This window comes from Cellvibrio sp. PSBB006 (assembly GCF_002162135.1).
Classification (GTDB): Bacteria; Pseudomonadota; Gammaproteobacteria; order Pseudomonadales; family Cellvibrionaceae; genus Cellvibrio.
Genome location: NZ_CP021382.1, coordinates 3,786,435 through 3,842,870, shown reverse-complemented (window position 1 = coordinate 3,842,870; position 56,436 = coordinate 3,786,435). Strand labels below are relative to the sequence as shown.

Genomic DNA, 56,436 nt, shown 5'->3' with positions numbered 1-56,436 from the left:
CGCCAGAAAGAGTGGCTGGACGGCCGCGATCCCACAGGCCTGTTCAAGACGCCGCACAAAGACGAGGCGGTCAATCAAGTCTTCGAGATCAGCTCCAAGGACTACACCCAACGCATCAGGGTTGTGAGCTGCAAAGTCAATGAGAAAGGTTTGCCGGTGATTGAGCCCGAACTACTGCCGGATGCGCAACCAAAGTCTGCATCATTGTTCGCGGAGGAAGCTGTCACCGATGAGGCAACCGTCGATGTCGATGAGTTTGCAGCAGACGACGAAGACGCTGCCGATATCAAACTCGACGCCGAGTCTGATCAGGCAAATGAATCCGATGAAACAGAAACCGGGGACAATCAACAGCCGCTGCTCTAGGCGGCTGTCTCCAGGTAAAGGGTTTAGTGCCGACGACCGATTGTGGCGACCTGAACTCACCGCTTTTAAAATGCCTCGCTGTCGCCCGTGACAGCGATTTATGAGGACACCAGCTTGTCGCAACCATCCCCATCATCCACTACCCGGCAAGCGTCATCATTCCACCCATTATTGCAGGCATTTTCCCAACCCCTGCACAACGCCACCTTCGCCGGCATTCTGCGGGGTCTGGAAAAAGAAAGCCTGCGCGTGCTGCCGGATGGCACCCTGGCACAAACGGATCACCCCCTCGCCTTGGGCTCTGCGCTTAAACACCCGCATATCACCACGGATTACAGTGAAGCTCTTTTGGAATTTATCACCGAGCCCTTCCGTAGCATCGCTGATTTATTGCAACAACTGGAAGATGTGCACCGCTTTACCTACCAGCAACTGGACCAACAAGGCGAACGCCTTTGGCCCGCCAGTATGCCTTGCTCGCTGGGTACGGATGAACAGATTCCCGTTGCGCGTTACGGCAGTTCCAACAGCGGCACCATGAAGACGATTTATCGGATCGGTCTGGGGCATCGTTATGGTCGTTCCATGCAGACCATCGCCGGCATTCACTACAACTTTTCTTTACCCAATGAATTCTGGCTTGCACTGCAACAGGAAGAAGGCAACCAATTGTCGTTGCAGGATTATAAAACCCAGCGCTATTTCGCCTTGATCCGCAATTTCCGCCGCTATTTCTGGCTACTGATTTATTTATTTGGTGCGTCGCCGGCGGTGTGCAGTTCGTTCGTAAAAGGTCGCCCGCATCAGTTGCAAGCTTTCGATGCGCAGGCCAAATCACTATACATGCCTTACGCCACTTCGCTGCGTATGGGTGATCTCGGTTATCAAAGCGATGCGCAACAATCCTTGATTGTCTGTTACAACAATCTGCCCAGCTATCTCAAAACACTTTACGGTGCTATCTCCACCCGACATCCGGCTTATGAAGCGGTCGGTGTGAAAGATGCACTGGGCAATTATCAGCAGCTCAACACCAACCTGTTGCAAATCGAGAATGAGTTTTACAGCAGTATTCGTCCCAAGCATCCGGCGCAATCTGGCGAAACAGCGTTGCAGGCGCTGCGCTTGCGCGGTGTGGAATATGTGGAAGTGCGCTGTATCGATCTCAATCCTTATGAACCGCTCGGTATTACCGCTGAACAAATGCATGTGATGGACGCATTTTTATTATTTTGTCTGCTGCACGACAGCCCGCTCACGGGCGCAGAAGAATATCGTGAGGGTCAGGATAACCAGAAGCGTGTGGTCTATGACGGCCGCGATCCGGAGCTGATGTTGATACGCCATCGGGAATCCATCAGCATGCGCCGTTGGGCCGAAGAGATCCTCGCCGGTACAGCCGAATGTGCTGCCTTGTTGGATCAAGCCAATGGGGGAGATCAATATCGGCAGGCAGTCGCGGCACAATCCCTGAAGCTGGCTCACCCGGAGCTGACACCATCAGCACGCGTGCTGCAGGATATGCGCACCGAACAGAAAACTTTTTTTGGCCACACCATGGGGCTGGCGGAGCAACATCGACAGTATTTTGCAAGCCGACCACTGGAGGTCGAAAAGGAAATGTATTACCAGAATCTTGCGCGACGTTCACTGGCGGAACAGCGGGAGCTTGAAGCTACGCCGCAATTACCCTTTGAAGCCTATCTCGAAAATTATTATGCGCAATACCGCTGCTGCGTGAACGATTAAATGCGCACAAAAATGCCGGAAGATTGCAGGGAATTTTCCGGCATTTTTTATCGCCACTACCTCTGCATCACCAGATTATTGAACAGCACATCTTTGATGGCTGCCTGATGACCTGTTTCCTCTTCCAACAGGCGATTAATCTCCGTCAATGAATCCTGTCGCATGGCTTCTTTGCCTTCGACACTCGCCATGGCTTCGTCGGTCTGACGACTGAATAACAACACCAACGCGTTGCGGATAAGCGGCATATGGTGGTTGACCGCTTCAATCGCTTCAGGATCATCCACCCGCAATGAAATATCCGCTTTGAGATATTTGATCTTGCCCACGCCACCGTAATTCACCACGAAGGCCGGTTTGAGCTCAATGTAGGGGCCGCTGGCTCCCCCGCCACCGCCACTGGCAACAGAGATACATGGACTCAACAGGCAACCCATCAAAACCAACCATAAACTTTGTCTGCCCCAGTAACCCATAGCAATATTCATAACCACTCCCTAAACAGTGATGACCAGACTATCTGTATTGAACCCTTGGTTAAACGGCCGGTCAACCACTGGCTTTTTGGCGCCTCGCTACACACGGCAAATCGCATGTGTTGTGCGATTGATGCACGCCGGGCATTTGGCTGGCGTACCCGGAGACTTTTTGCGTACTATTGCTTCTATAACCTTAACGAAGGATTCACCATGTTGCCCAGTATTCGCCAGACAAATTTAATTATCTTCCTCGGTTGCGTTGGTTTGATGTTGATCGCTGCCTATATGGAGCATGTCATGGGGCTGGAACCCTGCCCCTTATGTATTACCCAGCGCGCCTTCGTGATTCTTGTGGGGCTCATCGCCCTTATCGCCTTCCTGCATAATCCCGATCGCGTCGGCCGACGGGTCTACAGTATTTTGGGTATCCTCGCGGCAATCACCGGCGGCGCGTTCTCCAGTCGTCAGCTGTGGCTGCAAAGCCTGCCGGAAGATCAGGTGCCGGCCTGTGGCCCCGGCTTATCCTATATGTTCGATGTGTATCCTTTTCTTCAGGCACTGGAAGTTTTACTGCAAGGCGACGGCAATTGCGCGAAGGTGGACTGGTCATTGTTTGGTATCAGCATCGCCGGCTGGACACTGGTAGCGTTCATCGGCCTGGTATTGATCAACCTGTTTCAGACCTGGCGGAAAGGCTGATTAGGCTTGCTGTCGACGGCGGGATAGCCTATCTTGACTCGCCTGATTTAAAAAATGGTTATTCAAGGAAATATCGCATGCTAGACAATTGTAAAAACGCCAAAGAGCTCTGGGGTGGCGTCAGCGTAATCATTGATCGCTGGCTGCAAGAGCGACAAGACATGCTCGTGCAATACTGTGCACTGAGCGGCCTTGAAGCCACCACTGAAAACGAAGCCCTGCGCGGAGCGAAGTTGCGTACCCTGTGCCAAATTCTGGTGGATTATGTCTCGGCAGGCCACTTTGAAATTTACGATCAACTCATGAAAGAAGGTCGGCAATTCGAGGATACCGAAGCATTAAAAGAAGCCGGCACTCTCTTCTCTGTAGTCGATAAAACCACTGAACAAATTCTCGATTTCAACGATAAATATCTGGAAACCGATGATCTCTCGTCACTCGATCCGGACCTCTCCGAATTGGGAGAAACCCTGGAGGTGCGCTTCAGCGCCGAAGACCGCATGATTGCGGTACTGCACACGTCTCACAAAGATCTGGTCAGCTAGCCAAGTATTTTTATACCAGAGGCCGATCGATAGAATCGGCGCCCATAAAAAAACCCGCCTTTCACAGCGGGTTTTTTTTATTAGCTGAGTAGCGCTCTTACTCCGCTTCAGCCGCTTTCACTTCCAGCAGCTCCACTTCAAACACCAGGACAGAGTTTGGCGGAATCGGACCGTTGGCACCTGGGCCGTATGCCAGGTCAGATGGGATAACCAATTCCCACTTGGAACCTTGTGGCATCAATTGCAGACCTTCAGTCCAACCTGGAATCACACTGTTCAGATCAAAAGTGGCGGGTTCGTTGCGTGAATAGGAACTGTCGAATTCAGTACCATCCAGCAATTTGCCACTGTAGTGCACAGTCACGGTATCGGTTGCTTTTGGTTTAACACCGGAACCTTCGGTGATCACGCGATATTGCAAACCGCTTTCAGTAGTGGTCACACCTTCTTTAGCTTTGTTTTCCTCAAGGAATGCCTTACCTTTCTCAGCATTCTCGTCGGCGAGTTTTTTCTGCTCTTCTTCACGCTTGGCCATGGCTTGTTCCTGGAAGGTCTGCATGACAGTCTGCATCTCTTCTTCGGTCAGACGGGAATCAACACCGTCACGCACATCGTTAAGCGCTAACATGAAACTGTCCGGATCAACCACCAGACCATTTTGCTTGAAGTTATTTGCCAGATTGCGGGCAATGGTGTAGTTCACTTTCTGTTCGAGCGTGGTCAACTCAACAGCTTTGGGTTCCTCAGCCTGTTTTTCACAACCCACCACAAGAACAACAGAAGACACCAAGCCCACAAGTAGTTTTTTGTTAATCATATGACACCTTAAATTTATTGATGTATTTGCTTCCTAATCCATCCAGCCAGGACATAAGGGCCGGTCGACCGATTAAATCCAACCCGGCAAATCCACTACTTCAGGGGCCAGAGAAGCCGCCAATGGTATACCAACTGGGAGAGATTGTGAGCCTTTTTTGCGGTTTTTTTGCTGAATTCTGCGGGTTTTGTGCGGAATCTGCGATGCAATCGGCGGGCAAGTTGCTGGTCCCTATGCTTGCCTTCAGGCGAACCGGCGTTCCCTCTGACTGTTATTTTTGCGCTTGGTTCGAATCGCCGATAAATCGACGTTGAGCAGAGATTCATATTTGGATTTGCTTTTATTTTCCCGAAGGATGAGCACCAAGCGGTTCGACTCTGCGCACACGTACAAAAAATCAGCACTTTTGTTCGTTAGCAGACATACACTTTTTTAAAAACCACGATTACAATGAGGCCGGTTCAGAAGCTTATCTTGATGTAAAAGATAGTTGCCGTTTCAGCCGTATATTCGTCATAAGTTTGCGTTTGGATTTGTACACGAGATTGCATCATTCACTGTTACCACCACTAAACCGATAGGACACCGTCATGGCCGCCAAAAAGACAACCTCAGTCTCGATCGCTGACATTGAAAAGCAGATTGCCAAAGTAAGTGCCGAGCTCGAAAAAGCGCGGGCACAAAAACTCAACGCAGCAGAAAAAGCACTTGCTGCCGCACAAAAATCCGCAGCAGCATCAGCCAAAAAGCTGGCCGACCTGCGCGGCAAAGCGGCAACGACCGCAGCGGCCAAAGCCCGTTTGCAAAAACTGAAAGCTGATGCAGCGGAGCAAAACAAAACATTGGTTGCTGCCCATGAGGTTGTCACAGCACTGCGCGCAGAGAAAAAAAATGCAGCCGAGATGAGCAAAGCCGTTGCCAAAGCGACCAAGCCGAGCAAAGCCAAGCCGGCCAAAGCCGCAAAGAAAACGACAAAGACCAGCGCGCCGAAACCCGCTAAAGCCGCCAAAAAGGCATCCACTCAAAAAACTGAATCACCAGCTGCAGTAAGCAGTCCATCATCGGCAGCCGCCCCGGCCAAAGCCAAGGCTAAGCCAAAAGCAAAACCCGCAAAGAAAACCGCCGCAAAACCGGCCGTAAAAAAAGCGGCACCGGCAGCCGCCGAGAAACCGGCCAGTGAAACCAAAGCAGCTACCCAGCCAGCTAACGAAAAGCCGGTAGAAAAGAAATCCCCTGAAAAGAAAGCAGCGGCAAAACCCGCTAAAAAAGCGGAGCCAAAAGCTGAGAAAAAGCCAGTACCACCAGCACCCAAAGCGGCAGAGCCGGCACCAGTGAATACTGTTGTGACCGACACCCATGAAAAGCCGATTCCCAGCCATACCACCATCGGCATGATTGAGCCACGCGATAACCCACTCCCGAAAGCGACTCAGGTACCGGATGCACCGACATCACCTACGCCGGCAACCGGTAGCTTGTTTGAAAGCGACGATAAGTTTTAATTGAAGCAACGCGAGTTTCGGTACCCGTTTTCTGGTGGCCAAGGCACTTCGTGATCCGTTTGTCATTAGGCTATTTGTTACGAAAACGCATGCATACTTCCCTGTAGCTCCCTCAATTCTTCCCTGAATTGAGGGTTTCGAAACAAATAGCCTAACGCCAAACTCGCATCGTGCGAGTACTAATATTCACTTCCGATTTCTCTTCCCACCAAATAAGCCAGCATCTCTTCGATCAAATTCTGTGGCACACACAGAGCGTTCAGATAACGCAATGAATTTTCCCCCAACGGCAGTGGCGTCGTATCCACGAGCCAATCGTCAGTCAGCGTTTCCAGCCAATCCAGTTCCACTTTTTCCGCTGCCAGTTCCGCCGATTTGATCGCTTGGCGGCAGGCTTCAACCTGCGGGTCATTCGCAAGGTAATGCTGTTTGATGTCTCGTCGCAGATGCCGCAAAGGCGCGACGACAGATTGATCCCATGAATCGATACGTTGGCAGGCCTGCTCCAGGCGCATAGGGGTCAGACGAATACTGCGCACTTCCAGCCAGCAACACCACAACAGGATATTGACGTTGACCTGAAAGTCATCCTGCAAACGCAAGCAGATGCTTTCTACATCTGGCGCGCTATAAAGCGCGAGGGAAAAGTCCCATAAAGATGGCGCTGGCGGTGTCATATCGGTTGCTCCGGGTTACGCAATAAATTGTCCTGATTTTCATTGACCGACCCACATCGGCTGCGAAGCAGTCTGCTAGAATGCGCGCCATGATTCAATTACAAAACATCTCACTACAACGCGGCAGTAAATTTTTACTGGAATCCGCCGACCTCACCATTTTTCCGGGCCAGAAGATCGGCCTGATCGGTGCCAATGGCAGCGGTAAATCCACTCTCTTCCAGATGTTGCTGGGCAAGATTGCCAGTGACACCGGCAGCTGCGAGGTACCCCGGCAATGGCGTATCGCGCATATGGCGCAAGAGGTGGGGCATACCCAACGGTCCGCACTGGATTATGTGCTCGATGGTGACACCGAGTTGCGCCGCCTTGAACGGGAGATTGCCGCTGCCGGCCAGGATGGCGACCGGCTCGCACATCTATATGGCGAGATGGAGCAGATTTTTGCGTACTCCGCGCCAGCACGCGCGCAACAATTATTGAGTGGTCTGGGCTTCGCGCCGGGTGATGACATTCGCCCGGTAAGCGATTTCTCCGGTGGCTGGCGCATCCGTCTCAATCTTGCCCAGGCATTGATGTGCCCTTCCGATCTGCTGTTGCTCGACGAGCCCACCAACCACCTGGATCTGGACGCGACGCTGTGGCTGGAGCAATGGTTGCAGCGTTATCCCGGTACGCTGATTATCATCTCCCACGACCGGGATTTTCTCGACAATATTATTGATCGCACGGTGTGCATCGAGCGCAACAAACTCGATAACTATGCCGGCAACTATTCCGCCTTTGAACGGCAGCGCGCTGAAAAGCTGGCGCAACAGCAAGTGAGTTTCGAGAAGCAGCAGGAACGCATTGCGCACATTGAAGATTTTATCCGCCGCTTCCGCGCCAAGGCCTCCAAGGCTCGCCAGGCCCAAAGCCGGATCAAAGAACTGGAACGCATGGAGAAGATTGCACCGGCGCACATCGACTCTCCATTTAGTTTTGAATTTACTTGCGCCGATAAGATGTCCACGCCGTTGGTACACATTGCGCGCGGTGAAATCGGTTATGGCGATAAAACCATCCTGCACAACGTTGAACTGAGTATTGTGCCGGAGACTCGCATCGGTTTACTGGGGCCTAACGGTGCAGGAAAATCCAGTTTGATCAAAACCCTCGCTGGCAGTCTGCCACTGCTGGCCGGCGAGCGAACCAACGGCGAACATTTCAAGCTGGGTTATTTTGCCCAACATCAGTTGGAAGCCTTGGATGTGAAGGCTTCGGCAGCGCTGCATATCCAACGGATGTCTCCCCAGGCACGCGAACAGGAAGTGCGCGACTTCCTCGGCAGTTTTGACTTTCATGGTGAGCGCGCCTTTGAGCCCATCACCCATTTTTCCGGCGGCGAAAAGGCGCGTCTCGCACTCGCGATCATTGCCTGGCAAAAACCGAACGTACTACTGCTCGATGAACCGACCAACCATCTCGATCTGGAGATGCGCCAGGCATTGACTATGGCCTTGCAGGAATTTGAAGGCGCCGTCATCGTTGTGTCACACGATCGTCACTTGTTGCGCAATACCGTGGATCAGTTTTTATTGGTGGCGGACGGGCGCGTGAGCGAATTTGATGGTGACCTGGAAGATTATTACCGCTGGCTTGCCCAACAAAAACAATCGGCGCCCAGCGAGGAGAAATCCACTGACAACTCGCCCAAGGTAGACAAAAAAAATCTCCGCCAGCAATCGGCGGCGCAACGACAGCAACTCAAGCCGTTGACCAATAAATTAAAAAACCTCGAAAGTCAGATGGAAAAATTGCAGCGCAGACTTAGCGAGATCGAAGCGCAGCTCAGTGATGTCAGTATCTATGAAGACGTCAACAAAGCGCATTTGCAAGCGTTGCTGGCAGAGCAAACCACGCTGCAGCCACAGCTAATGGAATGCGAAGAAAATTGGTTGTTGGTGAGCGAGGAGATTGAAGCGGCCAGTTAAACTAACCGAAAAGACCTTGCGAAAAAATCTTTGCTGTTAACAAAAATTGGTCAACAATTTCTCATTAATTAAAACGGCATTTGTGCCAGATTCTGTTCACGCATCTCGGTCCACTTATCCGGCGGTAAAGCCGGCGCCATCGCCGGTGCGGGTAGTGGTGAAACCTTCTGGACCAGTAGTTGTTGCATATCCCTTAAGACGGGATCATCCTCGGTTTCACTCGGGCATAAAAAGATATGCTTGCGCCGCATCAATTCACCCAGATACAAACTGCTTGAATAACGGACGATAGGTGCCGACAGCACCAGTCCGGTCAGGATCGGCATCAACCACCAGAAAAAAATCGGCGCGTAGATAAATGTCACTACGCCCCAGGCGATGGCCACCAATGTAGTACGTGACGTGCGCGCAATCGCTTCGCCCCACGGCAACAGCCGGCCTTCTCGCTCCTGCGCATCCCAGTTCACCTTAAAACCCAATATCACTGAAACAACAAAATACGCATGAAACGCCATCATGATCGGCGCAATCAGGATAGCGAATAAGGTTTCGATAAAAGCCCCTTTGATAATTGCCCAGGTGCCACCAAAAGCACGATTGCGATGTGTAATCGCCACTACAATGCCCATGATTTTAGGCAAGAGCAGCAAGGTAATGGTCAAGCTGATCAACGCAATGATCAGGCCAGTCTTGGCAATCGGCCAGTTGGGAAACAATTGATACGCTTCGGTGAAATACACATTGCTGTTGATCGCGCGAATAACCGCATCCGCCGTGCTCAGTGCGAGCATGGCAAGCCAGATTAGTGAGGAGATGTAAGCGACTGCACCCAATAAAAAATGCAAACGGCTGACGGGATGCAGACCGGCGATATCGAGCAAGCCAAGGTGCTGGATATTGCCTTGTACCCAGCGACGATCCCGCTTGGCATAGTCGATAATATTGCAGGGCACTTCTTCATAACTGCCCTCCAGATCCGCCAGCAAGAAGACATCCCAGCCAGCACGACGCAACATCGCCGCCTCCACAAAATCATGACTCAGGATATCGCCACCGAAGGGGGCTTTGCCGGGTAAGCTGGGAAGACCGCAATAATCGATAAACGGGCGTACGCGTATGATCGCGTTGTGTCCCCAGTAGTTCGCGGCGTTGGTTTGCCAAAATGCCAAACCCGTGGCTAGCATGGGACTGTAAAGTACCGCTGCAAATTGAACAAAGCGCCCAAAAAAAGTGGTTTGCCTTACCGGAATCGGCACTGTCTGAATTAAACCGGCGCGCGGATTAGCCTGCATGGCACGCGTCATTTGCAACAGACAATCACCAGTCATAATACTGTCGGCATCGAGCACAATCATGTGTTCATAACTGCTGCCCCACCGTTGACAAAAATCGGCGAGGTTACCGACTTTGCGCGCAATATTTTTTTCGCGGCGACGATAGAAAATCTGCGCCGATAAATCACCCAGCCGCTCATGCAGTTGTTGCCAGGCATCGAGCTCGGCCTGGGCCACCTGGGGATCGGTGGTATCGCTCAATAGATAAAAATCAAAATGGGCCATATCACCGGTTGCTGCAAGGGAGCGCAAGGTCGCTTCAAAACCGGCGATGACCCGTTGCGTGTCTTCGTTATATACCGGCATCACCACTGCCGTGTGCGTGGTAATCGGTTGGTGACGATAGCGATCGAGATCCATTTTTTTTAACGAGAGCGGATCGCGCTGCATCATCTGCAACACAAATCCGCAGAGGCCACTCCAGAAAGAAATGGTGATCCAGCCAAAGGTAATCGAAAACAAAAATAACAGCACCGCTTCCAGCGGCATCAGATTATTGGCGGCGAGGATGTTAAACATGATCGAGACACCGGCCACGGTGGTGCCTAACACCAGAATAAAAAACAGCGGCCGGCGAATCGACTCTCCCGGTAAACGAATACTGTTTTCCGGTTGCAGGCGCGCGTCAACGGGCAACGCGCGCGCGTGCAGTTTATTGAATTGCATCGGGATACCAGACATAACTCCATACCTCAGTCAGGCGTTGGTCACGCAGTTTGATGAACATGCGCATATCCACCAGGTTATTGCCTTCGGGTTCCAGCTTGAAAGATACACGCCAGGTTTTCTGGTCAGGTAAACGCGTCACCATCAAGTCTGTAATCGTGCCGGAATTTTTTTGCAGCTCCGCTTCCAACGGCACATCGGCAGATAGATTTTCCAATTCACCACCACGGAAATCGATCACAAACTGCCGCTTGCTGTGCGGCGGCGGGTTACTTTGACCGGGCACAGCACCCCAACCGATACGGGTGCGCAACACGCGCGCGCCGCCCTGTTCAGCCAGATGTTGATCGAAGGTGCGCAAGCGATAACTGAAGCGCCGAGTCTCGCCCGCTTTAAATGCTTGCTCAGGTACCCAATAAGCCACGATGTTGTCATTCACTTCACTGTCAGTGGGAATCTCCACCAACTCAACTCGGCCCTTACCCCAATCACCCTGCGGCATCACCCACAGGCTAGGGCGCAATTCATAATCGGCTTCCATATCGAGATAGTGATTAAAATCGCGATCCCGTTGCAGTAAACCAAAGCCGCGCGGATTTTCATCAGCAAGGGAGGACACCCGCAACGCCCGTTGATTACTCAGCGGACGCCAGATCCATTCGCCATTGGCCGCGGCAACCAGCAAGCCATCGGAGTCGTGAACTTCCGGACGGAAATCATCGACAAAACGTGTCGTGTTTTCACCGTGATGGAACATGCTGGTCAGCGGTGCTATGCCCAGTTTTTTAATATCACGCCGCGCAAACAAACGTGCTTCCACCCCCATTTCGGTAGGTGCGCCCGGTGTTATTTCAAACCGATAAGCACCGGTCACTGACGGGCTGTCGAGCAAGGCATACAACACCAGTCGGGTTTGATCCGGCTCGGGTTTTACCAGCCAGAATTCGCGAAATACCGGAAACTCTTCACCACTGGACTCCGCCGTATCAATCGCCAGACCGCGTGCCGATAAACCGTAAACCTGGCCCGGCCCAACCAGCCGAAAATACGAGGCACCCTGAAATACCAGGAACTCATCTTTATATTCGTTCGTGTTGAGCGGGTAATGCACACGGAAACCGGCAAAGCCGATATTTTCCGGCGCCTTGCCCGCCAATGCTTCAGCCTGGCCAACGTAATTAAAAAAGTCCTGTTTGAACTTCAACGAAGGGTCGCCCACGCTGCTGGCCATATGCAGCACAACCGGCTCCCGGTATAAAAACCCGGGATGGAATAATTGAATTTCAAACAAGGATTCACCACGCCAGAGCGACGCTTCCGGACGAAAATGAATTGATCGATACTGGTCATAATTCATGTTAGCCAGTTCATCGGGAATATTGGCTTCTATCGGTTTGAAGTCGTCTTGTGCCAGACTTTTTGCGCGCGCTTCAATCGCATTGAATAGCGCGTTGGGCTCGGGGTCGGCGATCACGGGATCAACAACAGGAGAAGCAACTGCCGATGAGGATGAAACACTGGACGCCGGCGTCTGTTGTTGCGCTTGCACCATGACGCCGAAACATAAGAACGTCATAAGCCAGCTTCCGAGCATAAAACGTTTTGGTAGGTTCCCACTACGGGTGATGAGATTACACATCATCCATTCAATCTCCTGCTGGATTTCTGTTGCCGATGAAAACGCTATCGGGAGTTCAAATGACTCTCCTGATAAAAAATGGTTTGCTGCCGTTTTTCTCTGTGCGAGCTAGCGAACACTCTCTCGCTCAACATCCCGGTCTTGATACTTACTTGAAATCACTGCACAAATCACGCCGGGTCAAGCGTCCATCGCCAACTGGTCGACGCACTGATGCCAACTCTCTACGGGAAGAGACTCTGCAATCGAAGAGATGATTGGGAGAAGACGTGGACCGCATCAGCCTGCGCTGCTGCACAGCATCGTATACCGGTGAATTTACAGTAGATGTCACAACCTATGCGCCATCATAAAACTGCACGCCACCAGCGACTGTTGGTTAACGCACCGTGGCGAGCTTCAACCACGATGATAATCTGGTTAGCGGGTGAGCCTGCCCGGCATTAACTGGCACCAAATTGGTGCCTCTTACCGAGAAAAAACACATGAGTCTCTGGCAGCAAATTTCCGGCACCATTGTCGCCGAATTTTCCGACTTAAAAGATGTAACTGAAATCACGCGCATCAGCGTGCGCCTTTTCATGGCCGCACTGCTCGGCGGTATCCTCGGGTTTGAGCGTGAACAGCGCGGCAAGGCCGCAGGCATTCGCACGCACATGCTGGTCGCCATCGGTGCCGCGTTGTTCGTGCTGATCCCGCAAGAGGCAGGAATCTCGGATGCGGAAATGAGCCGCGTTGTGCAGGGCGTGATTTCCGGTATCGGTTTTTTAGGCGCCGGCGCTATCATCAAAGGCAGCGATGAAAAACACCTCAAGGGGCTGACAACTGCCGCCGGCATCTGGCTGACCGCCGCTATCGGCGTAGCGGCCGGGTTGGGACGCGAGTCTTCCGCTATTTTGTGCACGCTCCTGGCATTGGCCGTATTCCTGATCATGCCGCGCATCCTGGCGTTGCTGGAAGGCCCGGCTAACAACCCACCGCATAAAGATGAAAACTAAGCCAAAACTTTATGTGAGAGCCCGCACAGACCTTCCTTTTGCCAAACAGCAGGCTAGCGTATGGCGAACACCGCTCACTGAACGATGCGCAAATCCTTACAAACTACCCGGTGCATCCTGCGCCTAAAAGCGCTATTGTTTTGCGCGTTGCCGTTCGTTTATTTACCCGTTGTTTTATCGTCAGCAAAACAACAATAACCATGGATTCCCGGAAAGAAAAAAGGAAGCGTGTGGCATGAAAATATTGTTTTTAACCTCCAGCCCCGGCTATGGACACACTCGCGCCGCAGAAGCGATTGACCTCGCCCTGCGCAATCGCTACCCGGACATTGAGACCCAATGTCTCGATGTCACCCATTTGCTCGATGAAGATGTCAGCGCGGCCGTTAAAGATGGCTACCTGCGCATGACTGCTGAACACCCGGAGCTTTATCAAAAGCTTTACGACATGGATAAGGATCTCTATCGGCAATTGGCCGGTAAGACGCCGCCGGATAAAGAACTGGTGGATTTCCTGACCGAGCAGCAACACCGCTGGTATCCCGATGTTAACGAGCACTCCCTGTTTTCATTCTCCAATTCTTATAAGAATCTCGATAGCGCGCTGATTAATACCCTGATCAACGGCATCTGCTATCGGCCGCGCTTTCCGGCCGGTCGCCTCGTACTTCAGGGGTTGTTGGGCCTGGTTTACAGCATCCTCGCCTCACGACTCAAAAATTACGTCACCAGCTATGCTCCGGACCTGCTGGTTGCTACGCAGATGTATCCCAACGCCTTGCTGAGCCGCTCTATTCAAAAAGGCGTGGTGACGCAACCGATTATCGGCGTGCCGACTGACTACGGTGCCCACGGTGTCTGGGTACGCGATACCACGCATTTATATTGCGTCGGCCACGAACGCGTGGCGCACGCGTTGGCAGAGCAGGGTGTATCACCCGGGCGCATCCAGGTCACCGGCATCCCATTGATGCCTGCTTTTGAAAATCCCCCTTCACAAACCCGGGCGCGCCAGAACCTCGGCCTGGACGAGCGCCCAACCATCTTGATTACCGGCGGACAATGCGGCATCGGCACCCTTGATGCCGTTCGCCAATTGGTGCTTGACGATAGCCGTCCCTACCGCGTGCTGGTCACCGCCAGCAATTCCCTGGGTGGACAGGGTGAACTGGAATACCTCGCTCGCGCCAACCCGGACCGATTCAGGTTGTATTCATGGACCGATGATATGGTCAGCCTACTGCGCGCCGCCGACGTGGTGGTCGGCAAACCTGGCGGACTTACCGTCAGCGAAACCCTCGCCTGCGGCCGCCCGTTCATTGCCACCTGTTGCCTTGGCGGCCAGGAAGCACACAACGTCCAATTCCTGAAAGAGCACGGCGCTGGCCTGCGGGTGGACGTACCGGATTTACCGGGCGCCTTGCATAAACTATTCGATAACCCGGACGAATTGCGCCACATGAAAAAACGCGCCGAGCAACAGGGACATCGCTACGCCGCCAAAACGATCGTGACGCAAATTGAAAATCTTGAGCGTGAAAAACGTATCGGCCGTTGGCAGCGCCACTCCGCACAGGAATAGACGATGTCAGGGACCTGGTTCAATAGCGTAATGACCTGGTACGACACTTTGTGGCGTCGCCTGCACCGGGTCGAAAAAATTGATGAATTGTTGAGCCTCTCTTATGAAAACTATGAGGGCGAACGCAAAGCGATGAATGACGGCACCTGGCTGGAACCGGGCGACGCTTTGGCGATCCTGCATTTCAATCATGAGTGCTTTAATGCCGGCAATAACCCGCGCGAATACGCGCGCGGCGCCTTGCGCTTTCGGCGGCTGCTGGTGAAATCGCTAAACCATCTGGCCACACGCATGGCCAGCGAAGAAAAATTTAAAGACATTAAAGCGTTACACGGCGTGACCTGGATTGCACCCCACGGTGAAAAAGTGGGTTTTATGATTGAACGCCTGCCCACCACCTGGGGCAACCGTATGCGCCAGTTTTATTTTCGATTGCTATTAAAAGCGTTTTTTCCAACGCTCGCTGCACGTGAAAATGACCGCTTGCAACCTCATGCTTTCTGGTTGACTCGTCATAATTTGCTTAACTATTTTTCCGAGGAGTCTCACACTGATGAATTCCGAAATCGCAAAACGCGTAACAGTGAATCCGGTGGTTTTGAATCCGACCCAACCCCGGCAGTCCGCCTCGCCGACTATTCTTAAAAACCTCAAACATGTGTCCGGCTACCTGCACAGCCCACTGGTATGCCTGACCTTCGACGATGGCCCCGACCCGGTCTACACCCCGGCCATCCTCGACCTGCTCGCCATGCACAAAATCCGCGCGAGCTTTTTCGTTCTGGGCGAAGCCGCCGAACGTTTCCCACGGCTGGTGGAACGCATGTTGAGTGAGGGCCACACCGTCGGCAATCACACCTACAGCCATCGCCATCCGTGGATGATCTCGCCCGGTCGCGCAAGAGATGAAGTCGCCCGCGGCTCCGAAGCGATTCAAAAAATCACCGGCCACGCCCCCCGCTGGTTCCGCCCGCCCCACGGCCGTTTACGCCGCGCCATGCTTAAGCAGGTGCAAGCTGAGAACATGACGACGGTGTTGTGGAGTCATAGCATTATTGACTGGGGTCCGATGGGGACGGAGACGGGTGTTGCGCAGCGGCTGCATGATATTAAGTTCGGGGATATCGTGTTGATGCATGATGGACAGCGGCAACATAATCATCCGCATTTGATTGTGCAGCAGTTGCCGAAGTTGGCGGAGTGGTTGGTGCAGCGGGGGATTACGGCGGTGACGTTGGATCAGGTGGCTTAGGTTTTTTTGTGCGAAGGTTGTGGCGTGCTGAGGATTGGGTAGCGGGGTGCGAGACACGCCGTAACAAACGGACAGGAAAGTCCGTTTGCACAGCGAAGCTGCCCGCAGGGTGAGCTACATGGATGTAGCGAATGAATACATCCCTGTAGGCTCAGCACCTGAGGCGGAGAGAGTGGATAAAGCAAAAGCGCGGCATAAGCCGCGCTTTTTATGTCCATTCCCGCTTAGAAAATAGTTATAACTTCAAGACCTATCTTAAGGGCTACTTCCCCAAATCAAATTACTCAAAGGGACTAGGATTAAGATCACCTATTCGCAGGATAAATCAGTGTGAGTTTTGCATTGAAGGGGTTGTTTCGAAACCCTCAAGTCAGGGACGACTTGAGGGAGCTACAGGGATGATGCATTCGCCACATCCATGTGGCTCACCCTACGGGCAGCTGCGCTGTGCAAATTGGTTTTCCTGCCAATTTGTCATGCGTTTTCGAAACAACCCCTTCAATGCAAAACGGGTCCGAAGTAACCACTCTAAAAAACTTATTCTTCGTCTTCCACCACACTACGATAATCATCCGCATCCAGCGCATTCTCAAGCTCAGACAAATCATCCGGACGCACACGGAAAAACCAACCATCATCATAGGGCGAAGCATTCACCGTCTCCGGTGCATCCTGCAACTGCTCATTCACCTCAACCACCTCACCGGACACCAACGAATAAATATCCGACGCCGCTTTAACTGACTCAACCACACCCGCCTCTTCACCGGCGGTCACCGTGCTGCCGACTTCCGGCACTTCCACATACACCACATCGCCCAGGGCGTCCTGTGCGTGATCAGTAATACCGATGGTCACGGTGCCATCTTCTTCCACCCGCGCCCACTCGTGACTGCTGAGATATTTGAGTTCTTTGCGAATTTCGCTCATTGCTAAAGTCCTGTGAAAAATAATGGATGACGTAATCTTGTTCGACGTTACACCAGCGGCTGACCGTGGCGTACAAAGTTTGGCTTAACCACTTCGACCGTGACCAGCTTGCCGCGCATTTCAACCTGGCAGTGGCTGCCGATGCTGACGGGGACACAGGCCAAAGCAATAGAATAGCCCAAGGTCGGCGAAAATGTGCCGCTGGTAATCACACCGCGCGCGTCGGTGCCTTCGACGATCACTACCTGCTCAGCACGCAATACGCCGCGCTCGCGCAGGACCAGTCCTACCAGTTTCTGTTGAACGCCAGCGGCTTTTTGCGCTTCGATCACCGGGCGGCCGATAAAATCCCGGCTCGCCGGTTCCCAGGCGATGGTCCAACCCATGTTGGCCAACAGCGGTGAAGTGTCTTCGTCCATCTCGTGGCCGTACAGGTTCATGCCGGCTTCCAGGCGTAAGGTATCGCGGGCGCCGAGTCCGCAAGGTGCGACGCCCACGTTGGCCAGGGCTTGCCAGAAACCGGGGGCTTCGCCGTTGGGCAGCATGATTTCCACGCCGTCTTCGCCGGTGTAACCCGTGCGGGCGATAAACCAGCTGCCGCTTTCTTTGCCCTGAAAGACCGCCAATTGATCAATCAGTGCCGCGCGGGCCTCGCCAGTTACCTGCTTGGTCAGCGCCATGGCATTCGGACCCTGGATGGCGATCATGGCGAGGTCATCGCGCTCTTGCAGCTCTACCGCAAAGTCGGCGGCAATCCGGGTCATCCAGGCGAGGTCTTTTTCCCGGGTGGAACAGTTGACCACCACGCGGAACCAGCCGCTCATGTTGTACACAATCAGGTCATCGATAACGCCGCCCGCTTCATTGAGCATGGCGCTGTAGAGGGCTTTGCCCGGTTCGTTTTCAATACGGGCCACATCATTGGCGAGCAGGCGTTGCAGGTAGGCTTTGGCATCAGTACCGCTGACATCCACGACGGTCATGTGGGACACATCAAACATACCGGCGGCGCGGCGTACCTTGTGGTGCTCTTCCAGCTGCGAGCCATAGTGCAGCGGCATATCCCAACCGCCGAAATCCACCAGCTTGCCGCCCATGGCCTGGTGCAGGGTAAAAAGTGCTGTCTTGTGTCCCATGAGGTTCGTCCTGTTCGGAATGCAACCGCCGTTCAAGAGGCGATCTGGAGGCGTGTCGTGATCGGGTGATAAGGCCGCGTATTCTAGCGGCGAGGGCGGGATTCTGCCAGCGTCAGAGACGCTGGCAGCAAACAGGAGCGATCAGACCGCCGGGATAATGTGGGCGGTTTTTTCCAGGGTGGCTTCGTTGTTGTCGACAAATTTGAATTGGTTCCAGGCGATACGCACCTGGTCATTGTGATGCAAACGCTGGGTACCATTAATACGCTGATCGTTGATAAAGGTTCCGTTGGTGCTGTTGAGGTCGATCAGGTAGTACTCATTAAATTGCGGGAAATGTTCATTGGGTTTGACCAGCAAATTAGCGTGACGCGCGCTCACGGCGGAATCATCGATCTGGATATCACTGGCGGGATGACGGCCGATCTCCAGGGTGCCCTGGCGCAGTTCAAATTTGTTGGCGACTACGTCGTCGATCAGTTGTACGAGCATTGCCATAAAGAGTCCTCGCGGGTTGTAAAAAGAATAAAAAAATCAGGCAAAATCTTTTTGTAATGCCTTGCGTAGCGAACGCGCCATGTCGGTGGCGTTGCCGTAACGCTCCCCCGGTTCCTTTTGCAGTGCCTTGTTGATTATACGGCTGGCACTGGTGGGAATTTGTGAACGCAGATCACGAATATTTTTATGTTTGCCATGGATGATCTGATAACTCAAGCCAGCGATGTTATCGCCGTGAAAGGGCAGCTCACCGCTGAGTAATTGGAAAAAGGTCACCGCCAGACTGAAGATATCGCTGGCCTCGCCCACCTTCTGGCCTTTCACTTGCTCGGGCGACATATACAAGGGGCTGCCGATAATCTCACCGGTTTGTGTGCGTGCATCGCTCACGATACGCGCGATACCGAAATCCGTAACCGTCACCTTCTTGCTGTCCGGGTGATAAAGAATGTTGCCCGGCTTGATATCACGATGCACAATTTGTCGGCTGTGCGCATAGGCGAGCGCTTCTGCTACGTCGGCCACGATGCGGTACACCTGCGCAATCGGCAGTAAATTTTTCGGTGCAATAAAATTACTCAAGGGTTGGCCCGCGACATAATCCATCGCGATAAACGCCAAGTCATGTTCTTCACCTACATCGTAAACCGTCACAATGTTCGGGTGACGCAAACGCCCGGCGGCTTCCGCTTCACGAAAAAAACGCGTTTTAACCGCAGCGAGTTCACCCGTGTCATAACGTGAGTAATCCAGAGTTTTAATTGCCACTCGCCGTGCAATTTGTGGATCGTGACCGAGGTACACCACGCCCATGGCACCGCGCCCTATTTCGCGCTCAATGTTGTAACGGCCAAACTGCGGACGGCTGTGCGGGTCGGCGAGCACCACCGTTTTGCTCAGCGCCAGTTCGATATCTTCGGCGGGCGAGTGCTGTTTGTCGGTTAACTGTTTTAATCGTTTGGCCACGTCCTTGAATGAACGATGGCGTTTATACAACACACGATACGCGGCCAAAGCTTCGTTGACGCGCCGCTTGCGTTCATGTTGCCCGCCGATGTCGTACAACAATTGCAAAACCCGCTCAGATGTCACGCAATCATCCAGGGCTTTTAGCGCTTGATCCAATTGCCCTTGATGCATGTATTGCTGACTCAATTGGCAAGCCACCTCCTGGTGACGCTGCTGCAAACGTTTGTGCGGTTTTTGTTGTTGTCGCCACAGCGCCATCACCAGAAAACCCCACAGTAAATATTGCATGGTCAGCCCCAAGGGCAACCAACGCGATTGGGTAATCTGTCCACCCAATTGCACAACCACCAACAACAATAAACAGAGCAGGGTTGCCAGCAAGGCAACACCGCCGCTCATACGCGGCAAGGCCCATAACAGATACACCAGCGTCAACAACAGCAATAATTTTTCCGCACCGTAAAACCACCAGGGCGAGGTATGATAATTATCGGTGTATAAGCTTTGCATGAATCCCGCCAGCGACAACAGCGAGCTATCGCCGGCAGTGCCGATCAACAATAACGGTGACGGTTCTTCGCTGCGCTGTTGCAGAAAACGCTGCAAGGTGTAATGACTGGTGACCGGCGGAAAGGGACCCTGCGCCTGGAATACCGGTATCACGCTACCGTCAATGTTCGTGTACAAGCGCCCCAGGGACGCGCCATGTAATTCGCTTCGGCCACGCCAGACCAGATTGTCCTGCACTGGCAACAATGCCAGCGCCATGCTCGGATACCAATCGCCCTCGTGCTGCCAAAGCAAGGCTTGCTGCACATCATTTTCCTGAAAATTTATGGCAGGCACTGGAAAAATTTGCCACGGCATGGTGACGGATTCCAATGGCGGCGCGGCGGGAAACAGCGGCGGTTGCATGCTGGCGGGCAACCATTGGTAATACATCATCCAACGCGGTTCCGTCACCGCTAGCTGTTGCTTCGACGCGAGCATGGGCGATAATGTTTCGCTGCCGATAATGACCGCGGGAGACGTAAGCCAACGCTGCAATGCCTGCTGCGCCGCACGGCGATTTTGCCAAGCCGTATCGGCAGGTGACGGCGTTACATCAGAGACTGGTGCGGCATCAATCGGCAAGACAATAGGGCGCGGTAAATCATTGAGAATAATGCCGGTGCGTTGTTGTTTTTTATTTAAATAATCCAGCAGTAATAACACGTCCGGGTTCTGGCCCGGATCATCCATCAGCTGCCGCATTTGCGTCGAAGAAAGTTCCAGAATATCAATAACGGGCGGACGTTGGATGCCGCGCGATAAGGACGCACCGGTAAAAAATAATTGTTTATCAAGCTGCGCCAGGAATGTTGGCGTGACCGCGCTCAGGATAAGCCAAAGCCCTGGCACCCACACCAGTAAACGCAAATCAAAAAAATTTATGCACGCTTGCAAGATAGATCGCATGGATTCAGCGCGTTAGCGGTCCGTGTAATAAATACCGGGAATCCAGCTTTTCTTTATGCGCACCGTTTTTTCCAATTCGTTGGGCAAGGCATCGACCACGCGCAAATTGTGGGTGCCGATGACAATATTATCCGCCGCCTGAATGGGGCTGATCGTGAGTCGTTTACCATTGACGTAGACGCCGTTGGTGCTGTCGAGATCGCGAATCTGATACCCGTCGTCGGTCTTCTCGATAATCGCGTGTTGCGCGCTGACCGTCGCGTCATCAATCACGACCTGATTACTGGTGCTGCGCCCGATGGTGATTTGTTCGGCGAGTTCGTAATGAGAAATATTCGACCCGCGCAACTCATGCAGAATATAAGGCATGATGCATTCCCCAAGTTTATGGTGGTGTACTGCCCTGATCGGACATTCCCTATTGTCGCTTTTGCTTGTCTTGTCGCTTTAGCGTTTCGCCTGAGCTGACGACAGCGATCAAATTTTGAACCACAACACAGAATAGCACAGCCTTTCCATACAAATTGTGACGCCAATCCGCTCTACCGGCATGCAATCATAAAAAGCCGCTGAATGAACCTCATGGAACAAAATTTTCGGTATAGCTTTTGTTGTTTTTATACTGAAAGCGCTAATTGACAGCGCATGATTGATTGGTAGCAGGGCACTTTCGTTTTACACTGCACTCTATTTTTCAAAGCGCCGTTTTTCGCGCTAATCACCACAAAAGCCCGACCTGTTGCCTTTCACTGTCGTTGCCGCTGATGGCATAAGGAGTCCGTTGTGAAGTTGTTACTCAAAAGTCTTGCTGTGCTGATCGGATTAGTATTGCTAGCCTTGATTCTGCTGGTGTTATTGTTTGATCCCAACATGTTTAAACCGCGTATTGAAGCCCTGGCACGCGAACAGGGCGTAGCCTTGAACATCAACGGTGACCTCGGCTGGACACTGTGGCCTAGCCTCGGGATAGACGTCAGTGACGTGCGCGTTGCAGCTCTCAGCACACCGGATAAACCCATTGCGCAACTGGCAGACGCCAGTCTGTTGCTGGCCATCAAACCCTTATTCAGTGGCGAAGTCGTTGTGCATCATGTGCTGGTCGATGGCGCCGTGATCGATCTCAGCGTGGACGAACAAGGCACTGGCAATTGGGAAGCCTTGACGGCCGACGACAGCGATGCAACCACTGCACCTGCCACGCCCCCCACTACAGATGACACAACAACCACCGAAGAATCCGCTCAACAGATGCAGCTCGCGGTAGAAAAAATCAGCCTGAGCAACAGCGCCCTCACCTATAACGATGCACAAAGCGGCCAGGACATTGCCGTGCAGGATATCGCACTCACGGTTGAGCAATTTAATTTGCAGGGCGATCCTTTTGATATGCAATTGTCCCTGATCACCCGCATCAGCAACACCGAACAACCAAGCCAAACGCTGAATGTAGAAACCCGTCTGCAACATCAAGTACAACTGGCCGAGGATTTCAGTACCCTGGCCTTGCGTGAAGGTCAACTCACACTGCAAGTGCAAGAGTCACAAACCGCCGAGCTACACGCAAACTACCAGGTCTCTGCCAGCGATCTGCAAGACGCGGCGCGTTTTGAGGGCGAATTAACGATTCCCTCTTTTAATGCGCGGACGTTGTTGGCCGCGTTAGGCACCGAGCTGGAAACCGCTGAGCAAACTGCCCTGACCGATGTGTCACTCGATACGCGTTTTACCGGCAGCCAGACAGCTATTGCGTTTGATCCGTTAACCATCAAACTGGACCGAACCACAATCAACGGCACCATGGCGGTGACCGATTTTACGACCAGCGCGATCAAGGTCGTACTGAACGGTGATCAGATCAATATTGATCACTACCTGGCTCCCGACAGCGAAACAGAAACACCAGCCACCGCCAGCAGCGCGAGCAGTGATGAAGAACTGATTCCACTGGAAACGGTTAAATCCCTGAATGCCGATATCAGTGCCGATTTTGCGCGGGTCACCATCGCGGATATGCCACTGAAAAATATCAGCCTGCGCACAACTGCTCGTGACGGTGTGGTGAATCTCAATAAAGCGCAAGCTACCGCATATGATGGCGTCATCTCCGCGACCGGAAAACTCGACGGGCGCGGCGATACCGCCGTGATTAACGTCGACGGCAAGGTGGACAGTTTCCAACTGGAGCCTTTCCTCAGCGATATGGAGCTCAATGAGAAAGTGAATTTCACAGGCGCCATCAATGTCACCACAACGGGCACCGCACGCGGTGTTACGATGAACCAATTACTGGACTCACTGGTTAATGAAACCCATATCACCGGTGCACAGGTTAAATTTTTCCCGTTGAATATCGAACAGAAATTCTGCCAGTTGATTAACCTGGTGAACCGCGTGGATGATCCGCAAAAAGCCTGGGAAGACTTCACCGAGATGGAAGACCTCTCCGGCAAGATCACCATGGCCAATCGCGTGGTCACGGTAGAATCTTTTACTGCGGGTATCGAACAACTTATGGTCGGCACCAACGGCAGTCTCGACCTGAACAATGATCGTTATGACTTCCGCCTGCCGTTGAAACTGATTCCTACCCCCACCACCACCGAAACAACAACAGACGGTACAACAGTGGCAGCAACCAGCGCGGAAGGGTGTATCATCGGCAGCAATTACTGGTTGAACCGCAGCTTGTCGCTGCTGCGCTGTCACGGCTCGCTGACTGATTTGAACCCGGTGCGCGATTGCCGCCCGGACAGCAAGGCGCTGGCTTCATTGACCAAGGATTTTGCGGAGTACAAACTGCGCGAAAAACACGGCGATAAAATTGATGCTGCCGAACAAAAAGTCGATGCAAAAAAAGACGAGTTGCGGAAAAAACTCGACGAAAAACTGGGCGGTGAAGGCGCAGGGAAAAAAGCCGAAGACCTGTTAAAAAATATTTTCAAAAAGAAACAAGATGAGCAATGATTTTTCCCGCGCAGTCCTTACCTGGTTTGATAAACACGGTCGCAAAACCTTGCCCTGGCAACAGGGCATTACGCCTTATCGCGTATGGTTATCCGAGATCATGTTGCAGCAAACCCAGGTCACCACGGTTATTCCTTACTTCGAGCGATTTGTCGCGCGTTTTCCGGATGTAGCCAGCCTCGCGGCCGCACCGATCGATGACGTGCTGCATCTGTGGACCGGGCTCGGTTATTACGCCCGCGCGCGTAACCTGCATCGTTGTGCCCAGACTATCATGCGCGATTACGGTGGCCAGTTCCCCAATAGCGTAGAGGCACTGGCGGAATTACCGGGAATCGGTCGCTCGACCGCCGGGGCGATTGTGAGCATTGCGTTTAAACAACGCGCCGCCATCCTCGACGGCAACGTCAAACGCGTGCTCGCCCGACACCATGCCGTAGCCGGTTGGCCGGGCGATGCCAGCACCTTGAAAACCTTGTGGACTCACGCCGAAACATACACGCCCAATAAGCGCGTCAATGACTACACCCAGGCGATGATGGACCTCGGTGCCACCCTGTGTACACGCAGTAAACCCGCGTGCGAACGCTGCCCGGTGATGAACACCTGTGTGGCTTATGCAACGGGCAAGGTGAGCCTGTATCCCGGCAAAAAGCCGAAGAAAACCCTGCCAGAAAAAACGGTGCAATTGCTCATGTTGCGCAATCCCGCTGGTGATATTTTATTGCAACAGCGGCCGCCGCAAGGTATCTGGGGCGGGCTATGGAGTTTTCCGGAAATTGCACTGGATGTGGATGCCCAACGCTATGCCGAAGATCGCTATGGCAAAGTAAGCACCAGTGAAACCTGGGACGCTTATCGTCACACGTTTAGCCATTATCATCTCGATATCACGCCGGTCTTAATACAATTTAAAAAAATGCCCCTTACTATCGCCGAAGCACACCAAACGCTCTGGTACAACCCGCACCAACCCGGCACTATCGGATTGGCCGCACCGGTAAAGAAATTGTTGGAAAAATTAGCGGAATTTGATCCTCGACGTTAATTGTTTGCCACGGGTACAAGCAGGTTCTACAAGGCCGGGCGTGACTTGGCCGCAACAATGTGACAACCACACCAGCGCCTTACCTCACCCACCATCTGCGGGTTTTACTATGTCCTTAGCCACGTCGGAACCATTATCGCGTCGCCGCATACTGCTTGATTTATTACGCCCATACCGTTTACGCATAGCCCTCGCACTGATAGCGCTGATCGTCGCGGCGAGTTGCATCCTGTTTATCGGCCAAGGCTTGAAGCAAGTTATCGACCACGGTTTTATTGCTGGCAGTGAAGCGTTATTGGATTACGCCTTATTGGGATTACTGGGTGTAATTGTGGTGTTATCCCTCGCGACCTTCAGTCGTTTTTATCTCGTGTCCTGGCTAGGTGAACGCATTACCGCTGATTTACGTCGCCGCGTGTTTGCCCACCTGTTAACCCTGCCACCGGCCTTTTTTGAACAAAACCGTACCGGTGATGTGCTATCGCGTTTAACCAACGATACAACGCAATTGGAAACGGTCATCGGCTCCAGCGTCTCCATGGCGTTGCGCAATTTTCTGTTGTTGATCGGCGGCCTGATCATGCTCGCTATCACCAGTCTTAAATTAACGGCGTTGGTGTTACTGGCTATTCCGTTTGTATTGGTTCCCATCATCACCTTCGGGCGTCGATTGCGTAAATTGGCGCGCGCCAGTCAGGATCGCGTGGCGGATGTCGGTGCGTATACCGATGAAGTCATCCACGAAATCCGCACCGTGCAAGCCTACGGTCACGAGACGGCTTCCACGGGAGAATTTAATGCGCGAGTGGAAGATACGTTTAGCACCGCCGTTGCGCGTATTCGCCAGCGCGCCTTATTGGTTGCTGCCGTTATCACGCTGGTCTTCAGTGCGATTGCATTAATTTTATGGGTCGGCGGCCACGACGTATTAGCCGGGCGCATCAGCGGCGGCGAACTATCCGCCTTTATTTTTTATGCGGTGGTGGTTGCCGGTGCGATGGGCACCATCTCCGAAGTCATCGGCGATTTACAACGTGCCGCCGGCGCGACTGAACGCCTGGTTGAACTGCTCACCACGCCATCCACCATTATCATTGCGCCACAACCCACGCCCTTACCCCAACCCGCGCGCGGTGCTGTGAGCATGCAGCAGGTGCGTTTTGCCTATCCCACCCGCCTGGACACTCCGGTATTCGATGGCTTTACTCTGGAGATAGCCGCCGGTGAAAAGGTGGCACTGGTCGGGCCCTCCGGCGCAGGTAAAACCACGGTGTTTCAACTCCTGCAACGATTTTACGATCCACTGGCGGGCAAGATTTGCATCGACGGTATCGACTTAACAACGGCTGATCTCAATGACGTGCGCCGGCACATTGCCCTGGTGCCGCAAGACCCGGTGATCTTCGCCACCAGTGTGCGCGATAACGTGCGCTATGCGCGACCGGATGCCAATGACGATGACGTCATCGCCGCGTGCGAGGCGGCTTATGCGATGGAATTTATCCAGGCGCTGCCGGAAGGCCTGGATACGTTTCTCGGCGAGCGAGGCATTCGGCTGTCCGGCGGACAGAAGCAACGCCTCGCCATCGCCCGTGCGATTCTCGCCGACCGTCCGATCCTGTTACTCGACGAAGCCACCAGCGCACTGGATTCCAACAGCGAACAAGTCGTGCAACAAGCGCTGGAACATTTAATGAAAAACCGCACCACACTGATGATCGCGCACCGGCTTTCCACGGTGGTAAATGCGGACCGCATCCTCGTACTGCAATCCGGACGGATTGTGGCGAGCGGTACGCACACTGCGTTACTGGCGGAAAACACGCTCTACCGACAACTGGCACGCCTGCAATTCCAGCTGGATACGCCGGTCGTATAGCTTGGGATATCCTGAACTGGTGCACTTGCGTAGCAGCAATGCACTCATTAAGTTGGTACACCATTAAGCTGTGTAAAAAAAGTTGGGTAAAAAATTTCCCGCCACAAAGCCTGAGCTGTTAGGCTTTGTGGCCTATTGATCTCTGCATAAATTGATACCTGCACAAGCCCACACCAGAGGGGCGAGAACATCCGCACAATAACCCGATAATAATGGGAGACTCACTGTGAAAAAAATCATTCATAGCCTGGGCTGGCTTGCCGTGTTGTTCAGTGGCATGGCAAGCGCTGCCGACACGGCGCTACAGGTTTATACACGCGACACCCACTCACTCAACGGCGAATGGCGCATCATTGTTGATCCCTATGAAAACGGTTTTTACAACTACCGTTATGAGCCCTTTGACCAACAGAAAAACCCTTCCGTCAACGCCTTCTTTACCGACTCGAAGATGCAAAAATCCACCGACCTGGTGGAATACGATTTTGACAAAGCCCCCACCCTACAAGTCCCCGGCGACTGGAATACGCAAAACGAAAAACTCTATTACTACGAAGGCAGTGTCTGGTATCGCAAAACATTTGATGCGCCGGCCATGCAAGACACGGATCGCGCCTTTGTGTATTTCGGTGCAATAAATTACCGGGCAGATGTGTATTTAAATGGGAAGAAATTGGGCGTCCACGTCGGTGGATTCACACCGTTTCACTATGAAATTACCGACAAGATAAAAGCGCAAGGCAATTCCCTGATCATCAAAGTCGACAACAAACGTCACGCCGATGCCGTGCCCACGTTAAACACCGACTGGTGGAACTACGGTGGCATTACGCGCACCGTGCAATTGGTGATTGTGCCGGAAACATTTATTCGCGACTACACCATTGCACTGACATCGCTGGAAAATAAAACAGTGTCCGGCAGCGTATTGATTGACGGCGCCAAAGGTGGTGAAACGGTTCAACTGGCGCTGCCTGAATTGAACATCAAACAAACGCTCAAGGCAGATAAAAATGGGCTGGCAAGTTTCCGCTTTTCGGTACCCGATGCGCAGCTCTGGTCACCGGAAAATCCCCAACGCTATACCGTTGAATTCCAGTCAGGTGCAGACACGTTAACCGACAAGGTCGGTTTGCGCACCATCACCACCAAAGGAAAACAATTGCTGCTTAATGGCGAGCCATTGTTCCTGCGTGGCATTTCCGTGCACGAAGAATATTCAGCCGAGAACGGCGGGCGTGTGCGCAACAAAGGCGAAGCGAAACAATTGCTCCTCTGGGCCAAGGATTTGAACGCGAATTTTGTGCGTCTTGCCCATTATCCGCACAACGAAGACATGGTACGCCTCGCCGATGAAATGGGTTTATTGGTTTGGTCGGAAATTCCCGTGTACTGGACCATCAATTGGACTAACGAAGCCACTTACCAAAATGCCGAAGATCAACTCAGCGCGATGATCGAACGCGATAAAAATCGCGCGGCCATTATCATCTGGTCGCTCGCCAATGAAACGCCCGTGTCCGATGCGCGCAATCGTTTTCTCGCCCGCCTGGCCAAAAAAGCGCGCTCACTGGATAACACGCGCTTACTCAGCGCCGCGATGGAAAAACATTATCGCAGCGACAACCCCAACATCGCAGTGGTAGAAGATCCCCTCGCCGAACTGGTCGATCTGGTGAGCTTTAATCAGTACATCGGTTGGTACGATGGTCTGCCGGAAAAAGCAGAGCACGTCACCTGGGAAATTCCTTACAACAAGCCGGTATTTATCAGCGAATTCGGCGGCGGCGCCAAGCAGGGTTACCACGGCGATGCCAACACCATCTGGACCGAGGAGTATCAGGAAAGCATCTACCTGAAAACCCTCGCGATGCTAGACAAGATCGACGGCTACGTCGGCACCTCGCCCTGGATTCTGGCGGACTTCCGCTCGCCACGCCGCTTGCTCAACGGCATACAAGACGACTTTAATCGCAAGGGCGTGGTGTCCAATAAAGGCATCAAGAAAAAAGCGTTTTATGTACTGCGCGATTATTATCAGGAAAAAGCCAAGCCGGCGACACAGGAATAATTTTACCGTCACCTACGCACCCGGCTGATGCCGGGTGCGCAAACCGCTGGCATCCACCGGGCTCCGCCGTTATCCTGCGCGCTCCCGAATTTAGCAGGAGGATTCACCATGCCTCGTACCGTTTTCTGTCGCAAATACAAACAGGAACTGGAAGGTCTCGACCAACCGCCGTACCCCGGCGCCAAAGGCCAGGACATCTACGACAATATCTCCAAAAAAGCCTGGCAGGAATGGATGGCGCACCAGACCATGCTGATCAATGAAAAACGCCTCAGCCTGATGGACATGGGCGCTCGCACCTACCTGGCGGAGCAAATGACACGCTTCCTCTCCGGGGAAGACTACGACGCGGCGGAAGGCTACGTGCCGCCGAGCAATAAATAACCAATCGGCATAAAGATAGCGGAGAAAGAGGACAAAATTACTGCCGCAGGCTTGACTCAACCTGGCCGAGCGGGTTTAATACGCGCCTCTTGCGCAAGCAAGGTTCCAGCCCAGATAGCTCAGTCGGTAGAGCAGTGGATTGAAAATCCTCGTGTCGGTGGTTCGATTCCGCCTCTGGGCACCATGAATTACACAAAAAAGGCTCGATCTTCGGATCGGGCCTTTTTTGCTTTTTGGCAAATCGCTACATCTACCCTATAAACGTTGCCCGCTTTATCAGCCCTCATTTCACCGTTGATTTGGAAATCCAGAAAAATCAGCGGCCTTTCAATTCAATAGTCATGCAAAGCTAACGAGATTCGCACAGCAAGCAAATCAAACGCATTAACTTCTCAAGTATTTATTGAAACAATCAGCGTAGAAATTTTTTAAGCAGAAATAACGTCGCAAACAATCAATACTGATTCGGTTCAATATCGCGACGGCAGGCGAGGATGTGGGTGGCGATTTCGCGGGGGGTTTTGCCGAGGTTGAGCAGGCTTTTGATAATGGTTTTTTCTTCGATGGTAAGCGTCTTGCCATCGAGCATCGAGTCAATCCAATCCACCGTTACCCGATAAGACAACCGCAGGGCTTCATCGACGATCAGCTCAACCGGTACGCCGAAGCGCTGGTAGTATTCGACGAGGGATTTCTCCCATTCGTACAGCTCACGGTGCAATAGTCGGCTCGTCGCTATTTTTTCGCATTCGTCCATCAGAAATTGTTATCCGATTGTGTTATTTAAAAAGCATGTTACCGCTACGGCTGAATATATAGCACATACTACCAGTGGGCACGCCATGTCGTTGTGCGTTATTTGCTATAAAAGAGGCGATTATCACTGTAAAGATTCGTTTATCTTTACACGCTGCTACGCCCCATCCGACCTCAGATACAAAAATTACCTGGAGACATTGCTTGTGGTGATCATCTCCAACAGTTTACACGCTAGTTCTCGGGCTTATCGAGCATCTTGATGTCAGGCGCCTGCACATCATTTTCTTTTCCAATCAAGCGCCATATTTCAATAGAAAAACCTGAAACAAAAAGAGCGGATTACTCCGGCTCTTGCTCTTCTTGCTCCGGTGTATCTTCAGGTTCCGCACCATCTTCCAATTCGTCCGGATCTATTTCTTCCTGCTGCGCCTTATCCAGTCCGCCCTTCATCTTCTGGGCCTGCTCCATAAATTCATCGACTGAATGATCCTGGCTTTGCCGCAGACTGGGGGGCAAGAGCGTGTGCATATAAAGCTCGCCGGCAAGGCGGCCGCTGTTCTGATAGCTGTTAATAAAGCTTAGCCCCATGGCGCCTACTGTTAATAGCACAGCCAGCGCGCCCCATTGCCGCCGTCGCCGGGGAATGACGGTGGTCATGTGGAAAAATAAAACGACGGCGATGATGACCGTGTCAAAATGCGCTGAATATCGGGTAAAAAATTCCAGCGAGAAGGCGTAGGCCAAGTAAGCGCTCAGCAGGCTCCATAATTCTCCGACCATTAATCCGCTGGCCGCAATAAACAAATGCCGTCCGAATCGTAATTGACCACTGAAAAGATGATTGACCAAGGCCCAGGCGCCACTCCAGAACACCATGCTGATGACCACGGTGGCGATTTCGCTCAGGTAATCCAGCAGCTCGGTTTTACCAGTCTGACCGAGCCAATGCGCAAAAGATGCCTGCAGCGCGAGCAATACCAGGCCCGCGAGCATAGGCGGCCAACCTTCCCAATGATGGTTGGTGGAATCGGTCAACTCTTCCGCGACCACAAAATCCCGCTGCCGCACGCGCAGATTAGTATGACCAAGGCGAACCGTCGTGTGGCCATCCAACACTTGCTGCGGAACGCGTTGCCGCTTGTGCACAATGCCGTTGCGCGATTCCAGGCTGCGAATGATTAACTCACCGGATTCCGTGGCTTCGATGATGGCGTGATGGGCCGCCGTGTGCGGATCATCCAGAATAATGTCGTTGTCGTAGGCGCGTCCGATGCGCAGGGGCAACGCGTGAAAAGGATAACGCTGTTTTACATCGCCGTTGCGCGTAACGATTTCAACAAAGAAGGCGTGACTCATTCTGCTTCGCCTCCTGTTTTGTCATTCGCTGTTGTTTCATCCGCCGGCACCTCAGCGGCTGATGCTTCTTCAACAGGATTTTCTGCGTTAACGCTATCCGCCTGACGCGTGACCGCGTTTAACAATTTCCGCGTTAGCGCCATGCCGTTGTCGTAGGAAATACCACGCAACTCGTACAAACTTTTTACACTCATCAAGGCATCGTCAGTGGTGATGGTCAGCAGGGTAAAGTTGTACAAGCCGGCAAATTTGCGATAGGCCGAAGCACACAGCACCGCGCGCATGGGTAGCTGATCGTTAGCTACAAATTCTTCTGTGCATTGTTGCGCGGTGACTTCTTCGCTGCGATGACTGCTCCAGATCTGGTGGCTGAAACTGTCGCTGACCAATCGCGAAAAGCGCAAAGCATTATCTTTTTTACTGCGAACCAATTGATGATCAAAGGACACACGACCGGTCTGCAAATTACCGGAGATAAACACCACCGATTCCATACCGCAATAAATACTGTCAGTGGTATAGCCTTCCTGGGTGTTGTCTTCCGAATTGCCCCAGCAGCGCAATTGCTCCGACTCGCGCACCGGGATTTGATAGGGCCCGAGCGTCTTGCTGGTCAGCGGCTCACTCAACAGGTGATCCATCATGACTTGCTGATACTCCAGCAATTGTTCACCGATGATGGGTTTGAAATCGGTCGGCGGTGTCTCCCGGCTTTGGGCAGTCGTCACCAGTTGTTGCAGATAGCGGGCGGGCACAAGAAAACTGACCAGCTCTCCATCGCGCCGATGAGACACATTCACGCCGGCAATATCACCAGCCGCAGTGATGTTGGGGCCGCCACTCATACCGGGGTTCAGCGGGCCGGTAAACATCAGGTGATCAGAGAAACCACGGCGACTGATGCCGTTGTAGGTGCCCTCGGAGATTGCAAATCCCAGGTCCAGCGGGTTACCCAATGAATAAAGATCCTCGCCTTGTTCCAGTGCCTGCAGATCATCCGGCAACTGAAAGGAACCGGTACCCGTGCGATCCACCCGCACTATCGCCAGATCGCGCAGCACATCCACGGCAATCAATTCCACCGTGCCTTTTTTACCGTCGGTGTCCACGTATTCGCCCACATAGGTCTCGGGCTCCAGTGCAATTTGCGAGATGACATGGTAATTGGTGACGGCCAGGTTGCCTTCACCCAATAAAAAACCGGAGCCGGTGGTGGATTGACTGCGCCCGTTGCGCAACAGCACACGCAATTGCAACAGGTCTTTTTTGGCTGCGGCATACAAGCGTTGCGCACTGGAAGAGGGAGGTGCGATTTTGTCGGCAGTAGTGGTTTGTGCCTGCAAAGGGAGTATGGCTGCTACACATACGACCAACACCATCCACCAGGACACATGTGCCGTCATGCGGCATAACGTCGATAACAAGGGAAGCCTTCCTTTCAATCAATAGAACATAACGGGCAAGTCACCGCCCGATCTATACACGATGAGGAATCCGAGTCTACGTGACCCATCATCGGGCGCCAAGCGGGTTTTGTGGATCAATAAAGAATCCTGAACGGTGGACGCAGGGATCGTTAATATAATGCTGCCGCCTGAATCCAAAACGCACCCCGGATGCGTCACAGCATTAACGGCGCTGATTGCAGCCGCACTTTATGACCACGAGGATTTTGTTATGGAGTTAATTGCCTCCCGAATGTTTCATACCGGTTTGATTAACCGTATCGGACTTTTGCTGTGCTTGCTGTTGGCGATGCAGGTCTGGGCGGAAGAGTCCCAAACACCGGATATCACGCCTCCGGCAAGCAGCGCGCCGGCACCGGCTCTTGCGCCCATTCCGAGCAAACCTATGGCGGTGCCAACCATTCCAGACCACCCAGCCGGCCATGGCACTCAGGGAGAAATACTGGAGCAGCAGATCGCCGAGCACATTTCACGCAACCTGGAGCGGGAATTTGAGGGGGCATTTGACTCAAACAATGATTATGACGCGACGTTGCTGATTCCACTGTTTGCCATCTTCTTTATCTTCGGTGGCCCGATCATCCTGGTCATTGTCCTGATGATGATGCATTACCGCGCCAAGGCACGCCGCGAACGCCAGCAAAGCGAGAACATTGCGCAACTGCTGGCTGCCGGAAAGGATGTGCCGCTGGAACTCTTGCGCGGCGACGAGGCCAGCAGCGCGGTCGCGGAGGACAACCTGCGCAAGGGGGTCAAAAATATCGGTATCGGCACCGGCCTGCTGATCTTCCTGACGATATTGTTGGGTATCAGCATCGGCGCTGTAGGCTTCATCATGATTGGTCTGGGTATTTCACAGTTAGTGGTGTGGAAGCTGGCTGACAACAAAACTGCGCAACAGAAGATCCAGGACTAAACACGATGTCGGTCTCCGATCAGGACCTGATTGCGCGGGCTGTTAACGTTAAAGACCAGCATGCGTTTGCGCAGCTGGTCTTGCGTTATCAATCGCAACTGCGCTTGTGGGCGCGGCGCCTGTGCAATGGCGATGTTCATCTTGCCGATGACCTCGCCCAGGAAACCTTTATCAAGGCGTATGCCGCGCTGGCAGGATTTCGTGCGGAGGCGAAGTTCTCCACCTGGTTGTATCGCATCGCCTTTAACATCGCCGCCAACCGCTGGCGCGCCAAAAAGATCGACTGGTGTGAACTGGAAGAAAACGAAGATGCCGAAACGGAGGTGTGCGAGCTACAGCAATTCGCGGCGAAAAAGGATGTGGCGTCAGCCATGGAGCAATTGAGCGCGGCCCAACAGCTGGCTATTCGCCTGTGCTATGAAGACGGGTTTTCCCATGACGAAGCGGCGGAGATCATGAGCCTGCCGCTCGGCACGGTCAAAACCCACATCGCGCGGGGCAAACAAAAACTGCAAAAGCTCTTGTCATCCTGGAGTGAAGTCGTATGATCAAACCCATTGACCCTTATCAACCATCTACCATGAACTCACCCGACGAATTCGACCAATTGCTGGCCCGACAACTGCGCAACAGCCAGGAGTATCTGGCGGATGACGGCTTTACCGCCGGCGTCATGGCGCAGCTCGACAACCGGCCGGCGCTCAGCCGCCGCACCCAATGGCTGATTACCGGTGTTCCATTGGCACTGATCAGCGGCCTCGTGTTCAGCCAGTTACCGGTGCAAGACATCGGCCTGGTAGTCGGCAGCAGCTTCTCAGGTGTGGAGCCAGTCACCATGATCAAGCTGGGTGCCTTGCTATCAGGCGCCATTATCCTCACCAGTCTCGGCTGGTGCGCACGGCAAGCACGCTTGCTGTAACACATCCGTACCAGCCTCCATCCCCCCCCTCAGTTACTTCATTTCGAAATAACTATCGCTGGACTCATGACTTACTAATTGTTGTAACCGGTTACTCAAATTGCAATAATTCTGCAATCAATCATTTGATTAATCTATAAAAATAAATGTAATCGACTACATCATTGATGCATTCAACGCGCCGGTGCCGGCGAGCAACATCGAAAAGCCCAAGCGATTTCACCCCGGCTGAACCCGAAATCAGGGCATAGCCCTGCCGAAGCACCTGCGGCTGCCACCAAGCACCGCAGCGCTTCTCTTTACCCAGTCCCGGAGGTAACGGGATGACTCCACTCGACATAATAATGAGGACATAACAATGCGTATCTTTAAAAACCTTGCCCTGGTGTTTTCGATATTGCTGCTAAGCGCGGGGAGCCTCGCGCAGAACTATCCAACCTGTTCCAGTTCCGCATCCGACCCCGACGGTGACGGCTGGGGTTGGGAAAACAATCAAAGCTGTATCGTGTCATCAAGCGGCAGCTCCGGTGGCTATCCAACCTGCAGCAGCTCAGCTTCTGACCCGGACGGCGATGGTTGGGGCTGGGAGAACAACCAGAGTTGCCAGGTCGCCAGCGGTGGATCATCCGGTGGCTCCAATGGCGGCAATTATCCAACCTGTGCCAACTCAGCCTCTGATCCGGATGGTGATGGTTGGGGCTGGGAGAACAATCAGAGTTGCCAGGTGGCTAGCGGTGGTTCGTCTGGCGGCGGTAGTTGCGGCACCGGAAACTGTCCGGGTTCATTGAGCTGTCCCAGCGGTATGAGTTGCGGCTGCTATACCGTCTCCGGGCTCGGTGCCAACAAGCAAGCCTATGTGAATGCCGGTGCAGATCGCCGCTTCCTCGCCTCAGCGATGATGGAAACCGAGAAGATGGATACCAATTACGCGTATGGCGACAATAAAACCGGTGACGCCTTCAACGCCGGGGCGACCAAACAAAACTGGGGCATGATGCGACAGTGCCACTCTGAATGGCGCGGCTACAGCGCCAACGATTACGCCGTATCCGGCGCGATGAATAATAGCCGCAGTCTGGATGTGCAGGTGTACAACGAATGTCGCAACTACTACGGCAACCAGTGGTTTGCCGGCCACCGCAATGGCGCCAGCGGGTTGGCGAATCCCAACACGCAAGACATCAATAATTTTCGTGCAGGCTATGAATGGACTTACAACCAACTGGCAGGTCACGAGTGCGATGACGTGCGCTTTTGGGTCAATATTCCGGCTATTTAATCAACGGAAAAAGTGCCCGCATTAAGCGGGCACTTTGAACAAGCACCATTAAAAAAAGAGCAGATAAATCAGCAGCGCATAGAGCGCATATTGCATCGCGTAATACAGAACCGGGCTGAATGCTTTGATCTTTTTTCCGACCAGACGCAGTTGATAAACATACGCAAATGCCTTGTTTAAAAAGCCGACTTTATCCCCTTCCACGTTTTTGGTTGCCGCTGCCGCCAGCACAATGCGTGAAAACAACCGATTGAACCAGTCCACCAGAAAGAAATTCACCGGGCGCTTTACATCCAAAAATAGAATGATGCGATTTTTATCGGTGCGATTTTCCGCGTAGTGGATAAAGGTTTCATCAAAGATGACCGCTTCACCATCCCGCCAGGAATACTTTTGGCCGTCCACATCAATGTAACAATCATCCGAATTCGGCGTAACCAAACCCAGGTGATAACGCAATGAACCTGCATAGGGATCACGATGCTTAACCAGCCGCGCCCCGGGTGGCAGCATGGCAAACATCGCGCCTTTGATGCTGGGAATTTTATTGATAAGCGCTACCGTATTCGGGCAGAGCTGGTTAGCAGACGTCAGTGTTGCGCCGTACCATTTAAGGTAGAAGCGCTTCCATCCGGTACGAAAAAAGGAATTAAAACCCAGGTCATCCAGATCGTCCGACGCTTTAATACGCGACGCGTTATTCAGCCCGATAGCCTCGTCACGAATAACCTCCCAGTTATCCTGCAACAGCTTCAACTCGGGAAAATGGTTAACATCGATATAGGCCGTATTCTTTACACGCGAAAACGCATAAAACAGGCAATTCACCGGCGCCATAACATTCGAGTGATCAGAGAGTTTGCGGGTAAGTTTGGCATGCTGAACAACGCCGCGTTGTTGAACATACATGGCGCAGAATATAAAAATGACGAGCAGGATCAATCCCATGATGACATCTCAAACCGGTTCCAGAAATAATAGCGTCAAGGCGGAAAACAATATATCCGCCCATGCCCGTTTTCAATGGAAGTTTGAAATATTTTTTGTAAGAAATTATTAGGATTGCTGACACTTTGTGTCAGGATATGGTTGGTTATACAGAAATTGTTTAAGAATTTTTTAAGCTCAAAAGAACGCTAAAAAATTTATTCTTTATTAATCTGTGAAAAAGTATGTAAAGCCTTTAACTCAAGTCCGGCCTCAGCCAAGGTTTCCTTACCGCCCGTTTCGCGATCAATAACACAAACTGCACATAATGGGTTCAAGCCATCTGCCCGGAGCAAAGCGAGGGCATCAATAATTGCGCCGCCGCTGGACACAACATCTTCCACTAGAATAAATTTTTTACCTTGCAAAGGTGTACCTTCCGCATACTGGCAGGTGCCGTAGGCTTTAGCTTCCTTACGGATAAAGGCCGATGGTATTCCAGTGACTTGACTTAAAACCGTGACGATAGGTATACCGCCCATCTCCAGACCAGCCAGAACTTCTGTGCCAGCGGGAATCAGTTTCGTCATGGCCTGACAAATGTCATGCAACAACGTTGGCTCAGCTTCGAATCGGTATTTATCAAAGTAGGTGTCGCTGACTTTCCCGGAACGCAAGGTAAAAGTGCCGGATAGTTTTGCGCAATTTCTGATGCGAGAGGGTATATCCATGAAATCTGTCCTACTAAAATATTCTACTTTTCGACGACAAGGTGAAATGGTTATCGAGTCGCTCTACGTGCAAAAAAACGTAGCGGCATGATAGCGGAAAACCGTGTTGATAGCAGCTGTTTATCCTGCAGCACGACGACATAGAGTCTTCCAACGCACACTGCACATTTACAATTCTTCAATAGGACCTTTGCGAAACGCCGGGCACTTTGTGTTAAGGTTTATCCGACCTTGGAATTCGGGTGCCTTGAATATGGTTTACGAAGAAATCGCTCCGTCAATACGACTTAAACATTACATTAACTGCTTCTGGATGATTCACTCTCCGGAGCAGGTTGATATTATGGATCGCACCTTTCCCGACGGTTGCCAGGAAATTATCTTTAATCTGGAGACGCAGGTGAGGCGCGACGACGGGAAAGGATTTTTCGACAATCCCGAAGTAGAGTTGGTTGGGCAAATGACGCGTCCCTATAACATAGTGACACGGGGTCGTCAGACTTTTTTTGGAGTTAAATTTTTCCCACACAGTTTCTCCGCTTTTACACATGAATCCATCAATGATTTGAAAGACCAATCCATTGATGCGCACCTTCTGTTAGGCAAGGAATTTCGTTACGTTATTGAACGCCTTCATTATAAGCCCTCATTACAGCATTTCGCCCATACCATGGAAGCATTCTTCGCACGTCGCTTATCCACCGAACGTGCACGCACCTATCAATTGGTTGAACGGGCAGTGCAGCATTTGTTTTCCGATAGCGACATCGGCAATATCGATGCGCTCGCACACCGCTTGGGTGTCTCTGACCGATATTTGCAGCAAACATTTAAACAGCATGTCGGGCTAACCCCAAAGCAACTGTGGAAGATGATTCGTTTCCAGCGCAGCTTCCGCTATTTAAGCGGAGGGGATGAATCCATAACGGATGTTGCCTACCGCTGCGGTTACTATGACCACGCCCATTTTGCGCACGACTTCAAAAACCTTGCAGGCATGACGCCTTCGCAATACCAAAGCACGACGCTACCACTGAATCAATTTTTTCTCGCGCCCGGCAGCCGCACCTATTTGTGTAATTATGCCGACACATATACTTCTTTTTAGATAACCAACCGCTACTTCGGATTTTTACAAGCGAGCAACAGACACTAGCACCTAACATCCCGATTATCTTTACTTAAAAGGGGGATAACCGGTGCATTCGTTTAAATTTTTCACTTGTTTAATTTGCCTGCTCGTGGCGATCAAGGTGTATGCCCAAGATGTGGATAGCGGGCAGCGTCTCTATCAATCACAATGTGCCGGCTGCCACAGCCGCGATCTGACTGGCGGCTATGGCCCCAATCTTATCGACGATACGTGGTTACATGGCAGCACGCGCGGCGGAATCCGGGACGTTATCAATCAGGGGGTTCCGGGCACTGGCATGCCCAGCTTTAAGCACACGCTGAATGAGGAGCAGATAAACCATATCATCGATTACCTCATCCATATGCGTACCAACTCGTCCACTTCACATATTCCGTCGCTTCAGAGTCCCGTGGAAACATTGGATTACGCGGTAAAGGTGGAGGAGTTGAATTGAATCACCTCGTCGCCGGTGGAAATTACGGCTGGCCGATTATCAGCTACGGCATTCTATGTTATTTTGGATGAGCCAACTCGGATTGTTCGCCTCACGTCCGAAAAGGAAAGGCTTCTGTAAAATTTATAATGCAATATCAAAATGCATTACATCTTCTCGTATACCCAACTTTGTATAAAGTGCAACGGCCGGGTCATCACCGTAATCTGCCTGCACAAAAATCACATATGCACCCCGCTCGGCAGAAATTTTTTTCAGTGCCTGAATTAATGACGTTGCAATACCTTCGCGCCGATGCGTCTCGTCAACCGCTAGGTCATATATATAAATTTCACTGCGCTCCTGCTCAAACTTTTGCAACTCATAAGCTGCCAGGGCGCCCACGACCTGCTCATCCTTCAGTGCGACCAGCGCAATAAAATAATCGCTACCCAGCAGTTTCTGCATGTAAGCCTTGCCGGGGCGCTTGGCATTATAAATCTCAACATCATCGAAAACTTCGCCAAAGAGAGACAACATCGAGCTCATCAAATGAAAATCTGTTGCAGAGAGTTGTTTGACGCTGACCTTTTCTGCCATCATTCAGTTACCTTTTTATACATAACAACATGCGATGAAAATAGCTGGGTATAGCGCTCGTTGTAAAGAAACGAATTTATCTCTTTTCAAACAAACCCTTTCAATTTCAACAAACCAAACGCCGCTACCGTGGTTGCATCTTTGATTTCACCATTCAGCATCATTTTCTCCACCTCACCAAGCGTGAACGCTTTGGTAACCAACCCATGCTCTTCCGGCTCAATCTGTGCCGAGGATTGCGTTAAGTCCGTCGCGAAAAAAATATCGTAACCCTGGGTTGAGTAACCATAGGCGAGAAACAAATGCCCCACGTGACGTATATCATTAGTGATCAAACCGGTCTCTTCACGCAACTCCGCTGCCGCAAGCTCCAGCGGAGCAATAGTGGAGGATTCCCACGAGCCTTGCGGCAATTCCCAATAGCGGCCTGCCACGGGATAACGGTACTGCTCAACCAGATAAATTTTTCCATCCTGAACTGCCGCGATAACGGCAAAATCCGCTTTTTCTACCACGCCATAAATGCCAGTATGACCCGACTGGCGCTCTATGGAATCCTCACGTACTGTCATCCAGCGATTGGTGTAAACCGTTTTACTTGCAAGAGTTTTAATTTCTTCAGACATAAAACAACACACCGCCAGTAAAGATTAATGAGCGCGACCATCATAATGTTGAACCGGAATGGTCGACAGATCGATATTATCAATACAACGAATATTGATTGCCGCCATAACGTTACCATTTGGGTCTGTGCCTTCGCCGAATGGATGAATGCCACATTCAGGGCAGAAATGATGTTTGATCACATGTTTGTTAAAGGTATAGGTGCTCATGGCATCCTCCGGCGTCAGCAGTTTAAGAGCCGTGCGCGGCATGAACCACAATAGCGAACCCTTACGCTGACAGATTGAACAATTACATGACAAAGCGCCGTCGATTTCGCCTTCCACTTCAAATGCAATCTTTCCACAGTGACAACTACCTTGATATTTCATCTCAACACGCCTCAATTAGGTGATCAGTTAAAGAACGATTAACATATTCTACAATCCAGCGAAGACAAAGGGTTCAGCATTTTTAAATGACGACAACGCATCGCCAGCGTAGACTTCATGATTTTCCACTTGCAAGCGTTTAACCGCAGCGCCCTTGGAAAAATCAACATTTTTCAGATCAACCCAAAAGGTATTGGGTGTCAGGGCTGTTTCAAAATAGTAAACCAGATTTTTATGGTCAGACACGGAGCGCCATCGAGTCGACGAAATATTGGGTTCTGTTTCAGAAGAAATTCCAAAAGGTACAGATGCATTTCTGATCACACTGAAGACACTCGCGACTGCAATTTTTTCATCACTCGTTCTGGGGATTGCATTGATGTAAAAAGAAGCCCTTACAAACCGATCAGCGGCGCGATTGGTTCCCGGCAACATCGTCAAACCGCCAATCTGCTGCCAATAGGCGTTTAGCGCCAACTGTTGGTCGAAGACCGGCGAATTGGTCATCACGGTGTGCGCCATATCATGGTGAATTACCAATTTTCCATCTATGTACTCAAAAATCGCATTATCACCTTTGGCATCAGAGATGGATAAATGCAGCGTGGCAAAGCGGTCTGTTCCAGGAATATCGGACGAAACCACAACGAATGGTTGCTTTTTTAACGCGGCAACAGCTTCTTTAACCGTAGCGAAATTATCCAAGACATATTGTGTCCAGGCCGCGACACTCAAACCTTTTTTATTCGAACCGTACTCAGGATAACGGGATTCTGCCAACCATAGCAGATTAGCCACCAAGCCTTTTTCATTCATTCCGTCGGCACTGGCTATATCAAACGCGCTAGTAACAATACTGCCGTAGCGAGAGGTCCAGCTGATGGAATTGGGCCCGACCGCACCATGTCGCTGCATTCCCCGGGGAAACAGCCACAAGTTCGCGGGGATTTCATCGCGCCAATCCATGGATCGACCGGTAATTATCAAGCCATCCGGCCCTTGGTAAACCGCTCGTGTACAAGCGAAGATGGGGGAAACGTGTATCAACATACATATGCAGAGCGTGATGATAAAACCGGTAATACTCTTCATCGCCATATCTCCTTTTAATGTTAAAGAACGTTTTACACTTATAGCGCGTCTACATAACTTGCGATAGTAGATGTGCAATGGTTTAACAATTTTATTCAAAGCTCATATGTAGGTGAATTTTTTATAACCAGCTTTGGCCATCGTAGCAACCACCCTTTTTCCGAAATTCGGCGATCAAAATCTTTCTGTTTAGGTCGTTTTGGGTTAAGGGTGATGGTGTGGTTAAAAAGTGCATCCACACCAAAAGGCGCAATGATGTTCAGTTCGCCAGAGTTTTCCAAACGCACCCCAATAGCCGTCTCCACTTCCACCCAATAACTCATAGCATCACTGGTATTTTTGTATGGTTTATCGCCATTTCCAAGGTGCATGCGAGCCTGATTTTTTACCGACCAAGGAAGGTTAGATGTGGCACGCAGGTCCGCCTCATATCTGACATCTTCAGCCTCCTCTGCGTGATCAAAATCGTAATAGATAAGATCGATGTCATTAAAGGGCGTTGCTGACACGCTTCCATGCAATCTATCCCAAACCAAATTACGCACAAAGCCCGCGGCAAGGCACCAGTCGGGAAGCCCACATTGCTGCGCAAGCCGAAGCGCTTGCATGCGACCTTCATCGCCCGCGAGCCATTGCTTGATTTGACACTCATGATTCATTGTCATAATTGGCTTTCCAAGCGATAAAATCGAAGGGCGTTTTCATACAAGATTTTCCGCAAACCTTGATCGTCCACAGCGGCAGAAATAATATCGATATCTTTATCGCTGTATGCGCGCGGCGCACGTGTCGAGGGCAGATCGGTACCGAACATCAATGCATCCGGGTTTGCCGAGTATAGTGTTTTTAATGCTGAGCAGACATCGAAGTCAGTACGCCCAAAGCCCGTCGCTTTTACTCGAACCCCACGCTCCGCCAAGCTGAGCAGCGTTGAAAAACCATTACGGGAAAGCCCTAAATGATCAATGCTAACCGCCGGCAACGCAACCAGCGTAGAGAATAATTCTGACAACGCTGTTGCATCGATATAAAGTTCGACATGCCAGCCAACGAGATCAAAAAGCCGACGCGCCATACTCTCAAGCTGATTGACGTCAGCCGAACCTCCACGTTTCAGGTTAAATCTTACGGCTCGAACGCCCACAGTATTCAGGGAAAATACTTGCTCGTCGGAAACAGAGGATGGCAACTGCGTGACACCAACAAATGACGGTCCCAGTTGTTGTAAGGCAGAGATTAGGTAGCTTTGGTCAAATGCCTGAAAAGAACCGGACACCACAGCCCCACCAAGCAAATGAAAATTTTTCATGCGTTCACAATAGTTTGTGACGGTAAACTCCTCCGGCACATAACCATTATTGGACACTAACGGGAATTTGGCATCGATGATATGGAGATGGGAATCAAATATTTTTAAACTATCCAAATTCGACCCCCATCATGTTATCGCCCATATCTGATGCGGAAAAAGAAGATTATTTCTCCGCCGAGCCTTTGCCACAAGAGGTTGTATTGCTGCTGAGAATATCGCCCGGCGCAATATCCTGTTTCTTACCATCCGGGATATATAACGTAACGTAATCCCCGGTAAAAACCTCACCACCAAAATTGTCAGGATCTTTAAGATCCTGAACATTCAGAACCCTGGTGGTGTTATTGTGAATTGGCTTTCCGTTTCTTTTTATAACAAACGCATCGTCATTCGCGATGCAACCGCTCTCGATTTTTCCCGATATGGATATACCCTTCAGGATCATACCGTTTAGCTCATCAACTCTATCCACCGTCATTTGAAAATCATTTGATGATTTTTCACAACCGACAATATGCATTGCTAGCGTGATTGCTAGAAAAAGCGCAGCATATGATCTTGTTTGACAAGCAACATTGATTATTTTTAATGGCATTTATGATGATCCCTTTAACGTCCGTTTTTTGCTAATGATCGTTTTCGGTTTTATGTTTATTTCGCAAATTACTGACCAACTGCGCAATGATTAAATAGGTATCCCGTAGCGAAAGCCAAAACCAGTAGGCACCTAACAAAAATAGAACAGCACCAAACAAGATGATGAAATAAGTAAACCAATCAACACTTGTATCCAACACCGCCACATACGGCTCATCTGGCTTGTAATATACTCTGACCCGCGTCCCCAGCGCGTATTTTTTTGTCATAGCATGTGCATATGAATCACTGAATCGCCAGGACGAGGACTGATTAAAATGAATTTCTCGCGTTATGTATTTTCTATCGTTTACAAAATACTGGGTGACAATCTGCGGCTGGACTTTTCTGTCATCAATATCAAACCCTTCGTCATACACAACCTCAGCACGAATCACTTCGCCCATTGTGTATGGCCAATTTGATGCTCGCGACTGCAAAAGATGGCTTTGATAACCTGCAGGCACTAGAAATATAAGCGACAATCCCAATGCCGCGACAAGCACACTAATTAGATATAGCGCCGCCGGAAACTCTCTTTTCTTATTAATGGTCTTGGACTTCTGATGTCGCCCAGCCTTAAATGTCGCCTCCCATTTAAGCTGCACTTTTGCCTGCACTGCGGCCTCTATTAGACGAAAAACAACCAAAAAAATAATAAGAGGAAGTGACACCCACCGCAACACAGATCGTTCCTCATCTGAAAGAAACGGCAGTTCGCTCGCGCCAATAAGACCCAGCACAGCGATGGCAAAAAGTGGACTCCACAATCGGCGATAAAGTTTAATTGCAATTTCGATTGCAGAAACACTCATAGACTTTTCCTGATAAGCCATCTTTTTCGAGTCTTGAAAGGGAAGTCAATCGCGTAGCAACCAACCCCCTTGCGCCTTAAGTTTGGCCAGATCGAATATCTTTGGCAACACCAGTTAAGTCATTCGCAAATTGATGCCGCGATAAGTGCGTCTTCGTCGCATGCGCCGCGGCCTCCACCTTGCACAAAAAGTACGCTAATTGTGGCCATTTTCGCTTCTCAAATCCAAAGTCCGGTCGCGTGCCACACACCTCATCCGCGAAACGCCGCCTCAATCGCAGCAATGTCGATCTTACTCATCGTCATCATCGCATCGAATGCCCGTTTGGCGGCTATGCGGTCGGGGCTGGTGAAGGCTTTTGTCAGGGCAATTGGCGTAATTTGCCAGGAAATACCCCATTTGTCCTTACACCAACCACACTCGCTTTCCTGGCCTCCGCTGTCAACAATCGCGTTCCAGTAGCGATCCGTTTCGCCCTGATCTTCGGTTGCGACCTGAAACGAGAAGGATTCGTTGTGCTTGAACGCAGGTCCGCCATTAAGCCCGAGGCATGCAACACCAAGCACGGTGAACTCGACTGTTAACACGTCCCCTTCTTGTCCCGATGGATAGTCTCCAGGTGCACGGTGCACCGCGCCGACTGACGAATCGGGGAATGTCTCTGCGTAAAATCGAGCAGCGCCTTCGGCGTCGTCGTCAAACCAAAGGCAGATGGTGTTTTTTGCAATATTGGTCATGGCATTTCTCCGTTGAGATTAACGTTTCATTGCTTTAGAAACGACAATGATTCAACTGTAGTCGATCGAGGAGGCCTAAAATCGACATGAGAACCGGATATTAATGAGGTGGATTCAACCGCGAGATGCATAACTCGAATAAAAATGGTTCCCCCTCCCTCTCAAGTACCATTTATTTGGTGGGTGCAGCACCCTATTTATTATAGGGCGCTGCTTTTCGATCACGAGGGTTGAGCCGCCGGTTTAGAAACGACTGAAGAAATTCCATACGGCGGAGGAGTAGAACGAGGGTGTCGAATGCCCCCCATTAAACGAGCACCAGACAACCGGATGCCCCGCAGCGCAGCCTTGATACTCAACGCATGGGGATGGCTGAATCGGAACCGTGGTGTTTGAACAGCTGTTAGCCGAAACGAAAAGATCCCGCGCTTCAACACCGGCGTTGTGGCCGACCACGTTATCGCTGGTGCCGTGGGATATCCACGCGGCCATCGGCAATCCGCTGTCGGTATACGGTGTCCAGAGTGCGCCGGATGCCGGTGCGATAGCGCGGAAGGTGTCGGCCATTTCACGGCCCACAGCGAAGGACATCATCCCGCCGTAACTCCATCCTGCGGAGAAAATCCGATCCTCATCGATACACAGCGAATACTTCAGTTCGTCGAGCATCGCGCGCAAAAAGGCCATGTCACGATCGTTGGTATTCGTCCATCCGTCTGTACCTGGAGCGCGGTCGGGCGCTACAAAAATGGCGCTGTTGTTCGACAAGGATTTCAGACCGTAATAGCCCTGACCAACAACATCATTGGCACTACCGCCACGCCAGTGCCAGCCAAAGACCAGGCGATAGGGATTGTTCATATTGTAGTTAGCGGGCACGTCGAGGACGTATTCACGATTGAGACCACCAACATTGATGGTATGCCGACCGCTGGTGAGCTGTGCTCCCGATCCGCATCCCGCCGAACCGGAACCGTTTCCGTTCGAACTTGATGATGACGATGAACTGCTTGACGTAGGCTCACCCGACACGCTGCCGAAATTAATATAGCCGTTACAGTGCAACCACTCGCTGTTCGAGCCGCCACCGCATTGGTTGTTGCCCCAAGCGCCAGTATTCTCGCTCTGATCCTCGGCCTGGCGGGTTCCACCATTAACGATGACGTAATCGACCTGCACATCCGCTTCGCCATCGTTGTCATTGGTAAACGCCACATGGATATCGCCGCTTAAATTGGTAGTGGCGCTGTAATCCATCATAAAAGTGCTCAGCGTCCAGCTTTCCACGTCCGTGCCGCCGACGCGCAGGGTAATGGACTCCGCGCCTGTCGTGCCGCTCGCGCGCACGGTGATGCTGTTGTTGCCAACGCCAGCGGAGCTGGAGGAGGAGGCCAAGGAGGAACTGGAAGAGGAACTGCTTGGAATGCTTACGCTTGAGGAACTGGAACTAGACGACGACGTGATTGGCCCACCACCTGCAGAGCAAGTGGGCAAAACGAAATTGCCACTGTGTGTACCCTGAAAGCCAAAGCTCACACTTTGCCCAACAGCGAGATTGCCGTTCCATGACACATTGGTTGCGGTGACGGTGTTACCGGAGGTTGAAATTTCCGCGTTCCAGGAATTCGTCACGCCAGGGCTCTGATTAAAATTCAACGCCAGCTGCCAACTGTTGATTGCAGAGTTACCATCATTCGTAACGGTCACATTCACCACATAACCATTGTTCCAGGTATCGGCGTTGGCCGAACAGGTGAGCGCGTAAACATTATTAGTGATCATCGGCAGAAGAAATAACATCGCCGATGCAAACATGCATCGCCTTAAATTGATCATAGTGTTGTCCCTTTGAAGTTATTGATTTGGAATATCGGAGCGCGAGGTTTCGTATTCGTCTACCGCTGCCAAATACGCGCTTACTCCGGCCAACAGCATAATAAAAATATTATTATATGGTATGACGAATCATATCGAATTGACTGAAAATCAACGACCCGTTGCGGGAAAGACGCGCCGCTGAATGTGCTTTTATTGAGGAGCGTCACAAACTAATATTTATCGATCGACAAGAGTAAATTGAAGTGTGCTGATGGGTACGTTTGTTTATAGCGGATCGCTATTTGGTGCGGATAATCATCTGTAGCTTGGGAAAAGTAACGAACTTATTTGTTTTTTTATGAATGATTTTTAATTGACATATAAAAATTAGAGCAGCATCAGAAAAACGTGCTCAGCCATTTATCACCAATTATATTATTGACCCATGAGCAATAACAGGAGCATACAATCCGACGAAATATAACGCGCTCATAAAAATTGGGAGGATAAAACTTAAGTATTTAATCTTATTCTTGGCGAATAACGCGGAAAAGCTGATAACCGCAACAATACCTAATACAAACGGCCAATAAGGTAAGGTGGCTATCATGAACGCGCTGAAAACAGGAACTTTCATGTCAAAGGCAGCATAAGTTTCCTGGAATTCTTGAGCAACACTAAAATTCAATAAATATATCCAATACCCAAATCCGCTTAGCAATACTAACGTCGTTAATACAATTATTATTCTCTTCATAATTTTCCTAAAGTGCTAGCTCTCCCAAGCATGCAGTTATAGCATCTTAATTGTAGTTCTTATATTGCATCACGTTTAAATGTGGGTGCAGCCATCTTTTTCTGAACAAGTTCGCTCTGTGAGTCGCGTTCCTCACAGAGCGAACCATTTTCTACAAAAACATTCCCCCAGAGGCTTCAATTCGTTGACCGTTAATCCAGCGACTGTTTTCTGCCAGCATCGCCGCAATAACACCACCAATGTCATCTGGCAGACCCACGCGACCCAGGGCAGTTTGCGCGGCAAGAAAACCGTTTAATTCCTGGTTGTCCCGCACTGCACCGCCGCTAAAGTCAGTTTCAATGGCCCCCGGAGCAACCACGTTGACGCTGATACCGCGCGGTCCGAGTTCCTTCGCCATATAGCGGGTCAAGACTTCCACACCACCTTTCATTGCAGCGTAGGCCGCATAGCCAGGATAGGTGAATCGTGTAAGACCGGTGGAGATATTGATGATGCGACCCCCATCCTTGATCAGCTCAAGCAGATTGATCGTCAGAAAGAACACCCCCTTGAGGTGGATGTTCATCAGCGTATCAAACTGCGCTTCCATGGTTTCCGCGTAAGGCGTATGGATGCCGATACCGGCATTGTTGATCAGGAAATCAAAATCCTCCCGCTGCCAATGTTGCTGTAGGGCGAACTTAATATCCTGAGCGAAGGCCGGAAAGCGCTTGCTGTTACCCACATCCAGTTGTAACGCCACAGCTTTGCGCCCCATGGCCTCAACCTGCGCCTTAACCTCTGCGGCCTCCGTCTGATTGCTGTGGTAGGTAAAGATCACATCAATGCCCTGGCGCGCCAGGTGAAGCACGGCGTTTCTGCCCAAGCCGCGGCTGCCGCCAGTTACGATCGCGATGTTGTTGCTCATGGTGAACCTCCTGTGGATCAGTGATGATGTGAATCCAGTTTATTGAACGGCTCATATGAGATAAATCTGCCATATACGGATACACTGTTCATAAAATTCGAACAATGAGGTGAGCTGTGGACAGAGTGGAAGCCATGAATATCTTTGTGCGTGTGGCGGAACTGGCGAGTTTCACACGAGCCGGCGACAGCCTCGGCCTACCAAAAGCCAGTGTTTCCGGCGCCGTACAACAGCTGGAAACCCAGTTGGGAACGCGGTTGCTGCATCGCACGACGCGAAAGGTGCAGTTGACGCAGGATGGCCAGATTTTTTACGAACGCTGTAAAGATCTGCTAGCGGATATGGATGAACTTGAATCCCTTTTCCAGCAAACGCCCGCTCATATCAGCGGGCGCATTCGCATCGATATGCCCACCGCCATGGCCAGAAATTTAGTGATCCCCCGCCTGCCGGACTTTCTGGCCAGCTACCCGGCGGTGGAGGTCGAGTTGAGCAGTACAGACCGGCGCGTGGACCTGGTGCGCGAAGGGTTTGACTGCGTGGTGCGGGTGGGGCAGCTGGGGGATTCCGGCCTGATCGCCCGGCCTTTGGGGCAGCTCCGCATTATCAACTGCGTCAGTCCGGGCTATCTGGAAAAGTTTGGCGACCCACAAACATTGGAAGAACTGGCTGAGCACCACTGGCTGGTGCACTACGTGCTTACCCTGGGCGCCAAATCAAGCGGCTGGGAATATTGGGGCGGGCAGTCTTATCGCAACTTGCCAATGAAAGGCCCGGTGACGGTGAACAATGCCGATGCATACACCCAAGCTTGCCTCGCGGGTTTAGGGATCATTCAGGGACCGGAAGCGGGGCTTCGCCAGTACATTGAGAAAGGGCAGCTAGTGGAAATCCTGAAACATTTCACCGCCGAACCCATGCCAATTTCCCTGATCTACCCCAATCGCCGTAACTTGTCCAAACGCGTGCAGGTGTTTATGGATTGGCTGGCAAGGCTTGTGAAGGAGTATGCGGATTAGATGGGCATTCAGATCGCAGCTCCAAGGGCTCTCCAAAGTGCTTCGTTTTCTAAAGCCTGAACTTTATCTGCAATATTCGGAAATTTTTGTTTAGAGCTGTCTCATTAATGGGAGAGTGGACACTACTTCTGACCCCGGCCGAGCGTAGCGAAATCCAGCCCCGAAGTGGCGATGCGCTCCCGCTTATTAAGTGGCATTGCTTGAACCCTGAACCGGGACCAAAAGATTAGCGTCCCTAAACAGTTGCCAGCGCCCACTGATTTTCTTTAGCACCGTGAGGGTGTTCCCCGCGCGGATCATTTGAACTGAGCCACCAGACTTTACTGTGACGGTTAAATGGCTAAGCATGAAAGCCCATTCACCCGTGACCGTTATTTCCAGTATTTCGCTGTCACCGTCAATCTCCATCGAGCTGGACGACGGGTCATTAGCCGCTTGAGCGAATACCTCCTTTCCAAAGGGCGGCTGGCCGGGAACTACGAATTTTGCGTCATCCGCCATAAGACCAAGAACTGTATTGGCATCGCCTTCCCTGGTCGCTTTCATCCAGGTTGAAACAAGTTCTCGAATTTCTTTTTCGTCAGCGTTCATGATTTCCTCCGTTTTGACTTAATCCCCTAATAGTGGGCCGGAACGCAGGCGCGAAGTATCTGAGCAGAGAACCGAGTAAGCCTGCCGGCAGGCGTTGATTAGTTTGTTAGAGTTATTCGCATATTTCAGTGTATTCACTGATTTTATAGATACATTCACCGCTCTCGCAATTTTCTATTACGCTAGAACCACCAAAACAATAAGGATCAGAAGAGTATGAAATTGTATATTGCGCACTACAGAATTCCTTTTCTGACTCTGGCATCAGGGTAGAATCCCAGCACATTTTTCTATATTTTTCTTCGTAAGCTTCTATTGTAAATTTTCTTTTAAAATTAAACCTATCTTCCTGCAATAGAAATGTTGAAATAATTATTCTTGCCTTCTCGATGTCAATTCCACTTTTTACAATTAACGTGAACCCCTCGTGCCTGATGGATTGTATTTGCGTAGTGCAGGATGCGATAAGTATAAGTACGGATATTAATATTATTCGCATGCTTTGGGACTCATTTACTCCAAGGTTGCTATAAATACCGAAAAACGAAGCGAATTAAAAAATGTCACATTAACAGTTTTGTTAAATGCTTTTTGCATACCAGCCATCAATTAACATTTCTTTAAGGCTACTATACCAGCCAGCATCCATACCAAAGTAATCGTCCTTCGTAAAAATCAATCCCCAAGCGTCCCCACTCGCACCATGACCACCGAGACAATAAGCTGCACCTACATTACGTTCACCAAAATCAGCGAATACCCAAGCAGGAAACTCTTCGTCGCCTCCATACTCCCACTTTAGAATCTTTTCCTCCAAAGGGATCAATAAGGAAATAGCATATTCTTTAAGACCCGACTCCATTATCTCAATCTCTTTGTTGATGAGAGACTGCATTTCTTCTTTAGATGGTAATTTTTTCATAAGGACATTTAACGTTGTGTTCAACCGCAGTTTGTAGGCGCGGAGCGGCGCTAGAGCACTTTGTTAGGCATATTTTTTAATTCCATAGACAATATCAACTAAAGGCTTTTCAATAATTTCCAAATCGTACGGAACTACTCCTGCCGCCCAGGCATCTGGCGTCGGAGGACCCAGTTGATCTATTTCAGTTATCTTATCCCCGGCACATTCGATCCCATAGCAGAGATTATTTCCAGTGTGTATAAACAGTCGAATTCTGGTAGATGGAAAATTTTCAAGCTCACCATATGGATATAGATATTGCCCAAATAAGCTAAGCGTTTTATTCGGGGAAATTGACATTAGATAATGCAATCCTTCATCTTCAAATTCTTCAATTTCAACGACCTGATCGACGCTGTATTCAACAGTCTTAATTAAACCACTTTCAAGAGCCGAATCAAGTGTTTCCACCTCATTTCGCCCTTGTCTTTCCGGCCAGAGCTTGAGCAGTATAGCCGGAACTATTACATAGCCTGATATAAAGCTGGCAATTATAAGTAGAATTTCATTTTTAATAATATTGCTTGAATACCCTGCAATTGGAATCAGCAAGAAAGTAGATACTGCAGCAACAACTAATAATCGGAGCATGTTTTGCCTAACACCCGCAGTACGGGAAAAGTTGAAGCGCAGCGGAAACTTTGTCCCTGTGCCTGCGATTGTTAGCGGCTTCTAGCAGCAACATATTTAATGTTTTTTCTCGGCAATACGTTCAACCATTTGGTTGTACCATCTGAATTGACACACTCCACTTCGAATTCATTTTCGGAGTGTTTCAACACTATCGCTCCAACGTCACCAAGCGAAACACCTTCAAGTTCTGGCTCCGAATTTCGGAGCACTTCAACAACATCGAATTCTTCAAATTCTTTCCAGCAATAGAAGCACTCGATATACCTTATGCCATCACTCGACTGTGGAAATTGAGCATTCCACTCATCAAGGTTCTCAGTCACTCGCAAATGAAAAGAGTCACCACAATTTGGACATTTCGCATATGGCATAGGTTGTACCGCTAACAGTTCAATAGTGCGGACCTCTTGGTCCGCATATTAGTTTTTATGTTGCTTTGCTTTCCAGATTGTTGATAATGTCAAGATACGTATCCAATGCTTCCTGAACAAGAGACTGCCTCTCATGAGGTTCTATTAGCAAGTAAAAAATTAAAATAAGTACAGTAGCGTTGCTGCGGAGCTCTATTTCTCTCGCAGCGTTCGAGACTTGGGGGATAGATGAATCTGACGCATACAACATCTTGTTTCGACAATTCGAAAGATCCCTGAAGTATTCAAATATTGATGATATTCCGCTATTTGTAGCAACTTTCTTAACTTCCCTGCGATAGTCCCTGGGCTTGCCATCCGGACCCACCCCAACAAAACCCAATGGTGGCTCTGGTACAGCGCATATGTGCTCTCCGTCTTTTTCAAAAAGAGGGAGACGGATTCTAAGAATCTCTTCCTTAGCCTTTTCATTTTTCCTTTCGAAGTACAGCGTCACATCTATCTTTAAGTCTTTAGGTAAAAAACCTTCCCTTAGAAGTCTTATAAACGGGTATACCCCAGCTTTATGCATATGGTTTGAAGTGGTCTAATTAGACCGGACACCAAGTTAAGCGGATAATACCGTAAAACATCAAGGTGTCCTATGACCAAGCAAACACGAAAGAAATATACGCCTGAATACAAACTTGAAGCCATCGCCCTGGTTCGCGATCAAGGCTTCAGTATAGGTGAGGCAGCGGCCCATCTGGATATCAATCACAATATGCTACGCCGCTGGCTAAAAGAGCATGAAGCTCAGCCTTTTAGTGATTACCAGGGAAAAGCCGGGATGACCCCCGAGCAAAAACGTATCCGTGAACTTGAAAAACAAGTGCGCGAGCTACAGTTGGATAATGATATTTTAAAAAAAGCCAGCAGCTACTTCGCGAAGCATATGCGGTGAGATTTGCGTTTATCCGAGAGCATGCTTCGCGCTGCCGGGTAAAACACTTGTGTCGCATGCTAAGTGTCAGTCGCAGTCGTTATTACGAGTGGCTGGGACAGCAACAGGATAAGCCTGATCCGGAACAGCAGAGGTTTGAAACCTGCATGCGCGCATTGTTTGTTGAATCCAACAGCAGCATGGGCAGCAGACGCATGGCGCGGCGATTACAGGCACAAGGTTTTGCGGCGGGGCGGTATCGGGTACGACGACTGATGAAAAAGCTGGGGCTGGTAGTTAAACAGAAGCGTAAGTTTCGTATTACCACCAACAGCAACCATAAATTGCCGGTAGCGGAGAATATACTTGATCGGCAGTTCAATCCGGTTACACCGAATCAAGCCTGGGCTGCAGACATTACTTATATTTGGACAGCAGAAGGATGGCTGTACCTGGCGGTGGTGATTGACCTGTATTCGCGGCGGGTTGTTGGCTGGTGCATGGATAAACGGCAAACGAAATCGCTGGTGATTCGCGCATTGATGATGGCGGTGAATATGCGCAAGCCATCGGCGGGACTCATTCACCATTCGGATCGTGGTTCGCAATATGCGAGCCTGAAGTATCAGACTTCATTGAAGCAGCACGGTATTGTGTGTTCCATGAGCCGCAAGGGAAATTGTTGGGACAATGCTGTTGTGGAGCGCTTCTTTAGCAGCCTGAAACGGGAGTGGATCAGGGATAATTTGTATCGCCATCGAGAAGATGCAATTCGGGATGTGCGAGCTTATATTGTGACCTGGTATAACTCGCGAAGACCACATTCAACTCTGGGCTACAAAAGCCCGATTGAATTTGAAAAGTGTGCTTAACTTTTTGTCCGGTTTTTGTTGACCATTACAGTTTCGTTTATTTATCCTTCCTATGTTCTTATATCGTTTTTTCTGAAAGGCATGGAATAGCGCTGTGGCAGCTTCCTCCTCTGCTGTAATTGCCAGGAATACAGCAACTTCAGGCATAGATTCTTTAAGCAGCCATGCTCTTTCAATATGCCTTCTACATGATTTGGCCGAAAAACCTCCAGCACCACGAGTCTGGGCTGCTCTCTCAAGAATTGATAATTGGAAATCAGTTAGATTCATAGGAAAACTGTATAACGCCTGCAATATGCGGCCGAAGTGAAGGCGCGCAGCGCCGTAGCGGAGGTCCGGCCACAGCTTGCTGTAGCGCACATAATTGCATTGTTATGAGTTTTTAGCATGATTGTAAGCATAGTGGACATGGCTACACAGATCCTTGCTGTTGTATGGGAAATTGTACCAACCATCCAGTTGCTGGTGCCTATTGCCGCTAGCTTGAGAACCACCACCCATACGCAACGCGACCTCTTGCATACCTGTTGCAAAAGCAAAGACGACATCTCCGACATACCAAACAACATAGGTGAATTCCGCCGGAGCAGGGCAAAAAGAGCTGACGTCGCCATACGCCTCCAGGCATCTTTCCAATGGCTCAACAATGTCGCTGTGGCAAGACAATGGACCAAGGAACTTTAGCACCTCTTGATTTATGTCATTGTCAATTTGGGGAGGCACCTGCCTACGCATGACTTACCTCATAACGTTGCGTACAAGGGTGCGAGTTTACGAGCGCCCCGCCGACGCTTGCAGCCGTTTGATTGCTTGTTAGGCATCCTTGGGCTAAGTTAACAAATTTCTCACAGCTTTTATTGCTTTTTCTAATTTATGATTTGAAGCGATAAGTGCAGCACTCCAACCAAAAATCTGAAGCGATAATGTATTTATTGCTATGTTGAACTCCTCCGTGCCCGCAAACACATGAAAACATGTATTTAAACCACTAATGAGTACGGCAGCACGAATTGTTCCTTCAGTACCGACTGGTTGCATATAGAGAAATTCGAATTTCAATTTCGAACCTGAAACGTCACAGGTAAATACTTCACCGTCAGACTCTTCGCAAATACTCCACTTGAGCTTGTTTAGCTTTGTGGCCTTGTATATAGCGAGAAGAAATTCGCGTTTTTGGTTAATTGTTTTTTCCATGATTTGCCTAACGTTAAGCACAACGGCAGTTTGTAAGTTGTGCGTTGTGGAATACTTTTGCGAAGCAAAACCACATAAGCGCGACTTACAAACTGTCCAGCCGCGAAGCGGCGAGTTGCTGCGCCTTGTTATAGCCCTTACTCTGCTTCAAAAACAATTGAAACACCATATGCCTTGCTTGCCAAGGTGCGAATATGCTCTTTCTGCAATTTGCACTTGATAGCTAATTGAGAGTCACTCAACCAATAGAATTTAGGCTCATTTTCGCAGTAACCGGCAAAAATTACATGCCCTTTAGGATTGGAGAATTCATATTTCTGATTAAGGAAAATGTATGTACCGTATGGAGCATGTCTATTCCCATCAGATCCGTAAGCGTAACTTTTTACGGAAAGCTCTCCATTAGGGGATTCTGTGGCAGCTAAAGATTTCCAATGAATACTGGAACTATAGAAATATATTGCTCCAGCCGCCAAGGCACTTAATAGCAATAAAATTAAAATTGAATATATTAGCCTCTTGGCCATTTGTGAATTCCTTGCTTGCTATAACGAGGCTGTAGAAAAACAATATTAAGAAATTGCTATTCCCAGCCCTTATTGAATTTAAATTTCTCTGCCTAATTAGGAAAACTATTTACCACAATAACTTCGCATTTG

At 50.7% G+C, this 56,436-nt stretch carries 60 protein-coding genes and 1 tRNA gene (1 of these 61 cut by a window edge); 25 read left to right on the top strand and 36 right to left on the bottom strand.

Going from position 1 to position 56,436, the window contains the following annotated elements; genetic code table 11:
* Together CBR65_RS16035 and gshA are read left to right on the top strand one after the other, a co-directional pair.
* On the top strand, positions 1-366 hold the 3' portion of the coding sequence (locus CBR65_RS16035; protein ID WP_198300764.1) for a hypothetical protein. It extends 57 nt beyond the left edge of the window; only the last 366 of its 423 coding nucleotides appear in the window; its start codon lies off the left edge, out of view; the stop codon is at positions 364-366.
* 114 nt (positions 367-480) lie between these two features.
* Entirely contained in the window at positions 481-2,115 is a 1,635-nt protein-coding gene (gshA, locus tag CBR65_RS16030) for a glutamate--cysteine ligase (protein ID WP_087469116.1), read from the top strand.
* 56 nt (positions 2,116-2,171) lie between these two features.
* Here the strand turns inward: gshA and CBR65_RS16025 are convergent, their stop codons facing one another.
* A complete protein-coding gene (locus tag CBR65_RS16025; RefSeq protein WP_087467787.1) occupies positions 2,172-2,603 on the bottom strand; it encodes a flagellar basal body-associated FliL family protein in 432 nt (143 codons plus the stop codon).
* A 201-nt stretch (positions 2,604-2,804) separates the two neighbouring features.
* Here CBR65_RS16025 and CBR65_RS16020 point away from each other — a divergent pair, with 201 nt between their 5' ends.
* Entirely contained in the window at positions 2,805-3,293 is a 489-nt protein-coding gene (locus CBR65_RS16020; RefSeq protein WP_087467786.1) for a disulfide bond formation protein B, read from the top strand.
* A gap of 77 nt (positions 3,294-3,370) precedes the next feature.
* Positions 3,371-3,838: a sigma D regulator gene (gene rsd, locus CBR65_RS16015; RefSeq protein WP_087467785.1), complete on the top strand. Its 468-nt coding sequence runs from the start codon at positions 3,371-3,373 to the stop codon at positions 3,836-3,838.
* 97 nt (positions 3,839-3,935) lie between these two features.
* Here the strand turns inward: rsd and CBR65_RS16010 are convergent, their stop codons facing one another.
* The gene (locus tag CBR65_RS16010; RefSeq protein WP_087467784.1) at positions 3,936-4,655 is read right to left on the bottom strand and encodes an FKBP-type peptidyl-prolyl cis-trans isomerase; all 720 of its coding nucleotides are present in this window, start codon (positions 4,653-4,655) and stop codon (positions 3,936-3,938) included.
* Positions 4,656-5,245: 590 nt separating this feature from the next.
* Here CBR65_RS16010 and CBR65_RS16005 point away from each other — a divergent pair.
* Entirely contained in the window at positions 5,246-6,157 is a 912-nt protein-coding gene (locus CBR65_RS16005) for a hypothetical protein (RefSeq protein WP_087467783.1), read from the top strand.
* A gap of 179 nt (positions 6,158-6,336) precedes the next feature.
* Here CBR65_RS16005 and CBR65_RS16000 read toward each other — a convergent pair whose 3' ends face one another.
* On the bottom strand, positions 6,337-6,834 hold the full coding sequence (locus CBR65_RS16000; protein ID WP_087467782.1) for a TIGR02444 family protein: 498 nt from the start codon (positions 6,832-6,834) through the stop codon (positions 6,337-6,339).
* A gap of 89 nt (positions 6,835-6,923) precedes the next feature.
* On the opposite strand from CBR65_RS16000, the gene CBR65_RS15995 reads away from it, so the two are divergent.
* A complete protein-coding gene (locus tag CBR65_RS15995) occupies positions 6,924-8,807 on the top strand; it encodes an ATP-binding cassette domain-containing protein (protein ID WP_087469115.1) in 1,884 nt (627 codons plus the stop codon).
* 68 nt (positions 8,808-8,875) lie between these two features.
* On the opposite strand, the gene mdoH is transcribed toward CBR65_RS15995, so the two are convergent.
* Both mdoH and CBR65_RS15985 read right to left on the bottom strand, forming a co-directional pair.
* A complete protein-coding gene (gene mdoH / locus CBR65_RS15990) occupies positions 8,876-10,822 on the bottom strand; it encodes a glucans biosynthesis glucosyltransferase MdoH (RefSeq protein ID WP_198300763.1) in 1,947 nt (648 codons plus the stop codon).
* On the bottom strand, positions 10,794-12,383 hold the full coding sequence (locus tag CBR65_RS15985; protein ID WP_232461224.1) for a glucan biosynthesis protein: 1,590 nt from the start codon (positions 12,381-12,383) through the stop codon (positions 10,794-10,796). The genes mdoH and CBR65_RS15985 overlap by 29 nt, the downstream gene beginning before the upstream one ends.
* Positions 12,384-12,931: 548 nt before the next feature.
* Between CBR65_RS15985 and CBR65_RS15980 the strand changes: the two genes are divergently transcribed.
* From CBR65_RS15980 to CBR65_RS15965, 4 genes are all read left to right on the top strand, one after another.
* A complete protein-coding gene (locus CBR65_RS15980; RefSeq protein ID WP_087467780.1) occupies positions 12,932-13,444 on the top strand; it encodes an MgtC/SapB family protein in 513 nt (170 codons plus the stop codon).
* A 235-nt stretch (positions 13,445-13,679) separates the two neighbouring features.
* A complete protein-coding gene (locus CBR65_RS15975; RefSeq protein WP_087467779.1) occupies positions 13,680-15,026 on the top strand; it encodes a glycosyltransferase in 1,347 nt (448 codons plus the stop codon).
* Between the two features lie 3 nt (positions 15,027-15,029).
* Positions 15,030-15,671 (top strand): hypothetical protein, encoded by a 642-nt coding sequence (locus CBR65_RS15970; protein ID WP_087467778.1) that lies wholly within the window; start codon positions 15,030-15,032, stop codon positions 15,669-15,671.
* On the top strand, positions 15,580-16,278 hold the full coding sequence (locus tag CBR65_RS15965) for a polysaccharide deacetylase family protein (protein ID WP_087467777.1): 699 nt from the start codon (positions 15,580-15,582) through the stop codon (positions 16,276-16,278). The genes CBR65_RS15970 and CBR65_RS15965 overlap by 92 nt, the downstream gene beginning before the upstream one ends.
* A gap of 537 nt (positions 16,279-16,815) precedes the next feature.
* Here the strand turns inward: CBR65_RS15965 and gcvH are convergent.
* From gcvH to CBR65_RS15940, 5 genes are all read right to left on the bottom strand, one after another.
* Complete coding sequence (gcvH, locus tag CBR65_RS15960) at positions 16,816-17,208, bottom strand: glycine cleavage system protein GcvH (RefSeq protein WP_087467776.1); 393 nt, start codon at positions 17,206-17,208, stop codon at positions 16,816-16,818.
* Between the two features lie 47 nt (positions 17,209-17,255).
* Positions 17,256-18,344 carry a glycine cleavage system aminomethyltransferase GcvT gene (gene gcvT / locus CBR65_RS15955; RefSeq protein WP_087467775.1) on the bottom strand — a complete coding sequence of 363 codons (1,089 nt, stop codon included), beginning with the start codon at positions 18,342-18,344 and terminating at the stop codon, positions 17,256-17,258.
* A 141-nt stretch (positions 18,345-18,485) separates the two neighbouring features.
* Positions 18,486-18,842 carry an FHA domain-containing protein gene (locus CBR65_RS15950; protein WP_087467774.1) on the bottom strand — a complete coding sequence of 119 codons (357 nt, stop codon included), beginning with the start codon at positions 18,840-18,842 and terminating at the stop codon, positions 18,486-18,488.
* 36 nt (positions 18,843-18,878) lie between these two features.
* On the bottom strand, positions 18,879-21,269 hold the full coding sequence (locus CBR65_RS15945; RefSeq protein ID WP_087467773.1) for a serine/threonine-protein kinase: 2,391 nt from the start codon (positions 21,267-21,269) through the stop codon (positions 18,879-18,881).
* Between the two features lie 12 nt (positions 21,270-21,281).
* A complete protein-coding gene (locus CBR65_RS15940) occupies positions 21,282-21,638 on the bottom strand; it encodes an FHA domain-containing protein (protein ID WP_087467772.1) in 357 nt (118 codons plus the stop codon).
* Positions 21,639-22,052: 414 nt separating this feature from the next.
* Between CBR65_RS15940 and CBR65_RS15935 the strand changes: the two genes are divergently transcribed.
* From CBR65_RS15935 to CBR65_RS15910, 6 genes are all read left to right on the top strand, one after another.
* A complete protein-coding gene (locus tag CBR65_RS15935; RefSeq protein ID WP_087467771.1) occupies positions 22,053-24,233 on the top strand; it encodes an AsmA family protein in 2,181 nt (726 codons plus the stop codon).
* On the top strand, positions 24,223-25,281 hold the full coding sequence (mutY, locus tag CBR65_RS15930; protein ID WP_087467770.1) for an A/G-specific adenine glycosylase: 1,059 nt from the start codon (positions 24,223-24,225) through the stop codon (positions 25,279-25,281). Before CBR65_RS15935 ends, mutY begins: the two co-directional genes overlap by 11 nt.
* Positions 25,282-25,390: 109 nt before the next feature.
* Positions 25,391-27,160, top strand: a complete 1,770-nt coding sequence (locus CBR65_RS15925; protein WP_087467769.1) for an ABC transporter transmembrane domain-containing protein — start codon at positions 25,391-25,393, stop codon at positions 27,158-27,160.
* Between the two features lie 226 nt (positions 27,161-27,386).
* A complete protein-coding gene (locus tag CBR65_RS15920) occupies positions 27,387-29,231 on the top strand; it encodes a glycoside hydrolase family 2 protein (protein ID WP_087467768.1) in 1,845 nt (614 codons plus the stop codon).
* A 108-nt stretch (positions 29,232-29,339) separates the two neighbouring features.
* Positions 29,340-29,615, top strand: a complete 276-nt coding sequence (locus CBR65_RS15915) for an oxidative damage protection protein (protein WP_087467767.1) — start codon at positions 29,340-29,342, stop codon at positions 29,613-29,615.
* 108 nt (positions 29,616-29,723) lie between these two features.
* A tRNA-Phe gene (locus CBR65_RS15910) sits at positions 29,724-29,799 on the top strand.
* Positions 29,800-30,069: 270 nt separating this feature from the next.
* Here the strand turns inward: CBR65_RS15910 and CBR65_RS15905 are convergent.
* From CBR65_RS15905 to CBR65_RS15895, 3 genes are all read right to left on the bottom strand, one after another.
* The gene (locus CBR65_RS15905; protein ID WP_087467766.1) at positions 30,070-30,372 is read right to left on the bottom strand and encodes a hypothetical protein; all 303 of its coding nucleotides are present in this window, start codon (positions 30,370-30,372) and stop codon (positions 30,070-30,072) included.
* A 341-nt stretch (positions 30,373-30,713) separates the two neighbouring features.
* Positions 30,714-31,730, bottom strand: coding sequence for an FHA domain-containing protein (locus CBR65_RS15900; protein WP_087467765.1), 1,017 nt, complete (start codon positions 31,728-31,730; stop codon positions 30,714-30,716).
* Positions 31,727-33,154, bottom strand: a complete 1,428-nt coding sequence (locus CBR65_RS15895; RefSeq protein ID WP_232461223.1) for a serine protease — start codon at positions 33,152-33,154, stop codon at positions 31,727-31,729. Before CBR65_RS15895 ends, CBR65_RS15900 begins: the two co-directional genes overlap by 4 nt.
* 253 nt (positions 33,155-33,407) lie before the next feature.
* Between CBR65_RS15895 and CBR65_RS15890 the strand changes: the two genes are divergently transcribed.
* The 4 genes from CBR65_RS15890 (at position 33,408) to CBR65_RS15875 (ending at position 36,310) form a co-directional block, all read left to right on the top strand.
* Complete coding sequence (locus CBR65_RS15890; RefSeq protein WP_157672110.1) at positions 33,408-34,112, top strand: DUF6249 domain-containing protein; 705 nt, start codon at positions 33,408-33,410, stop codon at positions 34,110-34,112.
* 5 nt (positions 34,113-34,117) lie between these two features.
* Entirely contained in the window at positions 34,118-34,660 is a 543-nt protein-coding gene (locus tag CBR65_RS15885; RefSeq protein WP_087467763.1) for an RNA polymerase sigma factor, read from the top strand.
* Complete coding sequence (locus CBR65_RS15880) at positions 34,657-35,031, top strand: hypothetical protein (protein ID WP_087467762.1); 375 nt, start codon at positions 34,657-34,659, stop codon at positions 35,029-35,031. The genes CBR65_RS15885 and CBR65_RS15880 overlap by 4 nt, the downstream gene beginning before the upstream one ends.
* Before the next feature lie 358 nt (positions 35,032-35,389).
* Entirely contained in the window at positions 35,390-36,310 is a 921-nt protein-coding gene (locus CBR65_RS15875) for a carbohydrate-binding domain-containing protein (protein ID WP_087467761.1), read from the top strand.
* 48 nt (positions 36,311-36,358) lie between these two features.
* Here CBR65_RS15875 and CBR65_RS15870 read toward each other — a convergent pair whose 3' ends face one another.
* Together CBR65_RS15870 and pyrE are read right to left on the bottom strand one after the other, a co-directional pair.
* Positions 36,359-37,258 (bottom strand): aspartyl/asparaginyl beta-hydroxylase domain-containing protein, encoded by a 900-nt coding sequence (locus tag CBR65_RS15870; protein WP_198300762.1) that lies wholly within the window; start codon positions 37,256-37,258, stop codon positions 36,359-36,361.
* A gap of 197 nt (positions 37,259-37,455) precedes the next feature.
* The gene (gene pyrE / locus CBR65_RS15865) at positions 37,456-37,968 is read right to left on the bottom strand and encodes an orotate phosphoribosyltransferase (protein ID WP_087467759.1); all 513 of its coding nucleotides are present in this window, start codon (positions 37,966-37,968) and stop codon (positions 37,456-37,458) included.
* Positions 37,969-38,221: 253 nt separating this feature from the next.
* On the opposite strand from pyrE, the gene CBR65_RS15860 reads away from it, so the two are divergent.
* Positions 38,222-39,076: a helix-turn-helix transcriptional regulator gene (locus CBR65_RS15860; RefSeq protein ID WP_087467758.1), complete on the top strand. Its 855-nt coding sequence runs from the start codon at positions 38,222-38,224 to the stop codon at positions 39,074-39,076.
* Between the two features lie 145 nt (positions 39,077-39,221).
* Positions 39,222-39,557 carry a cytochrome c gene (locus tag CBR65_RS15855; protein ID WP_157672109.1) on the top strand — a complete coding sequence of 112 codons (336 nt, stop codon included), beginning with the start codon at positions 39,222-39,224 and terminating at the stop codon, positions 39,555-39,557.
* Between the two features lie 123 nt (positions 39,558-39,680).
* Here the strand turns inward: CBR65_RS15855 and CBR65_RS15850 are convergent, their stop codons facing one another.
* The 12 genes from CBR65_RS15850 to CBR65_RS15795 form a co-directional block, all read right to left on the bottom strand.
* Positions 39,681-40,136, bottom strand: a complete 456-nt coding sequence (locus CBR65_RS15850) for an AAC(3)-I family aminoglycoside N-acetyltransferase (RefSeq protein WP_369825668.1) — start codon at positions 40,134-40,136, stop codon at positions 39,681-39,683.
* 86 nt (positions 40,137-40,222) lie between these two features.
* Complete coding sequence (locus CBR65_RS15845; RefSeq protein ID WP_087467755.1) at positions 40,223-40,762, bottom strand: NUDIX hydrolase; 540 nt, start codon at positions 40,760-40,762, stop codon at positions 40,223-40,225.
* A 24-nt stretch (positions 40,763-40,786) separates the two neighbouring features.
* Positions 40,787-41,134, bottom strand: coding sequence for a GFA family protein (locus CBR65_RS15840; protein WP_087467754.1), 348 nt, complete (start codon positions 41,132-41,134; stop codon positions 40,787-40,789).
* Between the two features lie 48 nt (positions 41,135-41,182).
* On the bottom strand, positions 41,183-42,226 hold the full coding sequence (locus CBR65_RS15835) for a linear amide C-N hydrolase (RefSeq protein WP_087467753.1): 1,044 nt from the start codon (positions 42,224-42,226) through the stop codon (positions 41,183-41,185).
* A gap of 95 nt (positions 42,227-42,321) precedes the next feature.
* Entirely contained in the window at positions 42,322-42,891 is a 570-nt protein-coding gene (locus CBR65_RS15830; protein ID WP_198300761.1) for a nucleotidyltransferase family protein, read from the bottom strand.
* Positions 42,888-43,652, bottom strand: coding sequence for an amidohydrolase (locus CBR65_RS15825; protein ID WP_087467752.1), 765 nt, complete (start codon positions 43,650-43,652; stop codon positions 42,888-42,890). The genes CBR65_RS15830 and CBR65_RS15825 overlap by 4 nt, the downstream gene beginning before the upstream one ends.
* A gap of 49 nt (positions 43,653-43,701) precedes the next feature.
* Entirely contained in the window at positions 43,702-44,133 is a 432-nt protein-coding gene (locus CBR65_RS15820; RefSeq protein ID WP_087467751.1) for a hypothetical protein, read from the bottom strand.
* Between the two features lie 31 nt (positions 44,134-44,164).
* On the bottom strand, positions 44,165-44,989 hold the full coding sequence (locus tag CBR65_RS15815) for a DUF3592 domain-containing protein (protein ID WP_157672108.1): 825 nt from the start codon (positions 44,987-44,989) through the stop codon (positions 44,165-44,167).
* 251 nt (positions 44,990-45,240) lie between these two features.
* Positions 45,241-45,726, bottom strand: a complete 486-nt coding sequence (locus CBR65_RS15810; protein WP_087467749.1) for a VOC family protein — start codon at positions 45,724-45,726, stop codon at positions 45,241-45,243.
* A gap of 243 nt (positions 45,727-45,969) precedes the next feature.
* Entirely contained in the window at positions 45,970-47,562 is a 1,593-nt protein-coding gene (locus CBR65_RS15805; protein WP_087467748.1) for a cellulose binding domain-containing protein, read from the bottom strand.
* A gap of 412 nt (positions 47,563-47,974) precedes the next feature.
* The gene (locus tag CBR65_RS15800; RefSeq protein WP_087467747.1) at positions 47,975-48,301 is read right to left on the bottom strand and encodes a hypothetical protein; all 327 of its coding nucleotides are present in this window, start codon (positions 48,299-48,301) and stop codon (positions 47,975-47,977) included.
* Positions 48,302-48,452: 151 nt separating this feature from the next.
* Entirely contained in the window at positions 48,453-49,211 is a 759-nt protein-coding gene (locus tag CBR65_RS15795) for an SDR family oxidoreductase (protein ID WP_087467746.1), read from the bottom strand.
* Positions 49,212-49,345: 134 nt separating this feature from the next.
* Here CBR65_RS15795 and CBR65_RS15790 point away from each other — a divergent pair, with 134 nt between their 5' ends.
* Complete coding sequence (locus CBR65_RS15790; protein ID WP_087467745.1) at positions 49,346-50,230, top strand: LysR family transcriptional regulator; 885 nt, start codon at positions 49,346-49,348, stop codon at positions 50,228-50,230.
* 186 nt (positions 50,231-50,416) lie between these two features.
* On the opposite strand, the gene CBR65_RS15785 is transcribed toward CBR65_RS15790, so the two are convergent.
* The 5 genes from CBR65_RS15785 to CBR65_RS15760 all read right to left on the bottom strand — a co-directional run bounded on the left by CBR65_RS15785 (position 50,417) and on the right by CBR65_RS15760 (position 53,360).
* Positions 50,417-50,821 (bottom strand): SgcJ/EcaC family oxidoreductase, encoded by a 405-nt coding sequence (locus CBR65_RS15785; protein WP_087467744.1) that lies wholly within the window; start codon positions 50,819-50,821, stop codon positions 50,417-50,419.
* A gap of 580 nt (positions 50,822-51,401) precedes the next feature.
* A complete protein-coding gene (locus CBR65_RS15775) occupies positions 51,402-51,743 on the bottom strand; it encodes a hypothetical protein (RefSeq protein ID WP_157672107.1) in 342 nt (113 codons plus the stop codon).
* A 63-nt stretch (positions 51,744-51,806) separates the two neighbouring features.
* Positions 51,807-52,376 carry a hypothetical protein gene (locus tag CBR65_RS15770; protein WP_087467741.1) on the bottom strand — a complete coding sequence of 190 codons (570 nt, stop codon included), beginning with the start codon at positions 52,374-52,376 and terminating at the stop codon, positions 51,807-51,809.
* A 71-nt stretch (positions 52,377-52,447) separates the two neighbouring features.
* A complete protein-coding gene (locus CBR65_RS15765; RefSeq protein WP_087467740.1) occupies positions 52,448-52,789 on the bottom strand; it encodes a DUF4926 domain-containing protein in 342 nt (113 codons plus the stop codon).
* Between the two features lie 55 nt (positions 52,790-52,844).
* Positions 52,845-53,360: a hypothetical protein gene (locus CBR65_RS15760; RefSeq protein WP_087467739.1), complete on the bottom strand. Its 516-nt coding sequence runs from the start codon at positions 53,358-53,360 to the stop codon at positions 52,845-52,847.
* A gap of 72 nt (positions 53,361-53,432) precedes the next feature.
* Between CBR65_RS15760 and CBR65_RS15755 the strand changes: the two genes are divergently transcribed.
* Together CBR65_RS15755 and CBR65_RS15750 are read left to right on the top strand one after the other, a co-directional pair.
* On the top strand, positions 53,433-53,732 hold the full coding sequence (locus CBR65_RS15755; protein WP_012486016.1) for a transposase: 300 nt from the start codon (positions 53,433-53,435) through the stop codon (positions 53,730-53,732).
* Positions 53,729-54,583 carry an IS3 family transposase gene (locus tag CBR65_RS15750; RefSeq protein WP_157671936.1) on the top strand — a complete coding sequence of 285 codons (855 nt, stop codon included), beginning with the start codon at positions 53,729-53,731 and terminating at the stop codon, positions 54,581-54,583. Before CBR65_RS15755 ends, CBR65_RS15750 begins: the two co-directional genes overlap by 4 nt.
* Here CBR65_RS15750 and CBR65_RS22525 read toward each other — a convergent pair.
* The 4 genes from CBR65_RS22525 to CBR65_RS15735 all read right to left on the bottom strand — a co-directional run bounded on the left by CBR65_RS22525 (position 54,536) and on the right by CBR65_RS15735 (position 56,304).
* The gene (locus CBR65_RS22525; protein WP_232461222.1) at positions 54,536-54,853 is read right to left on the bottom strand and encodes a hypothetical protein; all 318 of its coding nucleotides are present in this window, start codon (positions 54,851-54,853) and stop codon (positions 54,536-54,538) included. The two genes, CBR65_RS15750 and CBR65_RS22525, sit on opposite strands and share 48 nt — an antisense overlap.
* Before the next feature lie 102 nt (positions 54,854-54,955).
* Positions 54,956-55,318, bottom strand: a complete 363-nt coding sequence (locus tag CBR65_RS22155) for a hypothetical protein (protein ID WP_157672106.1) — start codon at positions 55,316-55,318, stop codon at positions 54,956-54,958.
* A 93-nt stretch (positions 55,319-55,411) separates the two neighbouring features.
* Positions 55,412-55,777 carry a hypothetical protein gene (locus CBR65_RS15740; protein WP_087467737.1) on the bottom strand — a complete coding sequence of 122 codons (366 nt, stop codon included), beginning with the start codon at positions 55,775-55,777 and terminating at the stop codon, positions 55,412-55,414.
* 137 nt (positions 55,778-55,914) lie between these two features.
* Complete coding sequence (locus CBR65_RS15735) at positions 55,915-56,304, bottom strand: hypothetical protein (protein WP_087467736.1); 390 nt, start codon at positions 56,302-56,304, stop codon at positions 55,915-55,917.
* Positions 56,305-56,436: the final 132 nt, after the last annotated feature.

What these genes read in the sequence shown, in the direction of transcription:
- CBR65_RS15835 (WP_087467753.1), bottom strand. Translation starts at nt 42,226, where the DNA reads ATGAAGAGTATTACCGGTTTTATCATCACGCTCTGCATATGTATGTTG.
- CBR65_RS15775 (WP_157672107.1), bottom strand. Translation starts at nt 51,743, where the DNA reads ATGAAAAAATTACCATCTAAAGAAGAAATGCAGTCTCTCATCAACAAA.
- CBR65_RS16000 (WP_087467782.1), bottom strand. Translation starts at nt 6,834, where the DNA reads ATGACACCGCCAGCGCCATCTTTATGGGACTTTTCCCTCGCGCTTTAT.
- CBR65_RS15800 (WP_087467747.1), bottom strand. Translation starts at nt 48,301, where the DNA reads ATGAAGAGAATAATAATTGTATTAACGACGTTAGTATTGCTAAGCGGA.
- CBR65_RS15905 (WP_087467766.1), bottom strand. Translation starts at nt 30,372, where the DNA reads ATGGACGAATGCGAAAAAATAGCGACGAGCCGACTATTGCACCGTGAG.
- CBR65_RS15755 (WP_012486016.1), top strand. Translation starts at nt 53,433, where the DNA reads ATGACCAAGCAAACACGAAAGAAATATACGCCTGAATACAAACTTGAA.
- CBR65_RS15840 (WP_087467754.1), bottom strand. Translation starts at nt 41,134, where the DNA reads ATGAAATATCAAGGTAGTTGTCACTGTGGAAAGATTGCATTTGAAGTG.
- CBR65_RS15795 (WP_087467746.1), bottom strand. Translation starts at nt 49,211, where the DNA reads ATGAGCAACAACATCGCGATCGTAACTGGCGGCAGCCGCGGCTTGGGC.
- CBR65_RS15830 (WP_198300761.1), bottom strand. Translation starts at nt 42,891, where the DNA reads ATGACAATGAATCATGAGTGTCAAATCAAGCAATGGCTCGCGGGCGAT.
- pyrE (WP_087467759.1), bottom strand. Translation starts at nt 37,968, where the DNA reads ATGGATATACCCTCTCGCATCAGAAATTGCGCAAAACTATCCGGCACT.
- mdoH (WP_198300763.1), bottom strand. Translation starts at nt 10,822, where the DNA reads ATGTCTGGTATCCCGATGCAATTCAATAAACTGCACGCGCGCGCGTTG.
- CBR65_RS15850 (WP_369825668.1), bottom strand. Translation starts at nt 40,136, where the DNA reads ATGGCAGAAAAGGTCAGCGTCAAACAACTCTCTGCAACAGATTTTCAT.
- CBR65_RS15945 (WP_087467773.1), bottom strand. Translation starts at nt 21,269, where the DNA reads ATGCGATCTATCTTGCAAGCGTGCATAAATTTTTTTGATTTGCGTTTA.
- CBR65_RS15805 (WP_087467748.1), bottom strand. Translation starts at nt 47,562, where the DNA reads ATGATCAATTTAAGGCGATGCATGTTTGCATCGGCGATGTTATTTCTT.
- CBR65_RS15965 (WP_087467777.1), top strand. Translation starts at nt 15,580, where the DNA reads ATGAATTCCGAAATCGCAAAACGCGTAACAGTGAATCCGGTGGTTTTG.
- CBR65_RS16010 (WP_087467784.1), bottom strand. Translation starts at nt 4,655, where the DNA reads ATGATTAACAAAAAACTACTTGTGGGCTTGGTGTCTTCTGTTGTTCTT.
- CBR65_RS15980 (WP_087467780.1), top strand. Translation starts at nt 12,932, where the DNA reads ATGAGTCTCTGGCAGCAAATTTCCGGCACCATTGTCGCCGAATTTTCC.
- CBR65_RS15975 (WP_087467779.1), top strand. Translation starts at nt 13,680, where the DNA reads ATGAAAATATTGTTTTTAACCTCCAGCCCCGGCTATGGACACACTCGC.
- CBR65_RS15740 (WP_087467737.1), bottom strand. Translation starts at nt 55,777, where the DNA reads ATGGAAAAAACAATTAACCAAAAACGCGAATTTCTTCTCGCTATATAC.
- rsd (WP_087467785.1), top strand. Translation starts at nt 3,371, where the DNA reads ATGCTAGACAATTGTAAAAACGCCAAAGAGCTCTGGGGTGGCGTCAGC.
- CBR65_RS22525 (WP_232461222.1), bottom strand. Translation starts at nt 54,853, where the DNA reads ATGAATCTAACTGATTTCCAATTATCAATTCTTGAGAGAGCAGCCCAG.
- CBR65_RS15765 (WP_087467740.1), bottom strand. Translation starts at nt 52,789, where the DNA reads ATGCCATATGCGAAATGTCCAAATTGTGGTGACTCTTTTCATTTGCGA.
- CBR65_RS15880 (WP_087467762.1), top strand. Translation starts at nt 34,657, where the DNA reads ATGATCAAACCCATTGACCCTTATCAACCATCTACCATGAACTCACCC.
- gcvH (WP_087467776.1), bottom strand. Translation starts at nt 17,208, where the DNA reads ATGAGCGAAATTCGCAAAGAACTCAAATATCTCAGCAGTCACGAGTGG.
- CBR65_RS15815 (WP_157672108.1), bottom strand. Translation starts at nt 44,989, where the DNA reads ATGAGTGTTTCTGCAATCGAAATTGCAATTAAACTTTATCGCCGATTG.
- CBR65_RS15885 (WP_087467763.1), top strand. Translation starts at nt 34,118, where the DNA reads ATGTCGGTCTCCGATCAGGACCTGATTGCGCGGGCTGTTAACGTTAAA.
- CBR65_RS16025 (WP_087467787.1), bottom strand. Translation starts at nt 2,603, where the DNA reads ATGAATATTGCTATGGGTTACTGGGGCAGACAAAGTTTATGGTTGGTT.
- CBR65_RS15735 (WP_087467736.1), bottom strand. Translation starts at nt 56,304, where the DNA reads ATGGCCAAGAGGCTAATATATTCAATTTTAATTTTATTGCTATTAAGT.
- CBR65_RS16020 (WP_087467786.1), top strand. Translation starts at nt 2,805, where the DNA reads ATGTTGCCCAGTATTCGCCAGACAAATTTAATTATCTTCCTCGGTTGC.
- CBR65_RS15925 (WP_087467769.1), top strand. Translation starts at nt 25,391, where the DNA reads ATGTCCTTAGCCACGTCGGAACCATTATCGCGTCGCCGCATACTGCTT.
- CBR65_RS15900 (WP_087467765.1), bottom strand. Translation starts at nt 31,730, where the DNA reads ATGAGTCACGCCTTCTTTGTTGAAATCGTTACGCGCAACGGCGATGTA.
- CBR65_RS15950 (WP_087467774.1), bottom strand. Translation starts at nt 18,842, where the DNA reads ATGGCAATGCTCGTACAACTGATCGACGACGTAGTCGCCAACAAATTT.
- mutY (WP_087467770.1), top strand. Translation starts at nt 24,223, where the DNA reads ATGAGCAATGATTTTTCCCGCGCAGTCCTTACCTGGTTTGATAAACAC.
- CBR65_RS15985 (WP_232461224.1), bottom strand. Translation starts at nt 12,383, where the DNA reads ATGACGTTCTTATGTTTCGGCGTCATGGTGCAAGCGCAACAACAGACG.
- CBR65_RS15890 (WP_157672110.1), top strand. Translation starts at nt 33,408, where the DNA reads ATGGAGTTAATTGCCTCCCGAATGTTTCATACCGGTTTGATTAACCGT.
- CBR65_RS15870 (WP_198300762.1), bottom strand. Translation starts at nt 37,258, where the DNA reads ATGGGATTGATCCTGCTCGTCATTTTTATATTCTGCGCCATGTATGTT.
- CBR65_RS15875 (WP_087467761.1), top strand. Translation starts at nt 35,390, where the DNA reads ATGCGTATCTTTAAAAACCTTGCCCTGGTGTTTTCGATATTGCTGCTA.
- CBR65_RS16005 (WP_087467783.1), top strand. Translation starts at nt 5,246, where the DNA reads ATGGCCGCCAAAAAGACAACCTCAGTCTCGATCGCTGACATTGAAAAG.
- CBR65_RS15970 (WP_087467778.1), top strand. Translation starts at nt 15,030, where the DNA reads ATGTCAGGGACCTGGTTCAATAGCGTAATGACCTGGTACGACACTTTG.
- CBR65_RS15845 (WP_087467755.1), bottom strand. Translation starts at nt 40,762, where the DNA reads ATGTCTGAAGAAATTAAAACTCTTGCAAGTAAAACGGTTTACACCAAT.
- CBR65_RS22155 (WP_157672106.1), bottom strand. Translation starts at nt 55,318, where the DNA reads ATGCGTAGGCAGGTGCCTCCCCAAATTGACAATGACATAAATCAAGAG.
- CBR65_RS15820 (WP_087467751.1), bottom strand. Translation starts at nt 44,133, where the DNA reads ATGCCATTAAAAATAATCAATGTTGCTTGTCAAACAAGATCATATGCT.
- CBR65_RS15770 (WP_087467741.1), bottom strand. Translation starts at nt 52,376, where the DNA reads ATGCTCCGATTATTAGTTGTTGCTGCAGTATCTACTTTCTTGCTGATT.
- CBR65_RS15995 (WP_087469115.1), top strand. Translation starts at nt 6,924, where the DNA reads ATGATTCAATTACAAAACATCTCACTACAACGCGGCAGTAAATTTTTA.
- CBR65_RS15760 (WP_087467739.1), bottom strand. Translation starts at nt 53,360, where the DNA reads ATGCATAAAGCTGGGGTATACCCGTTTATAAGACTTCTAAGGGAAGGT.
- CBR65_RS15785 (WP_087467744.1), bottom strand. Translation starts at nt 50,821, where the DNA reads ATGAACGCTGACGAAAAAGAAATTCGAGAACTTGTTTCAACCTGGATG.
- CBR65_RS15810 (WP_087467749.1), bottom strand. Translation starts at nt 45,726, where the DNA reads ATGACCAATATTGCAAAAAACACCATCTGCCTTTGGTTTGACGACGAC.
- gcvT (WP_087467775.1), bottom strand. Translation starts at nt 18,344, where the DNA reads ATGGGACACAAGACAGCACTTTTTACCCTGCACCAGGCCATGGGCGGC.
- CBR65_RS15940 (WP_087467772.1), bottom strand. Translation starts at nt 21,638, where the DNA reads ATGCCTTATATTCTGCATGAGTTGCGCGGGTCGAATATTTCTCATTAC.
- CBR65_RS15790 (WP_087467745.1), top strand. Translation starts at nt 49,346, where the DNA reads ATGAATATCTTTGTGCGTGTGGCGGAACTGGCGAGTTTCACACGAGCC.
- CBR65_RS15860 (WP_087467758.1), top strand. Translation starts at nt 38,222, where the DNA reads ATGGTTTACGAAGAAATCGCTCCGTCAATACGACTTAAACATTACATT.
- CBR65_RS15915 (WP_087467767.1), top strand. Translation starts at nt 29,340, where the DNA reads ATGCCTCGTACCGTTTTCTGTCGCAAATACAAACAGGAACTGGAAGGT.